49 protein-coding genes and 2 pseudogenes (1 of these 51 cut by a window edge) are annotated in these 54,505 nt (G+C 71.4%); 32 read left to right on the top strand and 19 right to left on the bottom strand.

From position 1 onward, the window contains the following. Positions 1 to 111: RICIN domain-containing protein (locus IE97_RS40895; RefSeq protein ID WP_158708354.1), on the top strand; the 111-nt coding region annotated here is incomplete at its 5' end. Between the two features lie 57 nt (positions 112 to 168). Here IE97_RS40895 and IE97_RS0130240 read toward each other — a convergent pair. Further along, on the bottom strand, positions 169 to 939 hold the full coding sequence (locus IE97_RS0130240; RefSeq protein ID WP_030247435.1) for a FadR/GntR family transcriptional regulator: 771 nt from the start codon (positions 937 to 939) through the stop codon (positions 169 to 171). A gap of 159 nt (positions 940 to 1,098) precedes the next feature. On the opposite strand from IE97_RS0130240, the gene IE97_RS0130235 reads away from it, so the two are divergent. The 12 genes and pseudogenes from IE97_RS0130235 (at position 1,099) to IE97_RS0130180 (ending at position 14,297) form a co-directional block, all read left to right on the top strand. Continuing rightward, entirely contained in the window at positions 1,099 to 2,370 is a 1,272-nt protein-coding gene (locus IE97_RS0130235) for an ABC transporter substrate-binding protein (RefSeq protein ID WP_030247434.1), read from the top strand. 184 nt (positions 2,371 to 2,554) lie between these two features. Next, a complete protein-coding gene (locus tag IE97_RS0130230) occupies positions 2,555 to 3,355 on the top strand; it encodes a carbohydrate ABC transporter permease (protein ID WP_234310590.1) in 801 nt (266 codons plus the stop codon). Continuing rightward, positions 3,355 to 4,182 (top strand): carbohydrate ABC transporter permease, encoded by an 828-nt coding sequence (locus IE97_RS0130225; protein ID WP_030247429.1) that lies wholly within the window; start codon positions 3,355 to 3,357, stop codon positions 4,180 to 4,182. Before IE97_RS0130230 ends, IE97_RS0130225 begins: the two co-directional genes overlap by 1 nt. A gap of 3 nt (positions 4,183 to 4,185) precedes the next feature. Beyond that, entirely contained in the window at positions 4,186 to 5,388 is a 1,203-nt protein-coding gene (locus IE97_RS0130220) for a mandelate racemase/muconate lactonizing enzyme family protein (protein WP_030247427.1), read from the top strand. A 68-nt stretch (positions 5,389 to 5,456) separates the two neighbouring features. Beyond that, positions 5,457 to 5,714: pseudogene (locus IE97_RS0130215) on the top strand (SDR family oxidoreductase); the annotation flags it as partial. Beyond that, complete coding sequence (locus tag IE97_RS0130210) at positions 5,711 to 6,814, top strand: RNA polymerase sigma factor (RefSeq protein ID WP_234310574.1); 1,104 nt, start codon at positions 5,711 to 5,713, stop codon at positions 6,812 to 6,814. The pseudogene IE97_RS0130215 and the gene IE97_RS0130210, both read left to right, overlap by 4 nt. 174 nt (positions 6,815 to 6,988) lie before the next feature. Then, positions 6,989 to 7,096, top strand: a pseudogene (locus tag IE97_RS41720) (glycoside hydrolase); the annotation flags it as partial. 213 nt (positions 7,097 to 7,309) lie between these two features. Continuing rightward, positions 7,310 to 8,791 carry a ricin-type beta-trefoil lectin domain protein gene (locus tag IE97_RS0130200; RefSeq protein ID WP_030247420.1) on the top strand — a complete coding sequence of 494 codons (1,482 nt, stop codon included), beginning with the start codon at positions 7,310 to 7,312 and terminating at the stop codon, positions 8,789 to 8,791. A 136-nt stretch (positions 8,792 to 8,927) separates the two neighbouring features. Beyond that, entirely contained in the window at positions 8,928 to 11,849 is a 2,922-nt protein-coding gene (locus IE97_RS0130195; RefSeq protein ID WP_030247418.1) for a glycosyl hydrolase family 95 catalytic domain-containing protein, read from the top strand. Between the two features lie 59 nt (positions 11,850 to 11,908). Then, a complete protein-coding gene (locus IE97_RS0130190; RefSeq protein WP_234331873.1) occupies positions 11,909 to 13,165 on the top strand; it encodes a ricin-type beta-trefoil lectin domain protein in 1,257 nt (418 codons plus the stop codon). A gap of 317 nt (positions 13,166 to 13,482) precedes the next feature. Next, entirely contained in the window at positions 13,483 to 13,902 is a 420-nt protein-coding gene (gene panD, locus IE97_RS0130185) for an aspartate 1-decarboxylase (RefSeq protein WP_030247414.1), read from the top strand. A 50-nt stretch (positions 13,903 to 13,952) separates the two neighbouring features. Beyond that, positions 13,953 to 14,297 (top strand): GNAT family N-acetyltransferase, encoded by a 345-nt coding sequence (locus IE97_RS0130180; protein WP_030247412.1) that lies wholly within the window; start codon positions 13,953 to 13,955, stop codon positions 14,295 to 14,297. A 661-nt stretch (positions 14,298 to 14,958) separates the two neighbouring features. Here the strand turns inward: IE97_RS0130180 and gndA are convergent. Further along, complete coding sequence (gndA, locus tag IE97_RS0130175; RefSeq protein ID WP_030247410.1) at positions 14,959 to 16,398, bottom strand: NADP-dependent phosphogluconate dehydrogenase; 1,440 nt, start codon at positions 16,396 to 16,398, stop codon at positions 14,959 to 14,961. A 348-nt stretch (positions 16,399 to 16,746) separates the two neighbouring features. Between gndA and IE97_RS0130170 the strand changes: the two genes are divergently transcribed. Then, complete coding sequence (locus IE97_RS0130170) at positions 16,747 to 18,000, top strand: transglycosylase family protein (RefSeq protein ID WP_030247408.1); 1,254 nt, start codon at positions 16,747 to 16,749, stop codon at positions 17,998 to 18,000. Here IE97_RS0130170 and IE97_RS41715 read toward each other — a convergent pair. Next, the gene (locus IE97_RS41715) at positions 17,990 to 19,456 is read right to left on the bottom strand and encodes a DMT family transporter (protein ID WP_030247406.1); all 1,467 of its coding nucleotides are present in this window, start codon (positions 19,454 to 19,456) and stop codon (positions 17,990 to 17,992) included. The two genes, IE97_RS0130170 and IE97_RS41715, sit on opposite strands and share 11 nt — an antisense overlap. Before the next feature lie 228 nt (positions 19,457 to 19,684). Between IE97_RS41715 and IE97_RS0130160 the strand changes: the two genes are divergently transcribed. The 7 genes from IE97_RS0130160 to IE97_RS0130130 all read left to right on the top strand — a co-directional run bounded on the left by IE97_RS0130160 (position 19,685) and on the right by IE97_RS0130130 (position 27,282). Beyond that, entirely contained in the window at positions 19,685 to 20,422 is a 738-nt protein-coding gene (locus tag IE97_RS0130160; RefSeq protein WP_030247405.1) for a (2Fe-2S)-binding protein, read from the top strand. 39 nt (positions 20,423 to 20,461) lie between these two features. Then, on the top strand, positions 20,462 to 21,613 hold the full coding sequence (glgA, locus tag IE97_RS0130155) for a glycogen synthase (RefSeq protein ID WP_030247403.1): 1,152 nt from the start codon (positions 20,462 to 20,464) through the stop codon (positions 21,611 to 21,613). A gap of 51 nt (positions 21,614 to 21,664) precedes the next feature. After that, positions 21,665 to 22,885, top strand: coding sequence for a glucose-1-phosphate adenylyltransferase (glgC, locus tag IE97_RS0130150; RefSeq protein WP_030247401.1), 1,221 nt, complete (start codon positions 21,665 to 21,667; stop codon positions 22,883 to 22,885). Positions 22,886 to 23,151: 266 nt separating this feature from the next. Continuing rightward, positions 23,152 to 24,495, top strand: a complete 1,344-nt coding sequence (locus IE97_RS0130145) for a wax ester/triacylglycerol synthase family O-acyltransferase (protein WP_030247399.1) — start codon at positions 23,152 to 23,154, stop codon at positions 24,493 to 24,495. Between the two features lie 104 nt (positions 24,496 to 24,599). Next, on the top strand, positions 24,600 to 26,102 hold the full coding sequence (locus IE97_RS0130140) for an SDR family NAD(P)-dependent oxidoreductase (RefSeq protein WP_030247397.1): 1,503 nt from the start codon (positions 24,600 to 24,602) through the stop codon (positions 26,100 to 26,102). A 469-nt stretch (positions 26,103 to 26,571) separates the two neighbouring features. Further along, positions 26,572 to 26,745 carry a hypothetical protein gene (locus IE97_RS41710; RefSeq protein WP_106975459.1) on the top strand — a complete coding sequence of 58 codons (174 nt, stop codon included), beginning with the start codon at positions 26,572 to 26,574 and terminating at the stop codon, positions 26,743 to 26,745. 54 nt (positions 26,746 to 26,799) lie between these two features. Then, the gene (locus tag IE97_RS0130130) at positions 26,800 to 27,282 is read left to right on the top strand and encodes a GNAT family N-acetyltransferase (protein WP_030247394.1); all 483 of its coding nucleotides are present in this window, start codon (positions 26,800 to 26,802) and stop codon (positions 27,280 to 27,282) included. Positions 27,283 to 27,321: 39 nt separating this feature from the next. Here IE97_RS0130130 and IE97_RS0130125 read toward each other — a convergent pair whose 3' ends face one another. From IE97_RS0130125 to IE97_RS0130105, 5 genes are all read right to left on the bottom strand, one after another. Continuing rightward, positions 27,322 to 27,741, bottom strand: a complete 420-nt coding sequence (locus tag IE97_RS0130125) for a VOC family protein (RefSeq protein ID WP_030247392.1) — start codon at positions 27,739 to 27,741, stop codon at positions 27,322 to 27,324. A gap of 208 nt (positions 27,742 to 27,949) precedes the next feature. Beyond that, the gene (locus tag IE97_RS0130120; RefSeq protein ID WP_030247389.1) at positions 27,950 to 29,293 is read right to left on the bottom strand and encodes an amidase; all 1,344 of its coding nucleotides are present in this window, start codon (positions 29,291 to 29,293) and stop codon (positions 27,950 to 27,952) included. Between the two features lie 140 nt (positions 29,294 to 29,433). Further along, entirely contained in the window at positions 29,434 to 30,459 is a 1,026-nt protein-coding gene (locus IE97_RS0130115; protein WP_030247386.1) for an alpha/beta hydrolase family protein, read from the bottom strand. Positions 30,460 to 30,583: 124 nt separating this feature from the next. Continuing rightward, positions 30,584 to 32,110 (bottom strand): carboxylesterase/lipase family protein, encoded by a 1,527-nt coding sequence (locus tag IE97_RS0130110; protein ID WP_030247384.1) that lies wholly within the window; start codon positions 32,108 to 32,110, stop codon positions 30,584 to 30,586. A gap of 64 nt (positions 32,111 to 32,174) precedes the next feature. Beyond that, the gene (locus tag IE97_RS0130105; RefSeq protein WP_030247382.1) at positions 32,175 to 32,879 is read right to left on the bottom strand and encodes a FadR/GntR family transcriptional regulator; all 705 of its coding nucleotides are present in this window, start codon (positions 32,877 to 32,879) and stop codon (positions 32,175 to 32,177) included. 203 nt (positions 32,880 to 33,082) lie between these two features. On the opposite strand from IE97_RS0130105, the gene IE97_RS0130100 reads away from it, so the two are divergent. The 5 genes from IE97_RS0130100 to IE97_RS0130080 are packed head-to-tail and all read left to right on the top strand — an operon-like array spanning position 33,083 to position 37,317. Then, positions 33,083 to 34,426 (top strand): L-fuconate dehydratase, encoded by a 1,344-nt coding sequence (locus IE97_RS0130100; RefSeq protein ID WP_030247380.1) that lies wholly within the window; start codon positions 33,083 to 33,085, stop codon positions 34,424 to 34,426. After that, positions 34,423 to 35,178 (top strand): SDR family NAD(P)-dependent oxidoreductase, encoded by a 756-nt coding sequence (locus IE97_RS0130095; protein WP_030247379.1) that lies wholly within the window; start codon positions 34,423 to 34,425, stop codon positions 35,176 to 35,178. The genes IE97_RS0130100 and IE97_RS0130095 overlap by 4 nt, the downstream gene beginning before the upstream one ends. After that, positions 35,175 to 36,173 carry an aldo/keto reductase gene (locus tag IE97_RS0130090; RefSeq protein WP_030247378.1) on the top strand — a complete coding sequence of 333 codons (999 nt, stop codon included), beginning with the start codon at positions 35,175 to 35,177 and terminating at the stop codon, positions 36,171 to 36,173. Before IE97_RS0130095 ends, IE97_RS0130090 begins: the two co-directional genes overlap by 4 nt. Next, positions 36,170 to 36,487, top strand: a complete 318-nt coding sequence (locus IE97_RS0130085; protein ID WP_030247376.1) for an L-rhamnose mutarotase — start codon at positions 36,170 to 36,172, stop codon at positions 36,485 to 36,487. Before IE97_RS0130090 ends, IE97_RS0130085 begins: the two co-directional genes overlap by 4 nt. Next, entirely contained in the window at positions 36,484 to 37,317 is an 834-nt protein-coding gene (locus IE97_RS0130080; protein ID WP_030247372.1) for an amidohydrolase family protein, read from the top strand. The genes IE97_RS0130085 and IE97_RS0130080 overlap by 4 nt, the downstream gene beginning before the upstream one ends. Here the strand turns inward: IE97_RS0130080 and IE97_RS0130075 are convergent. Next, positions 37,305 to 38,726 (bottom strand): lipase maturation factor family protein, encoded by a 1,422-nt coding sequence (locus tag IE97_RS0130075; protein ID WP_030247370.1) that lies wholly within the window; start codon positions 38,724 to 38,726, stop codon positions 37,305 to 37,307. The genes IE97_RS0130080 and IE97_RS0130075 overlap by 13 nt on opposite strands. Positions 38,727 to 38,940: 214 nt before the next feature. Here IE97_RS0130075 and IE97_RS0130070 point away from each other — a divergent pair, with 214 nt between their 5' ends. Together IE97_RS0130070 and IE97_RS0130065 are read left to right on the top strand one after the other, a co-directional pair. Beyond that, a complete protein-coding gene (locus tag IE97_RS0130070) occupies positions 38,941 to 41,028 on the top strand; it encodes a SpoIIE family protein phosphatase (RefSeq protein ID WP_030247366.1) in 2,088 nt (695 codons plus the stop codon). 22 nt (positions 41,029 to 41,050) lie between these two features. Then, a complete protein-coding gene (locus IE97_RS0130065) occupies positions 41,051 to 41,914 on the top strand; it encodes an Fpg/Nei family DNA glycosylase (protein ID WP_030247365.1) in 864 nt (287 codons plus the stop codon). Here IE97_RS0130065 and IE97_RS39430 read toward each other — a convergent pair whose 3' ends face one another. From IE97_RS39430 to IE97_RS0130040, 5 genes are all read right to left on the bottom strand, one after another. Continuing rightward, the gene (locus IE97_RS39430; RefSeq protein WP_051705173.1) at positions 41,915 to 43,858 is read right to left on the bottom strand and encodes a caspase family protein; all 1,944 of its coding nucleotides are present in this window, start codon (positions 43,856 to 43,858) and stop codon (positions 41,915 to 41,917) included. It abuts the gene before it with no gap. Beyond that, on the bottom strand, positions 43,855 to 44,247 hold the full coding sequence (locus IE97_RS0130055; protein WP_199807021.1) for a hypothetical protein: 393 nt from the start codon (positions 44,245 to 44,247) through the stop codon (positions 43,855 to 43,857). Before IE97_RS0130055 ends, IE97_RS39430 begins: the two co-directional genes overlap by 4 nt. Positions 44,248 to 44,373: 126 nt before the next feature. Beyond that, positions 44,374 to 45,030 (bottom strand): zf-HC2 domain-containing protein, encoded by a 657-nt coding sequence (locus IE97_RS0130050; protein ID WP_030247356.1) that lies wholly within the window; start codon positions 45,028 to 45,030, stop codon positions 44,374 to 44,376. Between the two features lie 151 nt (positions 45,031 to 45,181). Next, a complete protein-coding gene (locus IE97_RS0130045; RefSeq protein WP_030247354.1) occupies positions 45,182 to 45,694 on the bottom strand; it encodes a hypothetical protein in 513 nt (170 codons plus the stop codon). 151 nt (positions 45,695 to 45,845) lie between these two features. Then, positions 45,846 to 46,391, bottom strand: a complete 546-nt coding sequence (locus IE97_RS0130040) for a sigma-70 family RNA polymerase sigma factor (protein WP_030247351.1) — start codon at positions 46,389 to 46,391, stop codon at positions 45,846 to 45,848. Between the two features lie 222 nt (positions 46,392 to 46,613). Here IE97_RS0130040 and IE97_RS0130035 point away from each other — a divergent pair, with 222 nt between their 5' ends. Then, positions 46,614 to 47,768 carry a CapA family protein gene (locus IE97_RS0130035; protein ID WP_030247349.1) on the top strand — a complete coding sequence of 385 codons (1,155 nt, stop codon included), beginning with the start codon at positions 46,614 to 46,616 and terminating at the stop codon, positions 47,766 to 47,768. Positions 47,769 to 47,834: 66 nt separating this feature from the next. On the opposite strand, the gene IE97_RS0130030 is transcribed toward IE97_RS0130035, so the two are convergent. Next, on the bottom strand, positions 47,835 to 48,296 hold the full coding sequence (locus IE97_RS0130030) for a universal stress protein (RefSeq protein ID WP_030247347.1): 462 nt from the start codon (positions 48,294 to 48,296) through the stop codon (positions 47,835 to 47,837). Between the two features lie 441 nt (positions 48,297 to 48,737). Here IE97_RS0130030 and IE97_RS0130020 point away from each other — a divergent pair, with 441 nt between their 5' ends. Beyond that, a complete protein-coding gene (locus tag IE97_RS0130020; RefSeq protein ID WP_030247342.1) occupies positions 48,738 to 49,571 on the top strand; it encodes a polysaccharide deacetylase family protein in 834 nt (277 codons plus the stop codon). Positions 49,572 to 49,662: 91 nt separating this feature from the next. Here the strand turns inward: IE97_RS0130020 and IE97_RS0130015 are convergent, their stop codons facing one another. Then, positions 49,663 to 50,328 carry a class F sortase gene (locus tag IE97_RS0130015; RefSeq protein ID WP_030247339.1) on the bottom strand — a complete coding sequence of 222 codons (666 nt, stop codon included), beginning with the start codon at positions 50,326 to 50,328 and terminating at the stop codon, positions 49,663 to 49,665. Positions 50,329 to 50,680: 352 nt separating this feature from the next. Between IE97_RS0130015 and IE97_RS0130010 the strand changes: the two genes are divergently transcribed. Further along, positions 50,681 to 51,166, top strand: coding sequence for a hypothetical protein (locus tag IE97_RS0130010; protein ID WP_030247338.1), 486 nt, complete (start codon positions 50,681 to 50,683; stop codon positions 51,164 to 51,166). A 112-nt stretch (positions 51,167 to 51,278) separates the two neighbouring features. Here the strand turns inward: IE97_RS0130010 and IE97_RS0130005 are convergent, their stop codons facing one another. The 3 genes from IE97_RS0130005 to IE97_RS42265 form a co-directional block, all read right to left on the bottom strand. Next, positions 51,279 to 51,857, bottom strand: a complete 579-nt coding sequence (locus IE97_RS0130005) for a hypothetical protein (RefSeq protein WP_324605819.1) — start codon at positions 51,855 to 51,857, stop codon at positions 51,279 to 51,281. 167 nt (positions 51,858 to 52,024) lie between these two features. Next, positions 52,025 to 52,789, bottom strand: a complete 765-nt coding sequence (locus IE97_RS0130000; RefSeq protein ID WP_030247333.1) for a DUF4239 domain-containing protein — start codon at positions 52,787 to 52,789, stop codon at positions 52,025 to 52,027. 24 nt (positions 52,790 to 52,813) lie between these two features. After that, the gene (locus tag IE97_RS42265) at positions 52,814 to 52,990 is read right to left on the bottom strand and encodes a hypothetical protein (RefSeq protein ID WP_158708353.1); all 177 of its coding nucleotides are present in this window, start codon (positions 52,988 to 52,990) and stop codon (positions 52,814 to 52,816) included. Between the two features lie 730 nt (positions 52,991 to 53,720). Between IE97_RS42265 and IE97_RS0129985 the strand changes: the two genes are divergently transcribed. Next, on the top strand, positions 53,721 to 54,505 hold the 5' portion of the coding sequence (locus tag IE97_RS0129985) for an SCO0930 family lipoprotein (RefSeq protein ID WP_030247330.1). 205 nt of this gene lie beyond the right edge of the window; only the first 785 of its 990 coding nucleotides appear in the window; its start codon is at positions 53,721 to 53,723; the stop codon falls past the right edge of the window.

Here is a 54,505-nt window from a genome sequence, read left to right as displayed (position 1 = left end):
GTCCAGTCCGGACTGTGCCTGGACGCCAACGCCGGCGGCACCGCCAACGGCACCAGGACCATCCTCTGGTCCTGCAACGGCGGCACCAACCAGCAGTGGGCACTGCGATAGGGGAATGCATCGGCCTCGCTCGCGACAGGACCCGTCCGTCGCGAGCGAGGCTCGCCTCTAACGCCGTAGCAGGGTCGGCTCTCCCGGCCCGCTGCGGCGCACCACCCACGCGTCGGTGATGTGGGTGAACATCGCCTCGGCCGCACCCTTGGGGTCGTGCGCGGCGATCCGCTCGTAGATGCGCCGATGGCCGTGGTTGGACGCGACGCAGAAGGCGCGGCCGGTTCGGCCCATGTAACGGGCGGAGTTGATGACCTGCCGCTCCAGCGAACGGACCACGGCACGGCCGATGCGGTTCCCCGACGCCTGCATGACGGTGTCGTGGAACGCCCGGTCCTCTTCGTGGTACGAGGCGGGGTCGTCGACGAGCTCGTCCATCCGCTCCACCAGGCTGCGTAGCCGGTCGATCACCTCGGCGTTCGCCAGGCCGGCGGCGACGTTGGCCATGTCGGACTCCAGCACGCGGCGGGTCGCGACGAGGTGGTCGAGGATGGCCAGGCTTTCGTCCTCGGCGATGGTTGCGCCGAGGACCAGCTCGTCCAGCATGTTCCACATCGCCGGCGGCGTGACCATCGTGCCGGCGCCCTGGCGGACCTGCACCAGCCCCTTCTCCTGAAGAATCTTCACCGCCTCGCGGACCACGGTGCGGCTGACCGAGAAGGTCTCGCAGAGCACGGGCTCGGGAGGTAGCGGCGAACCGGACGGATGGACTCCACGAACGATCCGCTCCACCAGCTCAGCCGTGACCGCAGCGGCGAGGTTCGCCGGGCGCCGACTCCAGGCGGGGGCCTCGGAGGCCTCTGTGGATGACTGCGGTACTGCCGTCATGACACCCCCCGGGGACCCGTGCCGTACCACGGATGCTCGCCAACTATAGGGCATCCGGTTGACGTCATACGTCATACGAGTTACATACGTCATACGAGTTGCGTTCCTCCTCAACCTCAACTGCCGGACGGCCGGCCACCTCAGGAGAGTGGGGCAGCAATGAACCAGCGAACGATGTGGTCGGCGATCCTGGTTGCCGGGCTCGTTGTCTTAGCCGGCTGCGGAAGCGCCTCCGACCCGGATGCGGCGTCCGGTGGTTTGAAGGGCAAGCTCATCGTCTGGGACTGGAAGTCCGGCGACGCCACAGCGTCCTCCTACGTCAAGAAGGCCAAGGCCGACTTCGCCGAGCGGCATCCCGGCGTGACGGTCGAGTTCGTCGCGCAGCCCTTCGAGCAGTACTACACCCTGCTCGGGGCCGCCATCCAGGCCGGCAAGGGGCCGGACGTCATGCTCTTCAACGGCGGCGGGCAGATCCGTGACCGCGCGGACTCCCTTCTGCCGTTGGACGAGTACGTCCGTGATGACAAGAAGCGGCTCGCCGGGTGGGAGGCCTTCACCAAGGACAACAAGACCTACGCCGCTCCGGTGACCTTGCAAGGTCACCCGATCTACTACAACAAGTCGCTCTACCGGAAGGCAGGGCTGGACCCGGAGCAGCCGGCCACCAGCTGGGACGAGTTCGTCGCCGACTGCCGGACCATCACCAAGGCGACCGGTGCCAGGTGCTTCGCGCAGGGCAACAAGGAAGGCATCGGTATCCAGTTCTTCCTGTCCGGACTCGGCTCGGGCGTCCTGTCGCCCACGGAGTACGACGACTGGATCGCCGGCAAACGAGACTGGTCTTCGCCGGCGGTCAAGCGGGTCTTCTCGCTCTGGAAAGAGGCCAACGACAAAGGCCTCAACAACGACGGGGCGAACTCGACGGCGATGTTCAACGACGCGTTCGCGGTGTTCCAGTCCAACAAGGCCGCCCACGTCATCGGGTTGATGTCGGACATCGGGCACTGGAAGGACTTCGCCGAATTCCTCGACGCCGACGATGTCGGCGTCATGAAGTCGCCCGTCGTCACGGCCGGTGCCACGCCGAGCCTTCCCTACGACGGCGGCATCGGCTACGCCGTCGCGAAGTGGACCAAGGACCCCAAGGCCGCCGCCGACCTGGTGCGCTCCCTGACCTCGACCGACGCACTGAAGTCGTTCTACGCCGACGCGGGCGCCATCACGGCCGACCGCACCGTGGACGTCTCGAGCGCCGGCCCGGCCGTCGCCACCCTCGTGTCCGAGATCGACCGTGGCAAGCCCGCCCTGCATGTGGCCCTGCCGTCCAAGACGGTGGACCTGATGGGGCGGCTGTCCCAGCAACTGCTGAGCGGATCGGTCACGGTCGACGCGGCGGTCAAGCAGCTGGCGGCGTCCGACCAGGCGGGCTGAGGCCATGTCACCCATTGGTTCGTCGGGCCGCGCTGCTCAAGCAGGGCGGAGCGACGGGGCGCGAGCAGGTGAGGCGGTAGATGGCCGCGGCCCTGCGTCGAAGTCTCCGCGAGTCCGGGGCGGCCGGCGCGCCGACCGCCTCGCCCCCTACATCCTGGTCGCTCCCGCTGTCCTGATCATCGTGGTGCTCCGGCTCTGGCCACTGGGACTGGGTGTCAACTTCTCCTTCACCGGTGACGGCGAACGCAACGGCGCCACGGTGGGGTTCGACAACTACGCGGAGCTCATCGACGACCCGCTGTTCCGCACCGCGCTGCGCAACGTCGGACTGCTGGTGCTGTTGCTGCCGGTCGCGGTCGCGATCCCGGGACTGCTCGCCACCTTCATCTATCTGCGGGTGCCAGGACACCCGATCTTCCGGAGCGTCTACTTCTTCCCGGCTGTGCTCTCACCGGTGATCGTCGGCGCGATCTTCAACCTGCTCCTCGCCTTCGACGGTCCGCTGAACGCCGTGCTCGGCGGCTCGGGGCTCGGCCCGGTGGACTGGCTCGGCGATCCCGACGTAGCCATGTTCACCGTCGTCGGCGTGCACATCTGGGCCACGTCAGGGATGGCGCTGGTGGTGTTCCTGGCCGGGTTCTCGACCCTGGACCCCGCGCTCCTGGACGCCGCACGGGTCGACGGCGCCTCGCTCGCGCGGATGATCTGGCACGTCATCATCCCGGGTCTGTCCCGCACCATCCAGTTCGTCGTCGTCACCACGATGATCGGGATGCTGACCTCGATGTTCGGGCTGCTCTACGTCATGACCAGTGGTGGCCCGGAAGGGTCGACCTACCTGCCGGAGTACTACATCTGGGTTCAACAGGGGCAGATGAGCCGCCCGGCGCTCGCGTCGGCCGCGTCCACCTTCCTCTTCCTCATCATGCTGGTCGTGGGCCTGCTGCAGGTCGGCCTGCTGCGCCGGGCGGGGAGGGAGGACTGATGTCCCGCCCGGGACCGAGCAGATGGCTGGTCGCCGTGCCGATGGCGCTCCTCGCCCTGGCGACGATCTACCCGCTGCTGTTCACCGTCAACGTCGCGATGAAGACCCGCCGGGAGTACGTCCTCGACCGGTTCTCCCTGGCAAGCACTCTGAGGTGGGACAACCTCAGCACCGCGTGGAACAGCGACGGCATGGGGCGGTACTTCCTCAACTCCCTGATCGTGGTGACCTGCGCCGTCGCGCTGTTGCTGCTCATCGGGTCCATGGCCGGGTTCGCGCTGGCCCAGGTGCGGTTCCGCGGCTCGTCCGCGCTGACTCTGGTCTGCCTCGCGGCGCTGTTCATCCCGTTCCAGGTGATCATGGTGCCGCTGGCCAGGATCATGGCCGACGGCGGCCTCATCGACACCTATCCGGGGCTGATCCTCGCTTACGTCGCGCAGTTCCTGCCGTTCACCGTCTTCTTGATGACGAGCTACTACCGAGCGGTGCCCACCGAGCTCGTCGACGCCGCACGGATCGACGGCAACACCCTGTACGGCGTCTACCGGCGGATCATGCTGCCGATGGGTGCTCCGGCACTGCTGTCGGTGGGCATCCTCGACGCGCTGTTCTGCTGGAACGACGTGCTCATCTCGCTGCTGATGATGCCGTCGGCCGACCATCGCACCCTGATGGTGGGCATCACCTCACTGCGCGGCCAGTACTCCGCCGACATCCCCACCTTCGCAGCCGGTGTCCTGATCGCCGGGCTCCCCGTGTTGGTGACCTACCTGTTCCTGCAGCGCCAGATCGCCGACGGCGTGACGGCCGGCGCGACGAAGGGATGACGCATGCGCATCACCGGGTACAGAACCCTGACGACGGCGCAGCGATGGGGTCGACCTGTCGGTGACGCCAACGGCGTCTACGCCGACGGCGTCATGCCGGTGCCGGTCGTCGTCGTCGAGACCGATGAGGGGATCACCGGAGTCGGCCTGGGACCGCACGTGGAAGCCGAGGCGATCTTCGCCGCCATCGACGGCCAGGACCCGCGCGCGGTGACCGCCCTCTACGACCGCATGCTGCGGCACACCTTCAAAGCCGGGCATGCCGGCGTGGTGTTCGGCACGATCGGCGCGTTCGACACGGCGTTGTGGGACATCAAGGCACAGGCCGTGGGTGAGCCGCTGTGGCGGTTGCTCGGCGGCAACGACCGCATGGTCCACGCCTACGCCTCCGGCCTGGACATCGGCCTTACCGACGACGAGCTCGTCGCCACCTACCAGGTCTATGCCGAACGCGGGCTGAGGGCGGCGAAGCTCAAGGGCGGCCTGGACATCGAGCGTGACCGGCACCGGCTGTCCCTCGTACGCGAGGTATTGACCGAGGCTGGGCACGGAACCCGGCCAGGACTCATGCTGGATGTGAACGAGTCCTGGAGCCGCAAGCAGGCGGTACGCCACGTCGCCGAGCTCGAACGGACACTCGATCTGACCTGGATCGAGGAGCCGGTCCGGCGCTGGGACGCCGACGGCCTGGGCGCTGTCAGCCGTGGCGTACGGACGGCGGTCGCCACTGGGGAGAACCTCACCGGCCTCGAGCAGTTCCGCCCGCTGATCGCGGCCGGAGGCGTCGACATCGTCCAGACGGCCGCGGTCTGGGGAGTCACCCACTTCCTGCGTGTCGCCGCGCTGGCGCACGCCTACGACCTGCCGGTCAGCCCGATCGGCAACACGCCTGTCGCGCTGCTGCACGCCGCGACATCGGTGCCCAACCATCTCGCCAGCGAACTGCAGGGCCTGCAGCCGCCGATCGGCGTCGCGATGGACCTGCACGTCGAGGACGGCGCCTTCGTGCTCGGCGACACGCCGGGTCTGGGCATCCGGATCGACGAAACGGTGATGACCGCGCCCCGTCAGCGAACGGCACACGCACCCGACGGACCGCACATACGGCCGGAGCAGGCCGGCCGGCGGCTGCTCGCGGTCACCCCTGGACCATGCCGATCCACCGCGGAAGGGACGTCAGACACCATGGAGAGGGAGGATCGATGAAGGCGGTTGTCCACTGCGGGGCCCGCACCCTCGAGATCGAGACCGAGAGCCGGGCCGCCGAGGCGCCGGCCCTGGCCAAGGAGTGGGGCGGGCGCGGCGTCAACGTCAACGCCATCGCACCGGGCTGCATCGCCACCGACAACACCGAGGCGTTACGCGCGGACCCCCAGCGCAACCGGGCGATCCTTGGCCGCCGGATCCCGGCCGGTCGCTGGAGACGCGCCGACGATCTCGCCGGGGCCACGGTGTTCCTCGCCTCCCCGGCGTCGGACCATGTCGACGGCATCGTCCTTCCCGTTGATGGCGGATGGCTGGGGCGATTATGAGCAGCCAAGCATTACCAGCCGGCCGCGCCCGAGTCGATCGTGCGCGCGAACCCGAGGGTGGCGACGCGCGCGGCACCTGTGGCGGCCTTGCCCGGGGCAACATGTACGGGCTCGTGATGCGAGCCGGCCGAGCCGACGAGACGAGCCTGGTCGTCGCCGCACAGGCCGGCGATCCACGAGCGCTCGACGACCTGGCCGCGACGTACCTGCCGCTGGTATACGCGATCGTGCGCAGGGCACTGGGTGAGCTTGCGGACGTCGACGACGTGGTGCAGGAGACGATGCTGCGGGCACTTCCTGAGCTGCGCACGCTGCGCGCCCCGGAGTGCTTCCGGCCCTGGCTGGCCACGATCGCGACACGACAGATCAGCACCCATCTGAACCGGCGGCAGGCGGACGCCGAACGGACGGCCTCCCTCGACGAGATGGCCGATCCTCCGGATGCCGACGCCGAGAACCTGGCCCTGATCCACGTCGAGCTGTCCGGTCATCGCCGAAAGACCGTACGCGCCAGTCGATGGCTCGACCCGGACGCCCGGGCGCTGCTGTCGCTGTGGCGGCTGGAGACCGAGGGCCGGCTGACGAGGGCGGAGCTCGCGGCGGCGCTGGGAACGAGCGTGGCTCACGCGGGTGTGCGCGTCCAGCGGATGCGCAACCAGCTGGAGCTGAGCCGGTCACTCGTCGCCGCGCTGGAAGCCAGCCCCCGGTGCCCACAGTTGACCGCCGCGCTGGGGGGCTGGGACGGCGTACCGAGCACGCTGTGGCGTAAGCGCATCGCCCGGCACACCCGATCCTGTGCGGACTGCGGCCGGGCCGCCGACGAACTGGTCCCCCTTGAGCGGCTGATCGTCGCCTTGGCGCTGCTCCCCGTCCCGTCGGCGCGTTCGGCGACGGTGCTCGGCAAACCTGCGCTCGCCGGGGCGACCGAGAATGCCGTCGTGAGGGGAGTCGAGTCGGCACCCAGGTCATCGCGTTCGGCGACGGCGCCGTGCTTTTCGGCACTACGGCGACTGCGACTGTTCAAGCAGGCCGTCGATAACGAGAACTGCCGCGATTTACACGCGTCCGCCACTCCAATTCGCCGTCTGAAAACGTTATGAGGGGAGGCCGTCAATAGTCCCGCTTCTCCGGTTAGTTGTACGACGGCTCAGGCCGATATATATGACGATTCCCTCTTGAATAGACCATGGCAATCTGTCAATCTTCTAGTCGTCGACGCGTGACGTTCCCCGTTCATGACCTGTGAAAGCGGAATGCGAAATCGATCTACGGATTGCCAGTTGCAGTTCCTGTACCAGGGCATGGACCCCAACGCCGGCGGTGACTGCATCTCCCTGCCGTGGCGGATGGGGCTGCTCACCCGGACCGACTCCACCTGCTGACCGGAGATCCGGGCGAAGCCGGGGAGCGAGGCTTTCCAGGCGCCACGGCAGCGGCATGACGCTGACATGCTCGCTGCGCGAGCGATCTGGGAGGGGGCCGGCGCGGAGAGGGCAAGCTCCGCGCCGGCTCGGCCGGCTGCCGGCAGGCGGCCGGCGTCAACAGATCCCGCACAGCGCAGACGTGACCACACCGCCAACCGGGAAGGCACGACCATGCCCCACCCCCATCGCCGGCGCTACCTCGCCCGGGCGCTCGCCTGCATCCTGACCGCTCTCGGCGCGCTCGCGGTCGTCGAGCCCCAGAGCGCCTCGCCGGCCGCCGCCGACACCGCCCAGTTCCGCGGCGTCAACTGGGCCCGGCTCGGTGACAACTTCCACGGTGGACCGCTGGTCCTGCACGGGTTGAGCGGCTCCGACAGCTACCAGACGGTCGTGGCGAAAGCCAACGCCGTCTACACCGGCTTCGAGAACAACCTCGGCGCCGACACCGTTCGGCTCCCGATCAACACCTACACCGTCGGGACGAGCTGGTGGAGCGCGTACACGGGCGCGATAGACGCGGCCACCGCGAAGGGGTTCAAGGTCGTCCTCTCCTACTGGGAGGACGGAGTGGCCGCCCGCGGCGGTCGCATCGTCAACCCGAGCGCCTTCGACACCATGTGGAACACCGTGCTTGCCCGGTACGGCACCAACAGCCTCGTCCACTTCGAGCCGATGAACGAACCGGTGGGGCACAGCGCCGGCGAGTGGGCGAACGTGGTGAGCAACTGGATCAGCAGCCACCCGTCGATTCCGCGGAACCGCATCTTCGTCAGCGGCGCCGGCCTGAACACCGACATCAAATCCATGTGCGCCGACCGCCGCCTCGACGGGACGTTCCTGTCGCTGCACCACTACACGTTCTTCAGCGGCGCGAAGACCTACGACCAGTGGGTGGCGTACCTGCGGAACGCGATCGGCTCCTGCGCCGACCGCACTGTCGTCGACGAGTTCGGCGCGCCGATGGATACCGGGCTCAACTACCACGACGCCGGCAGCACCGACAACTTCGTGCGCTACTTCCGGGCCACCACCACGGTGCTCCGGGAACTGCGGATCGGCTCCATCTACTGGCCCGGGCTGGGCGGCAAGATACGCGCCGGCCAGAGTGACGACTGGTATGCCATGCAGAAACTGCACGGCACCGGCACCGACCTCACGCTCAGCACCCCCAGCGCCAGCGGCCGCGAGCGCCTCCGGTACGGCTGGGGCCTGGACGGCGACGCCCCGGCCCCGACGAGCTTGCTGCGCAACGTCGGCACCGGGCGCTGTCTGGACATCCCCGGCGGGACCGCGGCGAACCTCCAGGTCCAGGTGGCCACCTGCGCCAACTCGGTCGGACAGCAGTGGACCTTGACGGCCGGCGGACAGATCACCGCACTCGGGGGCGAGAAGTGCCTGGATGCGTACGGCAGCGGGACGACGAACGGCACCATGGTCGGCACGTGGGCGTGCAACGGCGGCGACAACCAGCGTTGGACGGTGGGCGCTGACGGCACCATCCGCAGCGTTCACTCCGGCCTCTGCCTCGACGTGAACACCGCCACCTTCAAGGTTCAGCTGTGGGCGTGCTGGGGTGGCGACAACCAGAGATGGCAGATCCAGAACACGGACGCGCGACGCGACGCCCGACGCGGCGGACACGGTGGGCGGTGACCGCCGGCCGCGGCCGAGCCGATGGCAACGGCCTGCGGCTCGTCGGAGAGGACAGCGTACGGCCGTCGCCTTTCTCACCGGTGGTTTGTCATCACCAGAGTCAGTGACCTGCTCCAGTCCGTGAAGGGAGAACGACATGTCCGATGTGACACGCAGACGGTTTCTCGCCGCCGGGGCGGCGGCTGGAGCAGGGATCGTGCCCGGTGGGTGGACGGCCTTTGCCAAGGGCGGCTCGGCCGCGCCGCCGGAGGTTCTGGCCGCCGAAGACCTCGCCCTGTGGTACGACAAGCCGGCCGGCGCGGACTGGCTGCGGGCACTGCCGATCGGCAACGGACGCCTCGGCGCGATGGTGTTCGGAAACGTCGACACCGAACGGCTGCAGCTCAACGAGGACACCGTCTGGGCCGGCGGTCCGTACGACTCCGCCAACACCCGCGGCGCGGCCAACATCGCGGAGATCCGGCGGCGGGTCTTCGCGGATCAGTGGGGGCCGGCGCAGGACCTGATCAATCAGACGATGCTGGGCAGCCCGGCCGGACAGCTGGCCTACCAGCCGGTCGGAAACCTTCGGCTCTCATTCGGCAGCGCCACCGGTGCGTCGCAGTACAACCGGACGCTCGACCTCACCACCGCCACGGCCACCACGAGCTACGTGCTGAACGGCGTGCGGTACCAGCGCGAGGTGTTCGCCAGCGCACCCGACCAGGTGATCGTGGTCCGGCTGACGGCCGACCGGGCCAACTCCCTCACCTTCACCGCCACATTCGACAGTCCACAACGGACCACGGTGTCCAGCCCGGACGGGGCTACGATCGCCCTCGACGGCATCTCCGGCACCATGGAGGGCATCGCCGGGCGGGTCCGGTTCCTCGCCCTGGCCAACGCCGCCGTGACGGGCGGCACGGTCAGCAGCTCGGGCGGCACGCTGCGGGTCTCCGGCGCCACCAGCGTGACGGTGCTGGTGTCGATCGGGTCCAGCTACGTCGACTTCCGGAAGGTCGACGGCGACTACCAGGGGATCGCGCGGAGCCGCCTCAACGCTGCCCGCGACGTCGGCATCGACGAACTGCGCAGTCGGCATCGCGCCGACTATCAGGCGCTGTTCAACCGGGTGTCGGTCGATCTGGGACGTACGGCGGCGGCCGACCAGCCGACCGACGTACGGATCGCACAGCACGCGCAGGTGAACGACCCGCAGTTTTCCGCCCTGTTGTTCCAGTTCGGCCGGTATCTGCTCATCTCGTCCTCGCGGCCGGGCACCCAGCCGGCGAACCTGCAGGGCATCTGGAACGACCAGATGGCTCCGTCCTGGGACTCGAAGTTCACCATCAACGCCAACCTGCCGATGAACTACTGGCCCGCCGACACGACGAACCTGTCCGAATGCTTCCGCCCGGTCTTCGACATGATCGACGACCTGACCGTGACCGGCGCCCGGGTGGCCCAGGCGCAGTACGGCGCCGGCGGCTGGGTGACGCATCACAACACCGACGCGTGGCGGGGCGCCTCGGTCGTCGACGAAGCGCGGTGGGGGATGTGGCAGACCGGTGGCGCATGGCTGGCCACCCTGATCTGGGACCACTACCTGTTCACCGGTGACATCGACTTCCTCCGCTCGAACTACCCGGCCCTGAAGGGCGCCGCCCAGTTCTTCCTCGACACCCTGGTCGCCCACCCGACGCTCGGACACCTGGTCACCAACCCGTCGAACTCTCCGGAGCTCGCTCACCATACGAACGCCACCGTCTGTGCCGGGCCCACCATGGACAACCAGATCCTGCGCGACCTCTTCAACAGCGTCGCCCGCGCCGGCGAGACCCTCGGCGTGGACGCCACCTTCCGCGCTCAGGCACTGGCGGCCCGGGACCGGCTGGCGCCGACGCGGGTCGGCTCCAGGGGCAATGTCCAGGAGTGGCTGGCCGACTGGGTGGAGACCGAGCGGAATCACCGGCACGTCTCCCACCTGTACGGCCTGCATCCGAGCAACCAGATCACCAAGCGCGGGACACCCCAGTTGCACGAGGCCGCGCGGCGGACGCTGGAGCTGCGCGGTGACGACGGGACGGGATGGTCGCTCGCCTGGAAGATCAACTTCTGGGCCCGGTTGGAGGACGGCGCCCGGGCTCACAAGCTGCTCCGGGACCTGGTGCGGACGGACCGGCTCGCGCCCAACATGTTCGACCTGCACCCACCCTTCCAGATCGACGGCAACTTCGGCGCCACCTCGGGCATCGCGGAGATGCTGCTGCAGAGCCACAACGGCGAACTGCACGTGCTGCCGGCGCTGCCGGCCGCCTGGCCCACCGGGCGCGTGAGCGGACTGCGCGGCCGCGGCGGACACACCGTCGGCGCCGAGTGGAGCAGCGGCCGGATCGAGTGCGTCGTCACACCCGACCGAACCGGTGCCGTCCGGGTGCGCAGCCGGATCTTCGCCGGCGACTTCACGCTGCGGGACGATTCGAGCGGCGAGCCGGTCCAGCCGAAGCGGCTCGAGGCCGATCTCATCGAGTTCGCCGCCCAGGCCGGCCGCACCTACCGCGCGTCCGCACTCAGGTCGGGTCCGGTGGAGGCCGGCGTGGCCTATCGGCTGGTGGCCCAGCACAGCGGTAAGGCCGCCGACATCAACGGCGCGTCCACGGCCGCCGGTGCGCGGCTGATCCAGTGGCAGATCACCGCCGGTCCCAACCAGCACTTCGAGTTCCTGCCCTCCGACGGCGGGCACTACAAGATCCGGCTTGGGCACAGTGGTCTGTTCCTGCACGTCTCCAGTAGCAGCAGCGGCGCCGACATCACCCAGCAGCCGGACACCGACACCACCGGCCAGCAGTGGCGGACAGTCGACCACGGCGGTGGCGTGATCAGTCTGGTCAACCGGCAGAGCGGCCTCGCCCTGGACGTGTGGGAGGCCTCCACCGCCGACGGAGCCCGAATCTCCCAATGGGCAGCCACCGGCAGCACCAACCAGCGATTCCAACTCCACCGCATCCAGCCCCAGGGCCGACCGCGGTCCCACCGACCAGTCAGAGCCATGTCACCGAGCAGCGAGGGAGTCGCATGATGTCGATCCACAGATGGTGGTTCGGGCGAGCCGTGCTGGCGGCATTGCTCGTTCTGGCCATGGCCGGCGTGGCAGGAGTCAGCGTTGCGGCCGACACGTCGCCCACCGCCGGGGCCACACGTGCGGGGACCGCCGGATGCGGACGTGCCCCCACACTGACGAGCGGTACGCACACGATTCAAAGCGGCGGTAAGAATCGCTCCTTCATCCTGAGCATCCCTGAGAACTACGACAACACCCGCCAACATCGACTGGTCTTCGGATTCCACTGGTTGGGTGGCACCGCCGGGCAGGTCGCCGGCGGTGGAAGCGATGGCGATGTCTATGCCCACTACGGACTCCGGCGACTGGCGAACAACAGTGCGATCTTCGTAGCTCCGCAGGGCATCAACAACGGCTGGGGCAACTCCGGCGGCGAGGACGTGACCTTCGTCGACGACATGATCAGGCGTATCGACAATGATCTCTGTGTCGACACCACGCAGCGCTTCGCCCTCGGCTTCAGCTACGGCGGAGCCATGAGCTACGCACTCGCATGTGCCAGGCCGAACGTCTTCCGTGCGGTCGCCGCGATAGCCGCGCCCGGGGGGATCAGCGGGTGCAGCGGGGGCACCCAGCCCTTCGCCTACATGGGAATCCACGGCATCAACGACAACATCAGCGCCGGTCGAGGGATGCGGGACAGGTTCGTCAGGAACAACGGCTGCACCCCCCAGAACCCGCCGGAGCCCGCGTCGGGCAGCCGCACCCACATCACGACCGCCTACTCGGGCTGCCGAGAGGGGTATCCGGTCGTCTGGGCCGCGTTCGACGGAGGTCACCAGCAAGGCCCCGTGGACGGGTGCGCCGGCTGTGAGAGCGGCGCCAGGAGCTGGGTCAAGGGAGAGGTCTGGAGCTTCTTCACGGGCGCTGACCCGAACCCGACTCCCCCGGACCCGACCACATTCCGGCTGCGGAGCCAGTCCGCCGACCGATGCCTGGACGTCAGCGGTGCCAACTCGTCCAACGGCGCCCAGATGATCATCTGGGGCTGCCACACCGGCACCAACCAGCAGTTCACCCAGACCGGACAGACCCTGCGGGTGATGGGCAGATGCCTGGACGTGCCGAGCAACGCCGCCCCCGGCGCCCGAGCACGGATCTGGGACTGCACCGGCGGCGCGAACCAGCAGTGGAACGTGAACACCGACGGAACCGTCAGCAACGTCCAGACCCGACTCTGCCTGGACGTCGACGGCGCCGGCACCGCCAATGGCGCTGCGGTGATCGTGTGGAGCTGCCACACCGGCGCCAACCAACGCTGGGCCCGAGGGTAAGCAGAGCTGTGGAGGCGGCCGCAGCAGTCGCGGCCGCCTTCGTCCATCCTGTGTGCCTCACTTACCTGATGTGCCGTCAGGTAAGTCAGCATCTGATCAGCATCAGTCCCCTCACATTCCGAGACGGATGTCCGAGCAGACGCCTCGTCGGCGGCGCCACAACAGCCTGGTTCGCGTGGAAGTACGGCCAGTGAGCCTTCTCCCCGGACTGAAGCGATGTTCCTCACAATCATCGACTACGACGCGTGCCCGTGTAGAGTGAAGACCGCCCTTGACCTGCACAAAGCAGGCAGGGAGCCGTCTTCCAGGAGTCCAAAGTGCTGCGTACTCTGTTCAAGTCCAAGATCCACCGAGCCACCGTCACCCAGGCCGACCTGCACTACGTGGGATCGGTGACCATCGACGCCGACCTGCTCGACGCCGCCGATCTGCTTCCCGGCGAGCTCGTGCACATCGTGGACATCACCAACGGCGCCCGGCTGGAGACGTATGTCATCGAGGGCGAGCGCGGGTCCGGTGTGGTCGGGATCAACGGGGCCGCCGCCCATCTCGTCCACCCCGGGGATCTGGTGATCATCATCAGCTACGCCCAGGTGACGGACGCCGAGGCGCGGGCACTCGTGCCCCGGGTCGTGCACGTGGATCACGACAACCGGATCGTGGATCTGGGTGCCGACCCGTCCGAGCCGGTGCCGGGCTCGGACCAGCAGCGCAGCCCGCAGGCCGTCAAGGCCTGACCGGCGATCGACGCAACCGGCGATCGACGCACGGGAGAAGGAGCGTGTTCATGAGCGACCCGGAGATCCGTGACGACCGGGCGGCGGGCCGCCTCGAGGCGGTGGCGGGCGGTGAGGTGATCGGCCGCGTCGAGTACTTCGTCCTCGACAGCCCCGGGCGCGCGCTCGTGCCGGTGCACACGATCGTCGAGCCGGCCCACGAGGGCAAGGGCATCGCGGGTGCGCTGGTGCGTGAGCTGTACGCCATCGCCGGGCGCGAGGACAGCGCGGTGGTTCCGCTGTGCCCGTACGTCGCCAAGTGGGCCGAACGCCACCCCGAGGAGGCTCCACCGGCCGACCAGGAGCTGTGGGCCGCGGCGAAGGAGTGGCCGGCAGCGCATCCGGGCCGCTTCTGACCGGCGACCGGCACCGGCCAGGCCGCAATGCGCCAGGCGCACGGCGACCGGCACCGGCTGGCTTTGCGCCAGGGCGCACGTTGTCCGGTGCCGGTAGGGCAGACGTCGTCGGGATGTCCCGCCGCCCCGCGAACGCGCCCCTGAGCGCTGCCCGGGCGCGCCCCTGCCCCGGCAGGAGGCACGCCCCCCAGCCCCCACCGACCCGGCTACCCCACCTGGTCCCCTCGCCGTCCCGCGCCGGAGTGACTGCGGACACGGGTGCCGGGTAGGCGGGGGAGTAGTCCAGAGCCGGAGTCGACCGACTGGCTGGAGGACCTGATGACCAACCCGTATCCCGACCCCGTGCCGCCGGCACCGACACCGGGCCCGGATCCCCAGCACCCGGATCCGCACCCGGACCCGGTGCCGAACCCGCAGCCCCCGCCGGGCCCCGAGCCGCCCCCGTCCCCGACCCCGCCACCGGGGCCGAGGCCGCCGGCGCCCCCCGGTCCCGACCCGGTGCCCGGTCCCGACCCGTCACCCATCCCCCCGGGCCCGGAACCCGTACCGAACCCCGAGCCGGGCCCGCCGCTTTCCTGAAGCGAGCGCACGAGTACGGGGCCGGTGGGCAGCCACAGGGCCTGCCCACCGGCCCCGTACCGGGCCCGTCAGCGCGGAGTGCCTACGCGGAGACCTCCGACCGGTCGCCACCCCACAGCGTGTGGAACGACCCGTCCCGGTCCACCCTCCGGTAGGTGTGCGCACCGAAGTAGTCCCGCTGGCCCTGCGTCAGCGCGGCCGGCAGCCGCTCCGCGCGCAGGGCGTCGTAGTAGGCGAGGGCCGCCGCGAAGCCCGGCGTCGGCACGCCCTGCCGCGTCGCGGCGACCAACACCTCGCGCCAGTCGTCCTGGGCGTCCGCGATCTCCTGCGCGAACGTGGCGTCCGACAGCAGGCTCGGCAGGTCCGGCCGGGTGTCGTACGCGGACCGGATCCGGTCCAGGAACGCGGCGCGGATGATGCAGCCGCCGCGCCACAGCGCGGAGACGGCACCCAGGTCGATGTCCCAGCCGTACTCGCCGCGGGCCGCGTCGATCTCGTGGAAGCCCTGCGTGTACGACACGATCTTCGACGCGTACAGCGCCTGCTCCACCCGGTCGGCGAAGGCTCCGGCCTCCGCCTCGCTGAGCGGCGTGGCCTTCGGACCGGCCAGCCCGCGCGAGGCGTCCCGGAGCCCGGCGTGCCCGGACAGGGAGCGCGCGAAGACCGCCTCGGCGATGCCGGACACCGGCACACCCAGGTCGAGCGCGATCTGCACGGTCCAGCGGCCGGTGCCCTTCTGCTCGGCCTGGTCCACCACCACGTCCACGAACGGCTTGCCCGTCGCCGCGTCCACGTGCGACAGCACCTCGGCCGTGATCTCGATGAGGTAGGAGTCGAGACGGCCCTGGTTCCAGGTGCGGAAGATCTCCGCGATCTGGGCGGGGGAGTAGCCGGCGACGTCCCGCAGCAGCTGGTAGGCCTCACCGATGAGCTGCATGTCGGCGTACTCGATGCCGTTGTGCACCATCTTCACGAAGTGCCCGGCGCCGTCCGGACCGACGTGCGAGACGCACGGCGAACCGTCGGCCGCCTTCGCCGAGATCTTCTCCAGCATCGGACCCAGCGAGTCGTAGGACTCCCGCGGGCCACCGGGCATGATGCTCGGCCCGTTCAGCGCGCCCTCCTCGCCGCCCGAGACACCCATGCCGACGAAGTGGATGCCCTGCTCGCGCAGCTCGCGCTCCCGGCGCCGGGTGTCGGCGAAGTGCGCGTTGCCGCCGTCGATGATCATGTCGCCGGGCTCCAGCAGCGGGGCGAACTCCTGGATCACCGCGTCCGTCGGCTCACCGGCCTTCACCATCACGACCAGCCGCCGCGGCCGCTCCAGCGCGGCCACGAACTCCTTGGCGCTCTCGCACGCGACGAACGTCCCCTCGCCGCCGAACTCATCGACCAAGGCGTGCGTGCGCGCGGGCGTCCGGTTGTGCACCGCCACCGTGTAACCGTTGCGGGCGAAGTTGCGGGCGAGGTTGCGGCCCATGACCGCGAGACCCGTGACGCCGATCTGCGCTGTACTGCTCATACGGTTGGCTCCTCAATACCTTGGTACCGGTGCTGCCGGTGGGGCTCCACAAGCATGCCCCGCCGACCATCCTGACGTGCCGCTATTTCGTCCGCACGCGCGGGTCGCACGACGTCGCGCAGGCACATACGCACGAGAGCCCCCGTCGCACTCAGCCGACGTACGCGTCCCCGCGCACGCCGCATCCGCGCACCGCATGGCGTACGTGACGCAGAGCCGTGGCGCACGTCGCGCAACAGGGGTTTCATACCGGCCATTTGGGCAACCGGGCGGCCGATAGCCGCCTTGTCGTGGCCGGTTCGCAGCGCTTACTTTTGCCCCTCCTGACGCATGCCTAGGGGGCTCTCGATGGCCGTACGCGGCCGGCATCGCCGGTATCAGCCGAACAGGATCAACCGCGCCTCACTCACCGTCACGGCGGGTGGCGCGGGCATGGCACTCCCGTTCATGGGCGCCGGCACCGCTCAGGCGGCCGACGTGGACACGTGGAACAAGGTCGCCGCCTGCGAGTCCAGCAACAACTGGGACATCAACTCCGGCAACGGCTTCTACGGCGGGCTGCAGTTCACCCAGTCCACCTGGGAGGCCTACGGCGGCCGGGCCTACGCGGCCCGTGCCGACCTGGCCACCAAGGACCAGCAGATCGCGGTGGCCGAGAAGGTGCTCGACGGGCAGGGCCCGGGCGCCTGGCCGGTGTGCTCGGGACGGGCCGGACTGACCAGGGGCGGAGCCGAGCCCGACGTCCGGCCGGCCGCCGAGAGGACGAAGAAGGACGAGAGGAAGAGCGCCAGGACGTCCATCGAGGACGTGCGGCCGCAGAGCACGCCGCAGTCCCGGGCGGGCAGCGCCGAGATGTACACGGTGGTCCGCGGCGACACCCTTTCCGGCATCGCGCAGGAACGCGACGTACGGGGCGGCTGGCGCGGCCTGTACGCCGCCAACCGCGCGGCCATAGGAGCCGACCCCGACCTGATCGTGCCCGGCCAGCGACTCGCGCTGCGGGGCGAGGGCGCCACGAAGACGCGGCCGGCGCCCGAGCGGGCCCCGTCGGCCAAGCCGTCGCCCAAGAAGCCGTCGTCGAAGAAGCCCGCTTCGGATCGCACCGAGGACCGAGCGGAGGAGCGCGTCAAGGAGCGCGCCGAGGAGCGGTCGAAGGACCAGCGCCAGGACCGCGCCGCACGGTCCACGACCACCGGGCAAGGCGTCGTCGCTCCCGTCAGCGCGTCCCTGGGGACGCCCTACCGCAAGGCGGGCTCCGCCTGGTCGCAGGGCTACCACACGGGCGTCGACTTCCCGGTGCCCACGGGCACGACCGTCCGGTCGGTCGCGGCCGGGACCGTCGTCAGCGCCGGGTGGGGCGGCTCGTTCGGCTACCAGGTCGTGGTCCGGCACGGCGACGGCCGCTACAGCCAGTACGCCCATCTGTCGGCGATCTCCGTGCGGGACGGGCAGCCGGTGAGCGCCAGCCAGCGCATCGGCCGCTCCGGCTCCACGGGCAACAGCTCGGGCCCTCATCTGCACTTCGAGGTGCGGACGGGGCCCGGTTTCGGGACGGACGTCGACCCGATCGCGTATCTGAGGGCCGGCGGGGTCAGGATCTGACCCGCGCGCGGTACCGGTCGACGGTGGGCATGGAGACGTACGGAACGCCGACGAAGGGCACGTAGAGGAGCGGGCCTTGACCGGGGACCACCTGCGGTTCGCCGCTCTCGTGCGTGACGTCCGGGCCGGCCTCGGACGCATCGGCGGCCAGGGGCCGAGGCACGGGCACCGGTGCGGGCGCGTCTCCGGCCCGCGTCGGCCCGGCCCCGCCGCGATCACCAGCCCCCGCGGTCGCCGGCTCGCCGCCCAGCGCCTTGGGCAGCGCGCCCACGGCGACGGGCGGCGCGCCCACGATCCCGGGCGCACCCACCGTCCTTGGCTCATCCACGATCCCGGGGAGTGCGTCCATGCCGCGCGAGGCACTCGAGGTCTCCCATGAGGCGCCCACCGGCCCGGCCAGGCTGCCGCACAACACCTCCACCGGGTCGCGCGGCTCGCCGCCGGCCAGGCCGCCCCCGTGCCCGAATGCGCTGCCCACCGTCTCAGGCAGGCCCTTGGCACGTCCGGGCCCCGTAGGACCGGGCAGGGCGCTGAGCGCCACAAGATCCGCGTCCGAGAGCACCGCGCCGGCCGGAGCCGGCCCGTTCGCGGCGGCCTCCAGCGCCGTTCCCGCCCGCTCCGGCTGGGCGTGAGCGAGACGCTCCGTCGTCAGCAGGATCAGACCGCCCGCCGCCACCACACCGCAGCTCAGGGCGAGCATCGTGCCCGTCGTGCCGTAGCGGAAGGTTTCGCCGAACATCGTGATGCCGACGGCGGCCGCGGCCACCGGGTTCACGACCGTGAGCGTGGCCAGCGGCGCCGCGAGGCCGGCGCCCCGGTAGGCGGCCTGCGACAGCAGCATGCCGGCCGTGGCCAGGACACCGATGACGGCGAGGGACGGCACGTCCGCCGCCGACACACCACCGGTCCAGTCGACCGCGACGGTCTTGGTGAACACCGAGGACATGCCGAACGCGACACCGGAGGCGGTCGCCAGCAGCATGCTGCGGACAGCCGGGTGCCGGTGCGCGGCCCGGGCGGCGATCATCAGCGCCACGACCGCACCGGCGGTGACGAGCGCCACGGCCACCCGCTGCGCCGTGTCCAGCGACCGCGCGTCGGACGCGGCGACCAGGGACAGCAGACCGGCGAGCCCGACCGTCGCCATGACCGCGCCCCGCCAGGCCGTGGCGCCCGCCTTGCGGCCGACGAACAGCGCCGCCATCGGCAGGGCCACCACGATGGTCAGCGCGCCGAGCGGCTGCACCAGGCTGAGCGGGCCGTAGGCCAGCGCCACCACGTGCAGCAGCCCGCCGAGTCCGTTCAGCGCGACCGCCGCCCACCAGCCCGGCCGGCGCAGCGGCGCGTACTGCTCGCCCGGCGAGGACTCCGCCACCCGCTCCTGCACGATCGCCCCGCCCGCGTAGGCGACCGCGGAGACGAGGGACAGCAGGACGGACAACGCGAGGGCGCTCATCGGCTGCTCCTCTGCGTCAGGCGGGGGCGCTCGGCCCGGCGCGGCGAAAGGTGGGCTTTCATGACCAACACCCTGCCGTGTCCAGGTCTTCCCGTCGTCGTCCCTGAGCACTCATTGGGTCCTACTGCCGATGGAGTACGAGGGGAACCCCGTCATCCCCAGGGTGGGCGACGCCGGTCGGGGGCCACCGGGTCGCGTCCCTTAGGGGCCTTGGTACTACTGCTCCTCGTGGACCTCGACCCCGACCTCGCCGCGCTCCGCCCGCTCGGTGGCTTCTTCGGCTTGCGCACGGAAGGAGCGACGGCCGGGCCTCTTCCCACTCTGGCACAGGCCTACGCCGACGCGTCACCGGACGAATGCAGAAATCCACTGATATTCCGCGTCCGCAAGGTCGCGAACGCCCTGCACGCCTCCGAGTGGCGCGTCGCCGCGTCGGTGGCCCACCAGGGTCTCGCGGCGCGCCTGTGGTCCGTGGCCCTGGGCTGCGCCACGCTGTACGGCCGACTCCCCGACCTCGACGCCCGGCTGCTGCACTGGGACGCCGACGCCGGCGCCCCCGACGACCTGTGGCTGCCGGACGTACGGCCGCTCCCCGGGGACGCGCCGACCTTGGCGGACGTCGTCCTGCACGGCCACCTCGAACCGCTGGCGGCGGCCCTGCGCGTCCATCACCGCATGGCACCCGGCCTGCTGCGGGGCAACGCCGCGTCCGCGCTGGCGGGCGCCGCCCGGGAGCTGGACCGCTGGGCCCGGCGGCACGGCCGTACGGACCTCGCGGCCCGGGCCCGTGACCTGGCCGCCGAACTCCTCGCCCACCCCCTGCTCGCCGGCTCCGGAACCCTCACCGGTACCGCCTTCCGGCGCCGCAGCTGCTGTCTGTACTACCGCGTGCCCGGCGGTGGCGTCTGCGGCGACTGTTGCTTCCCACGACCGCCCCGCTCTTCCCCACACGCCCCATCTGGGTGACCATGAAAGGGAACGGCCGCTGAGAGCAGGGAGTTGCGGGTGCGAGTGGGACTGCTGACCCGGGAGTACCCGCCGGACGTGTACGGCGGTGCCGGCGTCCACGTGGAGTTCCTCGCCCGGGAGCTCAGAGCGCTGGTCGACCTCGACGTGCACTGCTGGGGCGAGGGCCGCGCCGACGGCGTGCGGCGTCACCGCCCCTGGTCCACGCTCGACGGCGCCAACGACGCGCTGCGCACCTTCTCCGTCGACCTCGCCATGGCCGCCGCCCTCGAAGGACGCGAGCTGGTCCACTCCCACACCTGGTACGCCAACCTCGGCGGCCACCTCGCCAAGCTGCTGTACGGCATACCGCACGTGATGACGGCTCACTCCCTGGAGCCCCTGCGCCCCTGGAAAGCCGAGCAGCTCGGCGGCGGCTACGAGCTGTCCAGCTGGGCCGAACGCACCGCGATCGAGGCGGCCGACGCGGTGATCGCCGTGTCCGCGGCCATGCGCGAGGACATCGTCGGCTGCTACCCGGCGCTGGACCCGGAGCGCGTCCACGTCGTGCACAACGGCATAGATACCGGCCTGTACCGGCCCGACCACGGCACCGACGCCCTGGACCGGATCGGTCTCGACCGCTCCCGCCCGTACGTGCTGTTCGTCGGCCGCATCACCCGCCAGAAGGGCGTGCCCCACCTGCTGCGCGCGGTGCGGGACATCGACCCGGCCGCGCAGGTGGTGCTGTGCGCGGGCGCGCCGGACACCCCGGAGATCGACCAGGAGTTCCGGGAGCTGTTCGGGGAGCTGAGCCGGGTCCGCGACGGTGTGTACTGGATCCCGAAGATGCTGCCGCGCCGGGAGGTGATCCAGCTCCTCACCCACGCCGCCCTGTTCGTCTGCCCGTCCGTGTACGAGCCGCTCGGCATCGTGAACCTGGAGGCCATGGCCTGCGGCACCCCCGTGGTGGCCTCGGCGGTCGGCGGCATCCCCGAGGTCGTGGACGACGGCCGGACGGGCCTGCTGGTCCGGACCGGCGACGGCTTCGAAGCCGGTCTCGCCCGGGCCATGGACACCCTCCTGGGCGACCCCGGGGCCGCCCGGCGGATGGGCGAGGCCGGGCGCGAACGCGCGGTCGGCGAGTTCGGCTGGGACGCGGTGGCCCGCCGCACGGCCCGGCTCTACGAGGAGATCGTCAAACAGGCTTAGCGGGTACTGCTCAGGGGCAGGCATCGGGAAATCGGCGTGAGGGGAGCGGCCATGCGGCGTGGTGGTCCTTCGGTCCTGGGAATCGTGCTGGCCGGCGGCGAGGGCAAACGCCTGATGCCCCTGACCGCGGACCGCGCGAAACCCGCGGTCACCTTCGGCGGCACGTACCGCCTGGTCGATTTCGTCCTGTCCAACCTCGTCAACGGCGACATCCTGCGCATCTGCGTCCTGACGCAGTACAAGTCGCACTCCCTGGACCGGCACATCACCACGACCTGGCGGATGTCCAACCTGCTCGGCAACTACGTCACGCCGGTCCCCGCCCAGCAGCGCCTCGGCCCCCGCTGGTACCTGGGCAGCGCCGACGCGATCCTGCAGTCCCTGAACCTGATCTACGACGAGCGCCCCGAGTACGTCGCCGTCTTCGGTGCCGACCACGTCTACCGCATGGACCCCCGCCAGATGCTCGCCCAGCACATCGAGAGCGGGGCGGGCGTGACGGTGGCCGGGATCCGGGTGCCGCGCACCGAGTCCTCGTCCTTCGGGGTGATCACGCCGGGCTCGGACGGCCAGACCGTGGAGCGCTTCCTGGAGAAGCCGGCCGACCCGCCGGGTCTCGCGGACGACCCCACCTGCGTCTTCGCCTCGATGGGCAACTACATCTTCACCACCAAGGCCCTCATCGAGGCGCTCAAGCGGGACGCCGAGGACGAGTCGTCCGTGCACGACATGGGCGGCTCGATCCTGCCCCAGCTCACCGACCGGGGCGAGGCCGCGCTGTACGACTTCAGCGCCAACCACGTGCCCGGAGAGACCACCCGCGACCAGGGCTACTGGCGCGACGTCGGCACGCTGGACGCCTACTACGAGGCCCACATGGACCTGATCGCCGAGCGTCCCGCCTTCAACCTGTACAACCGCAGCTGGCCGATCTACACGCACTCGTACCAGCTCTCGCCGGCCCGCTTCAACGCCGGCGGCATCGCCAGCGAGTCCATCATCAGCGCGGGCTGCCTGGTCCGCGGGCAGGTCACGCGTTCCGTGCTGTCGCCGGGTGTCGTGGTCGACCCGGGGGCCGTGGTGCAGGGCTCGGTGCTGCACGACAACGTGCACATCGGCCGGGGCGCGGTGGTGCGCGGCGCCGTCCTCGACAAGAACGTCGAGGTGCCGCCGGGTGCGACGATCGGCGTCAACCCGGAACGGGACGCCGAGCTGTACACCGTCTCCAAGAGCGGGGTCATCGCCCTCGGGAAGGGGCAGCTGGTCACCTGACGGGGCGCCGCCTGAACCGGACACGGGCCGGCCCGCCGAAACCGGCGCACCGGGCGCTGATCCGTGACGCCTCCCGGGTGACTCCGAGGGGGTGCCCGGCGCCGCAACCTGTGTTGGACTGACCACAGATGCACCATAAGTCCCGCCCCTGTTGCCGGGGTGGGACTTAATCTGTTGTTAACTGTAAGTAGCCTGATCGTACTTGACCGTAATCGGCTGGGGGCGCTTGACTGCTGGCCCACCCGTCGTCGACGCGAGGCAAGCCCTTGACTGCTGACCTGCTCGCTCCACTCGACCTGGCGTTCTGGAACATCGAGTCCGCGGCACACCCGATGCACCTCGGCGCGCTCGGGCTCTTCACGGCCCACTCACCCGCCGCGGGCGCCCACGCGGCGGACCTGCTCGCCGCCCGGGCCGCCGGCGTGCCGGGCCTGCGCATGCGCATCCGCGACGTGTGGCAACCGCTCCCCGCCGCCCTGCGCCGGCCGTTCGCCTTCGGCGGCGCGACACGCGAACCCGACCCGGACTTCGACCCCCTGAACCATGTACGGCTGCACGCCCCGACCGCCGACTTCCACACGGTGGCGGGCCGGCTCATGGAGCGTCCGCTGGAGCGCGGACGGCCACCGTGGGAGGCTCATGTGCTGCCCGGCGAGGACGGCACCTCCTACGCGGTGCTGTTCAAGTTCCACCATGCCCTGGCCGACGGACTGCGGGCGCTGACCCTCGCCGCGGGGATCATGGACCCCATGGACATGCCGGCGCCCCGGCCACGCCCCGCGGAGCCCCCGCGCCCCCTGTTGCCGGACGTGCGCGACCTCCCCGGGCTCCTGCGCGGCGCCCTGTCCGACGTGAGCCGGGCCCTGGACATCGGCGCCTCGGTGGCCCGCTCCTCCCTCGACGTCCGCTCCGCCCCGGCGCTCACCTGCGAGCCGAGCGGCACCCGCCGCACCGCCGGGGTGCTCCTCGACCTCGACGACGTGCACCATGTCCGCAAGACCGTCGGCGGCACCGTCAACGACGTCCTCATCGCCATCGTCGCGGGCGCCCTGCGCCGCTGGCTCGACGAGCGCGGCGACGGCGTCGAGGGCGTCGCGCCCCGCGCCCTGATCCCGGTCTCCAAGCGCCGCCCGCGCACCGCCTACCCGCAGGGCAACCGGCTCTCCGGCTACCTGATACGGCTTCCGGTGGACGACCCGGACCCGCTGGCCCGCCTCGCCGCGGTCCGCACCGCCATGGACCGCAACAAGGACGCCGGCCCCAACCGGGGCGCGGGCGCCGTCGCGCTGCTCGCCGACCACGTCCCGGCGCTCGGCCACCGGTTCGGCGGACCTCTGGTCGGCCAGGCGGCCCGGCTCTGGTTCGACATCCTGGTCACCAGCGTGCCCCTGCCCAGCCTCGGCCTGAAGCTCGGCGGCAACCCGCTCACCGCGGTCTTCCCGTTCGCCCCGCTGGCTCCCGGCCACTCGCTCGCCGTGGCGGTCTCGACGTACCGCGGGAGCGTCCACTACGGCCTCGTGGCCGACGGCAGGGCCGTGCCGGACCTCGACCGGCTGGCCGTGGCCTTCTCGGAGGAGGTGCGGACGCTGGGCACGGCCTGCCGGTCCTGAATCGCGCGGTTTGGCGGGGCGCCCTGGCGCTGAAGTAAAATTCGCCGTTCGAAAGCGGGCGCGACGGGCGCCCCGCGACGGCAGAGCAGGGAACGACAGCGGCGATGACGGTGACAGAGGACGGCCCGCAGGCCATGGACGAGGCGAGCGGGCTCTCGTACGGACCCGGCATCGACCCGGAGCGCCTGGCTGTCTGCCTCAGCGTGCTCGAGGAACTCGACAAGCTGGAGATCGACCATCCGGACGCCATCGCGGTGCGCCGGGCCACCGCGGGTGTCTACCGCACGGTCAAGCAACGCCGCCGCCAGGAGCGCCGGGCCGCCAAGACCGCCCACGACAAGGCGGTCACGGAAGCCACGGCGACCGGCTCCGCCCAGCGCATCGACGACGAGACCGAGGGCCTGCTGCCGTCGTCGAACACCGAGGAAGGCAGGATCGCGGGGATACTCCAGCGCCCGCGCTCCTGCTACACCTGCAAGACCCGGTACGTGGAAGTCGACTACTTCTACCACCAGCTCTGTCCGGACTGCGCCCGCGTGAACCGCGCCAAACGCGACGTCCGCGCCGACCTCACCGGTAAGCGCGCCCTGCTCACCGGCGGCCGCGCCAAGATCGGCATGTACATCGCGCTGCGGCTGCTGCGTGACGGCGCGCACACCACGATCACCACGCGCTTCCCCAAGGACGCCATCCGCCGCTTCAAGGCGATGGACGACTCCGCGGACTGGATCCACCGGCTGGAGGTCGTCGGCATCGACCTGCGCGACCCGGCGCAGGCCGTGGCCCTCGCGGAGCAGGTCGCCGAGGCGGGGCCGCTCGACATCCTCGTCAACAACGCGACCCAGACCGTGCGCCGGCTGCCGTCCGCCTACGCCGCCCTGGTCGAGGGCGAGAGCGCCCCGCTGCCCGCGGGGGAGCTGCCCGCCCACCACGTCATCGGCGCGTTCAACTCCGGCGCGGTCGACGGGCTGGCCGCGCTGCCCCTCGGTACCAGCGGGCTCGATGCCCAGAAGGTCGCGGACCTCGCGCTGGTCGCGGGCAACGCCAGCGTGGCCCGGCACCTGGACGGCACGGCGATCGACGCGGGCGGTCTGGTCCCCGATGTCGTCGAGTCCAACACCTGGGTGCAGACGATCGACCAGATCTCCCCGGTGGAACTGCTGGAGACGCAGCTCTGCAACTACACGTCACCGTTCATCCTGATCAGCGCCTTGCGCCCGGCGATGGCCGCCGCCGCGAAGAAGGCGGCGAGCGGGCGCGCGTACGTCGTGAACGTCTCGGCGATGGAGGGCGTCTTCGGACGCGGCTACAAGGGGGCGGGGCATCCCAACACGAACGCCGCCAAGGCCGCGATGAACATGGTGACGCGGACCAGTGCGCAGGAGATGTTCCAGACCGACGGAATCCTGATGACCTCGGTCGACACGGGGTGGATCACGGACGAGCGGCCGCATTACGACAAGCTCCGGCTCGCCGAGGCCGGGTTCCACGCGCCGCTCGATCTGGTCGACGGGGCGGCTCGGGTCTACGACCCGATCGTGCGTGGCGAAGCGGGAGAGGATCTGTACGGAGTCTTCTTGAAGGACTACGCGCCCGGGAAGTGGTAGGGGCCGCGAGCCGTCAGGTGCTGCGCGGTGCCGCTCGTGCACCGCGTACGCCTCGGGGCCTTTGGCTGACGGCCTGTCATGAGATCGCATGGGGATGATTCGCCGCCGCACGGCTCAAAAGCGCCGCTCCGGGGGTACGCCGTTCGGGTGATCCACAAAACGCCTGTCACCTGATAAATCGGTGCGGAAACCCGAGTTGAACACCGAATGACGCGTGATTGTTACCGCTCGTTTTCAGCCCCATCGAGCGGGTGCCCGCTCATTTGGTTAATCTGGGGCGGACGGACAGCAGTACGGGACCCACACCCACGGTCCGTCATGGGACGAGCCGGTTCACCACTGTCTGCGCTCCCGCGAGTAACCGGCGCCACCGCGTCCGAACTGCATGAGGTACCAGACCCGAGCGGGCGTCAGGCGCAGCAGGCCGGCGCACACGTCCCGAGGGTGACCGACACATAAGGAGTGCGCGGTGACACCGGAGAAGACGAAGAGCGAGCAACGCCCCAAGGAACGTTCCGAGCGCAAGGGCCGGCGGTCCGACGAGCTCGGCAGCCTTGACGTGTGGGCCCGCTCGGCCCCCATCCGCCTCGCCGGCTACGAGGAGGACCTCGCCGAGCCGCACATCCTGCCCAGCGTCGACTGACCGGGCGGACCCCTCCGCGATCACCGGGCGCATGGGCGTGCCAGACTCGCATTCATGCTGATCAGGAAAGCGACGGCGGACGACTGGCCGCGCATATGGCCGTTCTGGCGCCGCATCGTCGCCGCGGGCGAGACCTACGCATGGGACCCGGGCACCTCCGAGGAGGAGGCCCGGGTCCTGTGGATGAATCCGGCGAAACGCGTCTACGTCGTCGAGGACGACAGCGGCACCGTCGTCGCCTCCGCCTACCTCACCCCCAATTACGGCGGCCCGGCCGCCCGCATCGCCAACGCCGGATTCATGGTCGACCCCGACCAGGGCGGCCGTGGCTACGGCCGCGCCCTCGCCGAACACCTCCTGACCGAGGCCAGGGCCGCCGGCTACCGGGGCATGGTGTTCAACGCCGTCGTCGAGACCAATCCGGCCGTGCGGCTGTGGACCTCCCTGGGCTTCACGATCCTCGGTACCGTGCCCGACGCGTTCGAGCACCCCCGGCGCGGACTCGTGGGGCTGCACATCATGTATCGGGCGCTCTGAAACATCCGGGTGGTCGCCGGAACGGTTCCCCGGCTGCCGTCAGGGGCGGACGTACGGCCTTGTCATGATCTCCATGTTGTGCCCGTCCGGGTCGTCGAAGTAGGCGCCGCGTCCGCCGAAGAGGTCGTTGACCCTGCCGGGTTCGGTGTGGCTCGGGTCGGCGTAGTACGTGACGCCGAGTGCCTCCAGCCGGGCGATCATGGTGTCGAACTGCTCCTCGGGCACGAGGAACGCATAGTGCTGCGACTGGACCGGCTCGTCGTTCTTCTCGTAGTAGTCCAGGGTCACGCCGTTGCCGAGGTCGACCGGCAGGAACGGGCCGAACGGGGCGCCGACCTCCAGTCCCAGGACGGCCGCCAGGAACTCCGCCGACAGTTGGCGGTCAGAGGCGTAGACGACGGTGTGGTTGAGGTGGGCGACGGTGGCCGGCAGTTCGGGGGTGTGCGGTGCGTGGGACATGAGTGTGCATCGTCTCCGGTGTCGGGATCCGTGATGAAGCGCCGAAGTGGCGCATGAGGATGAGGGCACGGAGACGGAAAGGCGGGGCTCGCGCCCTCTCCGGCTCTCGGCGGGGCCCGGGCGGGGCCGCCCCCGCCGCGCTCACACCGAGGCCGGGCGCCTCACTCGTGCATGGCCTACGGCCGACCCGGCAGTCACCCGGCCGACCCTAGTTCATCGGCGCCGTACGGGGCCACGGTTTTCTTTCCTGCAACTGCTCGGCCAGCGCCAGGAGTTGCGGCTCCGATCCGGGGCGTCCCACCAGTTGCACGGCACAGGGAGCACCGGAGGGGAGAGTTCCGCAGGGGACCGACATGGCGGGCCAGCCGGTGAGGTTCCACGGGGGCGTCAGGGGCGAGTGGTTCGTGTTCGCCAGCAGATTGCTCAGCCAGCCCCGCTCGTGCCACGGTCCCGCCTTCGGGGACCGGCGGGCCAGTGCGGGCGTGAGCATCACGTCGTACTCGGCGAAGAACGGAGCCAGCCGTCGGCGCAGTTGCTCCCGGCTCGCCGCGGAACGCACGGTGCCGATGAAGGGCCGGCCGAGCCTCGCGTGCACCCGGGTGCGCCGGGCCAGCAGACGGGAATCGAGGCGCTGGGCGTCCGCGGCGGTGCCCGCCGTCCAGTGAGTAAGTGAGGTCAGGGCGAGCGACATCGGATAGGGCGGGTCGGCGCGCCGGACCTGATGGCCCGCCTTCATCAGCACCCCGGCCGCCTCCCGGGTGGCCGCCGCGTACGGCCGGCTGATGGTGACCCCGGCCAGCGGGCTGCGCAGCGACACGGCCACTCTGAGGGCGCCGGGTTCGGCGCGCGGGGCGGGCTCGTCGCCCGCGAGGACGGAGAGCATCAGCCGGGCGTCCTCGACGGTGGTGGCGAGCGGCCCGTTCTCCGACATGCCGAACCAGTCGCTGTCACCGGCACCCGTCGGGACGACCCCCTGACCCGGTTTGATGGTGACCAGGCCGCAGTTGGCGGCCGGTATGCGCAGAGAGCCCATGCCGTCGTTGCCGAGGGCGATCGGCACCATTCCGGCGGCGACGGCGGCGGCACTGCCGCCCGACGAACCGCCCGCCGTACGGCTCGGGTCCCAGGGATTGCGGGCCGTACCGAACACCCCGTCCGTGGTGGCGAAGACACACAGCTCCGGCACGTTCGTCAGCCCCACGACCACCGCGCCGGCCGCGCGGAGCCGGGCCACCGTCACATGGTCGGCTTCGGCCGGCGTGTCCGGGGTGGCGGCCGAGCCGACACGAGTGGACTCACCGCGCACGGCGAGGTTGTCCTTGACGGCCACGGGCACCCCGGCCAGGGGCAGTTCACTCAGGTCGCCGTTCGCGGCCACCTCGTCCGCCTCGGCCAGGGCCGCCTCGGCGCGCACTGTGCGAAAGGCCCCGACCCGGCCGTCGAGACGCTCGATCCGGTCGAGGTGCTCGGCGACCACCTCGCGAGCGGTGACCCGCTTCTCGCGGACGGCGGCGGATATCTCGGCGGCGGTGCGGCCGGCCCAGGTGGTCACAGAGGCTCCTCGGAGTGCGGAGAGGCACGGGCGTACTGGCGAGTACGTAGGGAGCACTGTGCACCGGAAGCGCGCGGACGTCGAGACCGTCGGCCGTACCGACCGCCGACTTCGAGCCGTACGGTCCCGGGCCTGACGAGTCAGCGCAGGTGGCGTTCGAAGAAGGCCTCGGTGATGTCCATCGAGGCCGCCCACCGCGGCCCGAACGTGTGCCCTTCGCCGGGGACGGTGCGCAGTTCGACGTCCTTGCCCGCCTCCTCGAACGTGGCGGAGACCTCCTGTGACCAGGCGAGGGGGCAGGTGTCGTCGGCGGTGCCGTGCTGGATCAGCAGGGGCTCGGTCACGCGGTCGGCATAGGTGAGAGGTGAGACGCCGCGCCAGAAGGCCGGGTTCTCCTCGGGAGTGCCGTGCTTCTCCTCGATCTCGGCCACGGTCGGATCGCCGTCCGGCCGCTGGAAGTGGTCGATGTTCTCCTGCGGCCGTGCGCTCACCGGTGCGTACGCGACCGCCGCGTCGAACAGGCCGGGCGCCACGACCAGCGTGTTGTACACGACCCCGCCGCCCATCGACCGGCCGAACAGGCCGATCCGGTCGCCGTCGATCTCCGGGTGCCCGGAGCCGCGCAGGGCGAGGGCGGCGCCGATGACGTCCTCGGTGTAGCCGAGGCGCAGGTTCACGTCGTTGTCGGGGTCGTCGTCGGAGCGGGCGTGATTGCGGTAGTCGGTGTGCAGGACGACGTAGCCGGCGCGGGCCAGGCGGTCCTGTTCGCGGGGCATGCCCTGGCCGCTGGAGTAGACGTCCGGGTCGATGTAGCCGTGGGCCAGCACGAGCGCCGGGAAGGGACCCTCGCCCTCCGGGATGTTCATGATTCCCGAGATCGTCAGACCGGCCGCCTCGTACGTGACGGCGTAGCGGGTGTAGGCGGAGTTCCGGTCGAGCACCGCTCCGAGGCGCAGGCCGGAGCCGGTGTGCTCGCGCCGCATCAGAGCCGGCAGGGAGACCGGGTCGGCCGGGGAGGGGGAGGGGGAGACACGCGGGTTCCCGGTGGTGACCCGGGGCGACACCGAAGTGCCCGCTGGCGCACCCGCTTCCCCGCCGCTGGTGCAGCCGACGGCGAAGGCCAGCAGCAATCCGGCGGCAGCGCAGGCGGTACCCCGTAGCCGCATATGGACCATTGTCGCCCTGCCGGTGGACGAGGGGCAGCCCCGCGCCGCGCGGCGGGACCGTGACGCAGACGCACGTCACATTCCTCCTCCAGCAGCTCGCGGGCGACTGCCGGCCCGGCCCGGTTCAAGTAGCCCGTTTCACCGCCCGCAGGAGGTCGAAGGGGACGCCACGCCACAGCGCGCGTACGTCGGAGGTGGCGTCGTCGGCCAGGTGGTCGTGCGGCACGGCCCAGACCCGCACCGGTGTGGCGTCGGCGGTGACCGGGGCCCAGCCCGGGTCACCGCGGGCGGCGAAGCCGGTCCAGGCGCCGAGCATGCGCCGGGACAGCGCTCGGTCCTGTTCGTCGGGGGCGCCTCCGATGAGGAAGGCGGCACCGTCCGCGTCCAGGTTGCCGAAGGTGAACGGGATGTCGGCGGTGTGCCAGGGCCTGGCCTCGCCGCCCGGAGTGATCCGCCTGCGGGCGAAACGGGAGAGATACGCCCGGCCGCCGGCTCGCGCGTGCTGTTCGGCGAGCCGACTGCCGTACTCGCCGAACTGAGCGTCGCCGAAGAGCGCGAGGTAGCGGTCGAGCACCGGAGCGCCCGGCATCAGCGCACGGTATCCGTCGAGCAGCCGGGCGGGGACCCGGAGGGCCTCGGCGAACTCCGCCAGTTCCCGCTCCGAGGCGACCTCCCGCACGCACGCGACCTCGTGCAGGAACCAGTACTCCTCCAGCGCGTGGCACACCAGCAGGTCGACGTCGCGGGAGGTGCCGGCAGCCAGGGCCGAGAGGGGATCCACGGGCAGCACGTCGCCGTCGACCACGGGCTGGAAAACGACCGGGTCGTAGGCCTGGAGCGCCGTCACGGGCTCGTCGCCGCACTGTCCGGCGATCTTGTCGGAAGCGGCCACCAGCTCCTGCGGCGCGGCGGAGAGCAGGCCGGCTCCGGTCGGGTCCACGCCCGCCTCGGCCGCGATCCCGGCTGTGATCGCCGCGGCGACCTCGACGGTGAAGAAGGCGTGCGGAACGCTGTGGGCGATGGCCCTGCGGAACAGTCCTCGCGCCTGTTCCATGGCCATCAGGCACACCACCGATCCCGCGCCGGCGGAGTGTCCGGCGACCGTGACGTTCCCGGGATCGCCGCCGAACACCGCGATGTTCTCCCGGACCCAGCGCAGCGCGGCCGTCTGGTCGAGCAGTCCCCGGTTGCCGGGGAACCCCGGCACATGGCCGAAGCCCTCGAAGCCGACCCGGTAGTTGCAGCTGACCACGACCACCCCGGCGCTGGCGAGCGCCGTGCCGTCGAAGCAGGGCTCGGCTGAGGAGCCGAAGGTGTACGCGCCGCCGTGGATCCAGAACAGCACCGGCAGCGGCCCGCCGGCCCGCCGCGGTGCCCACACGTTGAGGGTGAGCACGTCCTCGTCCCCGGGACGCCACACCGGTGCACCGGGTAGTTCCGCCGACTGCGGCGCGATGGGCCCGAAGCTCGTGCAGTCACGTGGTGCGCTCCAGCCGTGCACGGGCTGCGGCTCGCGGAAACGGCCGGGGCCGAAGGGTGCGGCGGCGTACGGGACACCGAGAACGGCGACGACACCGCCGGCCTGCCGCCGACCGCGCACCGGGCCGCTCGTCGTCCGGAACCCCACGCCTGCCCACGACTCGTCCCCCATGCGCCGGAAGCCTTCCACAGCCTCCCGCGGTGTCGCCAACGACTTCTCGGCCCCTTAGGGGTCCTCAGGGCCCGAGCTGCGTTCGCAGCCACTCCTCCACTTCGCCCACGTGCGCTGCCGCCGCCGCGCGGGCCGCCTCCGGGTCGTGGGCGGCCAGGGCGCGGTGGATCGCGGCGTGTTCGCGGCGGGTGCGGGCGAAGGCGCCCTCCTCCTGGAAGCCGCGCCAGACGCGGGCCCGGAACGTCCGCGACGACAGGCCCTCCAGGATCGCGGCCATCGTCTCGTTGCCCGCAGCCGCCGCGATCTCGCGGTGGAAGGCCAGGTCGTGGGCGAGGATCTCCTCCGGATCGTCCGTGGTGTTCATGGCCGTCAGGTGCTTCTCGACCTCGGCCAGCTGGTCCTCGGTGATCCGGGCGGCAGCCAGGGCTGTCGCCGTCGACTCCAGGATCCGCCGTACCTCCAGCAGCTCCACCAGGCGCGGACCGCGCGACAGGTCCGCGACGACGCCGAACGTCTCCAGCAGGTCGCCGGCCTCCAGCCGCGTCACGTAGATGCCCGACCCGTGCCGGGCCTCCAGCACGCCCAGCACGGTGAGCGCGCGGATCGCCTCCCGCATCGAGCTGCGGGAGATGCCGAGCTGGGCGGCCAGGTCCCGCTCGGTCGGCAGCCGCTGGCCCGGCTCCAGACGGCCCTCGGCGATCATCGCCTTGATCCGCTCGATGGCGCGCTGCGTCACGGTGCCCTTCTGCGGGGCTGTCTCGTCGTCCACGCCATTCCTCCGATCATGCGCTCCGGCGCAGTCTAACGAGCAGAGTGGTCGGACCACTAGGAGCAAGAAACACGGAAATGTGGCGTCGCAGGGTGTTCACCGGCGTGAGTGGTCTGATAAGTATGCGAGGGATCGCCCCGGTCGCCACGGGCCGCGCCCAGGACTGACGCCCCATCTCCCGGAACCGAACCGAAAGGCCCTCCGTGCCCCCGACGCCCGCCCGCATCACCGCGGTCGACACCCACGACATCCGCTTCCCCACCTCGCGCGAGCTCGACGGCTCCGACGCGATGAACCCGGACCCCGACTATTCGGCGGCCTACCTCGTCCTGCGCACGGACGCGGCCGACGGGCACGAGGGGCACGGATTCGCCTTCACCATCGGGCGGGGCAACGAGGTGCAGGTCGCCGCGATCGAGGCGCTGCGCGGACACCTGCTCGGCCGCTCCGCCGACGAACTGTGCGCCGACCCGTCCACCCTGAACCGCGACCTGATCGGCGACAGCCAACTGCGCTGGCTCGGCCCCGAGAAGGGCGTGATGCACATGGCGATCGGCGCGGTCGTCAACGCCGTCTGGGACCTGGCCGCCAAGCGCGCCGGACTGCCGCTGTGGCGGCTGCTCGCCGAGGCCGATCCCGAGTGGCTGGTGCGCCAGATCGACTTCCGCTACCTCACGGACGCCCTCACCCCCGAGGAGGCCCTGGCCCTCCTGCGGCGCGGCAGGCAGGGCGCCGAGGAACGCACCGCCCGGCTCCTGGAGCGCGGCTACCCCGCCTACACCACCTCGCCCGGCTGGCTCGGCTACGACGACGACAAGCTCACCCGGCTGGCGACGCTGGCCGTCGCCGACGGCTTCCGGCAGATCAAGCTCAAGGTCGGAGCCGACCTCGACGACGACATCCGCCGCTGCCGCGTGGCCCGTTCGGTCATCGGCCCGGACATCCGCATGGCCGTCGACGCCAACCAGCGCTGGGACGTCGACGAGGCGATCCGCTGGACCCATGCCCTCGCCGAGTTCGACCCGTACTGGATCGAGGAACCGACCAGCCCCGACGACATCCTCGGGCACGCGGCGATCCGCCGGGCCGTCGCCCCCGTGAAGGTCGCCACAGGCGAGCACGTGCACAACCGGATCGTCTTCAAACAACTCCTCCAGGCCGGTGCGCTCGACGTCGTCCAGATCGACGCGGCCCGCGTCGGCGGCGTCCCCGAGAACCTCGCCGTCCTGCTGCTCGCGGCCAAGTTCGGCGTGCCCGTCTGCCCGCACGCGGGCGGCGTCGGCCTGTGCGAACTCGTCCAGCACCTGTCGATGTTCGACTACGTGGCGCTCACCGGCACCACCGAGGACCGGGTCATCGAATACGTCGATCATCTGCACGACCACTTCCTCGACCCGGTGGTGATCCGCGAAGGTCGTTACACGGCACCCACCGCGCCGGGCTTCTCGGCCGCCATGCGGCCCGAGTCGCTGGCGCGCTACACCTACCCGGGCGGCGAGTTCTGGGCCGCCGATCTCGACGAGCGGAAGAAGGGTCAGGCCGCATGAGCGACTTCGAGGGCATCAAAGCCCTGGTGACGGGCGGCGCCTCCGGCATCGGCCGGGCCACCGCCGACCTCCTGGCCGAGCGCGGCGCCCAGGTCGCCGTCCTCGACCTGGACCCGTCGGCCGTCGACGAGCCGCTGCTCGCCTACCGCGCGGACGTCACCGACGACGGGTCCGTGCGCCAGGCGGTCACGGCCGCGGTCACCGACCTCGGCGGGCTGGACGTCCTGGTCAACAACGCGGGGACAGGCGCCCAGGGCACCATCGAGGACAACCCCGACGACGAGTGGCACCGCGTCTACGACGTCAACGTCGTCGGCATCGTCCGCACCACCCGCGCGTGCCTGCCCCACCTGCGCGCCTCCGCGCACGCGGCGATCGTCAACACCTGCTCCATCGCCGCCACCGCCGGTCTGCCGCAGCGCGCCCTGTACAGCGCCACCAAGGGCGCCGTCCACTCCCTCACCCTCGCCATGGCCGCCGACCACGTCCGCGAAGGCATCCGCGTCACCTGCGTCAACCCGGGCACCGTCGACACCCCCTGGGTCGGCCGCCTCCTCGACGCGGCACCCGACCCGGTCGCCGAACGCGCCGCCCTGGAGGCCCGCCAGCCCACCGGCCGCCTGGTCGGCGCCGCCGAGGTCGCGGGCGCCATCGCCTACCTCGCCAGCCCCCTGTCCGGCGCCACCACGGGCACCTCGCTCGCCGTCGACGGCGGCATGCAGGGCCTGCGGCTGCGCCCGGCGGCCCGGTGAACCGCCTCGGCCGCAGCGCCGTCGAGGTCAGTGCCCTGTCCTTCGGCGCCGCCGCGATCGGCAACCTGTACACGGAGGTCGGCGAGGCCCAGGCACGCGAGGCCGTGGAGGCGGCGTGGCAGCGGGGCATCCGCTACTTCGACACCGCCCCGCACTACGGCCTGGGCCTGTCCGAACGCCGCCTCGGCGCCGCCCTGCGCGAGCACCCCCGCGACCGGTACACCGTCTCCACCAAGGTGGGCCGGCGGCTGGAGCCCACGGACGGCACCGGCGACGACCTCGCGGGCGGCTTCGCGGTGCCCGCCACCCACCGCCGCGTGTGGGACTTCAGCGCCGACGGCATCCGCCGCACCCTGGAGGCCAGCCTCGAACGGCTCGGCCTCGACCGCGTCGACGTCGTCTACCTCCACGACCCGGACGAGCACGCAGAGTGGGCCTTCCGCGAGGGCTACCCGGCGCTGGAGAAGCTCCGCTCGGAGGGCGTGGTCGGGGCGATCGGCGCCGGGATGAACCAGGCGGAGATGCTCACCCGCTTCGTCCGCGACACCGACGTCGACGTGGTGCTGTGCGCCGGCCGCTACACCCTGCTCGACCAGAGCGCCCTCACCGGTCTGCTGCCCGCCGCCCACGAGCGCGGCACGTCCGTCGTCATCGGCGGCGCCTTCAACTCCGGTCTGCTGGCGAACCCCAAGCCCGGCGCCACCTACAACTACACGGCCGCGCCCTCCGAGCTGGTCGAGCGGGCCCTGCGGCTGAAGTCCGTCGCCCACCGCCACGGCACCACCCTGCGCGCCGCCGCCCTGGCCTTCTGCGCGGCCCACCCGGCCGTCGCCAGTGTCCTCGTCGGCGCCCGCTCGGCACACGAGGTCCGCGACTGCGCCCACCAGTTCGCCGCCCGCGTGCCCGACGCGTTCTGGCAGGAGCTGCGCGCGAGGAACCTGCTGCCCGCCGACGCCCCCGTCCCCGCCGAGGCGACGTCCGAGGAGCCGTCATGAGAGTCGCCCTGCACACCAAGGTCCGCCCCGACCGCGTCACCGAGTACGAGGCCGCCCACCGCGAGGTCCCCGGGGAACTCACCGACGCCATCCGCGCCGCCGGCGCCACCTCCTGGACGATCTGGCGCAGTGGCACCGACCTGTTCCACGTCCTGGAGTGCGAGGACTACGCCCGGCTCCTCGCCGAACTGGAGAAGCTGCCGGTCAACGTCGCCTGGCAGGCCCGCATGGCGGAACTGCTCGACGTCGTGCACGACTACTCCGGCGAGGGCGCGGACGCCGGCCTGCCCGTTGTCTGGGAGCTGCCGTCATGACCGTGGTCGACGCCCACCACCACGTGTGGGACCTGTCCGTACGGGACCAGGACTGGATCAGCGGCCCCGAACTGAAGCCGCTGCGCCGCGACTTCACCATCGAGGACCTCGAACCCGAGGCGGGAGCCGCCGGAGTCGGCCGCACGGTGCTCGTCCAGACGGTCACCGTGGCCGAGGAAACCCCGGAGTTCCTGGCCCTGGCCGCCACGCACGACCTGGTCGCGGGCGTCGTCGGCTGGACCGACCTCACCCGCCCCGGCGTCGTCGACGAACTGGCCCGGCTGCGGGAACTCCCCGGCGGGCAGTACCTCAAGGGCATCCGCCACCAGGTCCAGGGCGAACCCGACCCCGAGTGGCTGCTCCGCCCGGACGTGCGCCGGGGACTGGCCGCCGTCGCCGACGCCGGACTGGTCTACGACCTCGTCGTGCTGCCGCACCAGCTCCCGGCCTGCGTGCGGGCCGCCGCCGCCCTGCCCGGCCTCACCTTCGTCCTCGACCACCTGGGCAAACCGCCCGTCGCCTCCGGGGAGCTGGAACCCTGGGCGTCGGACCTGCGCGCCCTCGCCGCCCTGCCCAACACGGTCGGCAAGCTGTCCGGCCTGGTCACCGAGGCCGATCTCGCCTCCTGGACCGTGGCGGACCTCCGCCCGTACATCGATGTCGCGCTGGCGGCCTTCGGGCCCGACCGTCTGATGTACGGCTCGGACTGGCCGGTCTGCACCCTCGCGGCCTCCTACGGTGACACCCTCGACCTCACACGCGACCTGACCTCCCCGCACGAGCACGAGCGGATCCTCACCACCACCGCGACCCGCGTCTACGACCTCTGAACGCTCTCCGCCAGCCGCGTCGGCGGCAGGTACTCCCGTACGTACGTCCGCTCCCAGCACGCGCCCGTCTCCCGCAGCTCGCGCCAGGTCGTATAGCGGTAGCGGAACAGGCGGGCGCGCACGTACCGCGGGGGCTCGTCCGGCGGGAACGGCGAGCGGCGCAGCAGTTTCAGGGTGTCCCGGTCGTTCTCCAGCAGCCGCTCCACGAGCGCCCCGAACCATGACCCGGCGTACGCGGGGGAGAGGGCCGCGAACCACATCAGCCAGTCGAGGCGCAGGTGGTACGGAGCGAACTGGCGCGGCCAGTGCCGCGGATCCCCCGGCTTGCCCCGGAACTCGTACTCCCGCCAGTCCGAGTCCTCGCGCGGCTGCTCGTCCGCGGTGCCCTCGACCACCACCTCGTACCGGACCCGGCTCACGCTGCCGAACGCCCCGTAGGTGTTGACCAGGTGGAGCGGGTCGAAGGAGCGGTTCATCACCTGGCGTCGGGACAGCATGTTGCGCACCGGCTGGTAGCTGAGGCCCACCAGCAGCGTGGCCACGGCGAGCACCATGACCGCGTACCACAGCGGCGCGTCGGGAACGTCCGGCGCATCGGACGGGAACCGCACCGCCGACAGCGCCAGCACGATCGTGATCCAGTTCAGCCAGGCGAAGTTGCCCGACAGCACCAGCCACAGCTGGGTCGCGATCATCAGCGCGGCCGCGGCCGTCGCGACCGGCTGCGGGGCGAACAGCAGGAACGGCACGACGAGTTGGGTGAGGTGATTGGCGGCCACCTCGACACGGTGCAGGGGCCCGGGCAGATGGTGGAAGAACCAGCTCAGCGGCCCCGGCATCGGCTGGGTCTCGTGGTGATGTTCCAGGCACGTCAGCTTCCGCCAGCACTCGTCGCCGCGCATCTTGATCAGTCCCGCGCCGAACTCCACCCGGAACAGGATCCACCGCAGCAGGAACAGCACGACGACCGGCGGCGCCACCTCGTCGTTGCCGAGGAACACGGCGAGGAAGCCGACCTCCAGCAACAGCGACTCCCAGCCGAACGAGTACCAGGTCTGGCCGACGTTGACGACCGACAGGTACAGGACCCACGGCACCAGCCACAGCAGCATGCCGCCCCACAGGGGCAGCAGCGAGTCCAGCCCCGCCAGCAGCGCCGCCGACACCGCGCAGCCCGACCAGGCGCAGACCGCGAAGAAACGGTCCGAGTAGTGCAGCTGGAACAGACTCGGCGCCCGTTTGAACGGCACCCGCTCGACGAAACGCGGCACCGGCAGCATGCCGCGCCGCCCGATCAGCGCACGGAACTGGAGCGCCGCCGTCAGGAACGCGATCAGGTACAGGGCGGCCAGCGCCCGCTGGAAGACCAGCCGGGTCAGCCAGTAGTCGGATGCGGTGAACCAGTCCACGGCCGTGCGCTCCTCCCGATGCGGCGCCGGACCTCAGTGTCACGCTCCGTGTACCACCGCTCCGGTCGCGTAAGCCGAGTGAGTGAAGCGGACACGGGCATCCCCAGCGGCACCACGGACGTCTTGACCAACCAGAGGGGCCGCTCCCGCCGAGCGGCCCGTAGACTCGACGGGACCGGTCGAAGAAACGGACGAACCCTGGCAAGGTGGGCCCATGGCTGATCGGGGAGCTAGCGCCCTGTCACCCCCGGACGACTGGCCCGCCCACCCGGACCCCGTCCTCGCGCTCAACCGGATGGGCAGTTTCGACTGGGATCTGGACACCGGCCTGATGCACATGGACGCCCAGGCCCACCACATCCTCGACGTACGCCCCGACGAGTACGACGGACGCCCCGAGACCCTCGCCGAGCGCGTCCCGCCCGACGAGGCCCGGCGCCTGGACACCGCGGTCTCCCAGGCCCTGAAGGACGGCAGCGAGAACTACGGCGCCTACTTCCGGCTCCGCCGCCGTGACGGCACCCTGCGCTGGACCCACACCCAGGGCTACATCCGGCGCGACGACACCGGACGGCCCCGCCGGATCATCGGTATCGTCCGGGACGCCACCCAGGAACTCGTCGAGAGCGACGCCCGCCTCGACCAGACAGCCCAGGACGAGTCCCGCCGGCAGCAGACCAGCGTCGTCGAACTCACCACGGCCGCCCTCGCCCACGCCCGCACCGTCCAGGACGTCATCGACGTCCTCACGGACACCCACGGCGTGACCCACCTGGGCGCCACCAGCCTCGTCGTGGGCCTGGTCGAGGCCGGCCGCATCCGGCTGGTCGCCGAAGGACCCGTGGGCAGCTTCGTGCCCGGCACCCGGGTCACCCGGATCGACGAGCCCTACCCGATGAGCGAGGCGGTACGGACCCTCGGGCCCTGCTTCATCGAGTCGCCGGAGGAGTTCGCCGAGCGCTACCCGGCCCTGTGGCCCCACCTCACCGGTCCGAACATCACGTCGGCCGCCTATCTGCCGCTCATCGTACAGGCACGGCCCATCGGCGCGATGGGCCTGCTCTACAGCGACCGGCGCGGCTTCACCTCCGAGGAGCGCGACATCCTCGTCGCCCTCGGCAGCAGCATCGCGCAGAGCCTGCAGCGGGCCATGTTCTACGAACAGGAGATGGACCTCGCGCAGGGCCTCCAGCAGGCCATGCTGCCCCGCACCATCCCCAGCGTGCCCGGCGCCGACGTCGCCGTCCGCTACCGGGCCGCCACCATCGGCGGCTCCGTCGGCCGGGACATCGGCGGCGACTGGTACGACCTGATCCCGCTGCCCGGCGGCCGGGTCGGCGCCGTCATCGGCGACGTCCAGGGCCACGACACGCACGCGGCCGCCGTCATGGGCCAGCTGCGCATCGTGCTGCGCGCCTACGCCGCCGAGGGACACCCCCCGGCCACCGTCATGGCCCGCGCCTCCGTGTTCCTGCACGAACTCGACACCGACCGCTCCGCCACCTGTCTGTACGCGCAGGCCGACCTGACCACCGGCGTGCTCCAGGTGGTCCGGGCCGGGCACATCGACCCGCTCGTGCGCCACACCGACGGCTCCTGCCGCCGCGTCACCGTCCCGGGCGGGCTGCCGCTCGGCCTGTCCGCCGAGTTCGGCCGCCTCGACTACCCGGTGGGCACCATCGAGCTCGACCCCGGCGACACCCTGCTGCTGTGCACCGACGGACTGGTGGAGCAGCCCGGCGCCGACCTCGACGACGGCATGCGCACGCTCACCGCGCTCGTCGCCACCGGCCCCGACGACGTACGGGACCTCGCCGACCGGCTCATCGACGTGGCCGCCGAGCGCGGCGGTGACGACGACGTGGCGCTGCTCCTGCTGCGCCGGGCCGCCCCGGACGGCCCGCACCCCGGCCGCCGGCTCCAGTGGCTCGTGGCCCCCGGCGACCCGGCCGCCCTGGCCGAGGCCCGGCACATGATCCGCATGACGGTCGGCGCCTGGGGCGCCCGGGACCGTGCCGACGAGATCGAACTGGTCGCCGACGAGCTGATCACCAACGCCCTGATGCACACCGAGGGCTCCGCGATCGTCACCCTGCGGGCACTCACCGGCTCCGAGCGCCGGCTGCGCGTCGAGGTCGAGGACACTTCCAGCGCCCTGCCGCGCCGCCGCGAGGCGGGCGAGTCGGGCGTCTCCGGGCGGGGACTGCTCCTGGTCGAGCTGCTCACCGACGTATGGGGCGTGGAGGCCCGGGGCGGCGGCAAGGCCGTGTGGTGCGAGTTCGTGGTGCCCGGCCGCCCGTGACAGCGCGTGGCACTCTGGACCTATGCCGGAACTCCCCGAGGTCGAGGCGCTCAAGGACTTCCTGACCGAGCACCTCGTCGGCCACGAGATCGTACGGGTGCTTCCCGTCGCGATCAGCGTCCTGAAGACGTTCGACCCGCCCCTGTCCGCCGTCGAGGGGCACGAGGTCGCCGCCGTACGCCGGTACGGCAAGTTCCTCGACATCGCCACCGCGGACGGCCCGCACCTCGTGACCCACCTGGCCCGCGCGGGCTGGCTGCAGTGGAAGGACCGCCTCCCGGACGGCCCGCCCCGCCCCGGCAAGGGCCCCCTCGCGCTGCGCGTGGCCCTGGAGACCGGCGCCGGCTTCGACCTGACCGAGGCAGGAACCCAGAAGCGGCTCGCGGTGTACGTCGTGGGGGACCCCCAGGAGGTCCCGGGCGTCGCCCGGCTCGGCCCGGACCCGCTGGCCGACGACTTCGGCGAGCGGCGTCTCGCGGAGCTCCTGGCCGGTGAACGGCGGCAGCTCAAGGGCGCGTTGCGCGACCAGAGCCTGATCGCGGGCGTGGGCAACGCCTACAGCGACGAGATCCTGCACGCGGCGAAGATGTCGCCGTTCAAACTCGCCGCGTCCCTGAGCGACGAGGAGACGGCACGGCTGTACGCGGCCCTGCGCGACACCCTCACCGAGGCGGTCGAACGCTCACGGGGCGTGGCGGCCGGCCGGCTCAAGGCCGAGAAGAAGAGCGGCCTGCGGGTGCACGGCCGCACCGGTGAACCCTGCCCGGTGTGCGGGGACACCATCCGCGAAGTGTCCTTCAGCGACTCCTCGCTCCAGTACTGCCCGACCTGCCAGACGGGCGGCAAGCCGCTGGCGGACCGCAGGATGTCCCGGCTGCTGAAGTAGTCACCAGTGTGCGCTGCCCACCAGGTAGGCGATGCCCATGAGGACGGCCAGAACCAGCACCGGGATCGCCACGCCCTTCGCGACCGAGGTCAGGGTCCGCGTGCCGCTCGCCGCCCGCGGGGAGTAGCGTTCCCGCCGTCTTCCCAGGTCGTGCCGGGCGAAGGCGCCGACGACCAGCGCCAGCGCGGCGGTGATCAGGGACACGGTGAGCGGCGCGAGCGCTCCCTGTTCGCGGATCTTGTCCTCGATGCTGCCGCCCACCCCTTGGTCGGACCGTTCCGCGATGGCCACCGCTGCCGCCCGGACGGCCATGACGAGCGTGACGACCGCGCCCACGGCGAGGGCGAGGGCGGCGCCGGCGAGGGCGGGTGCGAGGCGGGGGCGGTTCGCGTCCCGGGGCGGTGCCGTGCTCGTCCTCGGCGGTGGCGAGGCCGGGGGTTCGGGCTCACGGCTCGGCGGCGCCGCGGTCGGCGGCTTACGCGCGGGAGAAGGGGAAGACGGAGGCTCGTGCGCGAGATGCCGGGCGGGCGGAGGCTTGTGCGAGTGAGGCGGGGACGGTGGGGACGGCGGGGACTCGATGATCGCTGTTTCCCGGTCGTGCACACCCTGCCCGGGCTCACGCTGTCGTGGCGTGGTACCGGGCGGGGTCTCGGAGGCGGGACCCGTGGGAGGAGCGGGCTCGTGCGCCGGGCCCACCACCGCCTCGACGTGGATCACCGCCTCGTCGGCCACGCCCTTCAGCGCGATGTCTCCGGAGAGATGTCCCTCGGCGGCCGTGTCGACGCGGACCTTGAGACCGTCCGCGGTCGGGTCGACGCGCAGCCACGGCTCCGTGGGCTGGGCCACGCAGTGCCCGGCCAGTGGCGGGCCGTTCATGGTCACGGTCTGCTCCTGACAGGGGGAGCCCTTCGGCACCAGACCGAAGTCGAGGCGGTCCGGGGACGGCGCCAGCCGGATCTCGCGCAGGGCGCGGTGGGCCAGAGCGGCGATCTGACGGATGTCGTTGCCCGCGACCTCCACCAGGGCCTGGCGCGCTCCCTCCGCCACGGGCAGACTCTCGTCCCGCAACCGGTTCTCCAGCTCCAGGACGGCACCCTGCCGGGTGAGGACGTTGTCGCTGTCGAGGGCGGCCCGCAACGACGCCGGTGTGGGCACTGCGGCGATCTTGATGCGGCCGCGCCGGCTGTGTGCCAGGCGGAGATCGCCCCGCATCTCCACCGTCTTCTTCGGCGTCTGGTTGGGGTTCTGCTCCCGTACCTGCTCGTAGACGTACTCGTACAGGTCGTCGAAGGAGACCTCGCCGTCGGCGTCGAGGTCGGCCTCGCCGGTGCTCAGGCCTCGGACCACCGCGTGCGTGAACACCGAGGGCCGTGGAGCGGAATTCCCGGCGAGCTCCTCGCCCTCGAAGGCGTACTCCATGGAGTCGGACGCCGTGATGACGGCCCAGCCCCGCCCGCTGACCGGCCTCTCGGTCGTGAAGGACTCGAGGACGTTCACATCCCCCGCGGCGCGCACGGAGGTCGAGCCCCGGGAGAAGGCGCCGCCGTAGCAGCAGTCCAGGAACAGGACGGTACGGCCGGCCTTCGTGCGGGACATGCACCCGCGGACGAACTGGGCGGGAACCGCCGTGGCGTCCAGCAGCCGGGGCTCGGTGTCACTGGCGGCGAAGTAGAGCTCGCCCGACTCGCTCTTGAGACCGTGGCAGGAGAAGTGCAGCAGGAGGGTGTCGTCGCGACGGCGGTCGTTGAAGAAGCGCTGGATGTGCCTGCGCATGGTGTCGGCCGACGCGTTGCTCACCACCTCCACCTCGAAGTCGCCGATCTGCGCGTCGTGCAGCACCCCGGCGAGCGCCGTGGCGTCCTGGGCGGGCGCCTTGAGCTTCCTGAGCCCCTGGTCGGCGTAGCGGTCATTGGCGATGATCAGTGCGTGTCTGGAGTCGGTCATGGCGGGGCTCCGGCCGTGGAATGGCGTTGGACGAAGGCTCTGAACGCCTCCTCGACCTGCTCGTCGGTCGCCTTGGAGACCTCCAGGACGTCGCCGTCCATCTCCAGGTGCAGCGAGGGGCGGGCGTCACGGCACCGGCCCAGCCATGACCGGACCGCGGTCACCACCTGGTTCAGGGCGGTCGCCGAGCTGCCCAGGGCCACCAGCAGCGCGCCGATCTGCGTCACGTCCACGGCTCGCGCACCGGGGGGAACCTCCCCGGCGGGAACCGCGCTGACGTCGTCCACCTCGATGTCGAGAAGTTCATCACGCAAATAGCCGGTCAGTTCCGCCACGCGTTCGGCGTCCGCTTCCTCCTCGGAGAGGAGGATCATCAAGTGTCCGTCCACCGGCTCAGCCCCTTCGCTCGTGGTCTCAGGGGCGGCGTGAAGCGGACCGTCAGCGGACCAACAGACGCTCCACGTCGGTGTTTTCAGTCTCCGTCCAAGACTGTGCGCTGGCAAATCAGCGCGGGGCTAGCGCGACGGCTCCAGCCTCACCAGGCTCTCGCCGGTCGCCGTGCGGATCTCGTAGCGGACGATCTCGTCGGGGTGCTTGGAGGAACTGGCCATCATCGTGTGGGGCTGGGCGTCGTGCCCCGGCCCTTGCCAGCTCGTGGCGGTCTCCTCGGTGCCGTCGCTACCGACGATGACCAGATGGCAGGCGCGGGGGCCGGCGGAATCCTTCACCTTCAGCTCGACCCGGCTGCCCGAGGCCTCGTCCTCCGTCGTGACCTGCGCCCACACCCCGGTCCGCGCGTCGGTCGCCGCGATCTGCAGGGTCTGCTCACCGCTGCCCTCGGCCATCATCGCGATCCCGGGCACCGACACCGCGAGCACCACCGACGCCGCCATGGCGAACACCAGCCGCCTGCGTCCGGCCCGGCGCCGGGCCGTCACCTCGGTCAGCAGCCGGTCCAGCATCCGCTGCCCGGGCTGTGCCATCGGGTGCACGAACCGTGGTGTCGCCCGCCGGTACAGCATCAACTGCCGTGTCGTGGCGCCGAATTCCGTCACCTCTGCAGCGCACCGAGGGCACTCCATGAGGTGGTCCTCGAAGCGGAAGGCCTCCGCCTCGTCCAGCACGCCGAGCGCGTAGGCGCCGACGTCGCGATGCCTTTCCAGGGACCTCATGCCGAATCCTCGTGCCGTTGGGTGCGGGTGGGGTTACTCCTTGCTCCCACCGGTACGGACCAGGCAGCCGAATCACTCAAGCCGGTGACACAATCGCAACCAAAGGATTCGGAGCGCTCCGGCCCGCGGATTGGTCCCGGGGCGCAGAAATCTAAAAAAGATGGATCGCGAGGTGTCCCAGCGGCAGTCCGAGCTGCCAGGCGGGCGTCCAGACCTTCGGCCCCTCGTCCTCGCCCGCCACCGGAGCACCGCCCGGCACCGCGTTCAGATCGGGCGCGAGCAGCTCCGTCTCCTGGAGCCAGCGCCACGCCTCCTCCGCCAGACCGAGGTCCGGCGCCGGCCGGCCGGACCCGGCGGCCTCGGCGGCGAGCTCGGCCAGCCGGTCGCGCACCCACTCGTGCCACGGCTGGTCGTACGCGGTCAGCGACAGCCAGGTCTCCAGCTGGGTGACCACCCGGATGCCGGACAGCTCCCCGTCCGTGTCGGAGAGGAAGATGGTCAGCGCCAGGGCATCCCGCCCGGCACGGAACTCGAAGGACGTCGGCGGCATCAGATCGCCGGTCCGCAGCAGTTCGTCGGCGATGTACTCGGCGTACAACCACGCCATGGGAACGGTCAGTTCACCGTCGCCGCCGTCCGTGCCCTCGTGACCTCTGTGCAGCATCCCTTCCTGCCTTCCTCCGGTACGTGCGCGTCGCCCGACACCGGGCCCCGGGGCGCTGACGGCCCCATCCGGAACACGGATGAGAACAGCCGATTACTCAACCGGGGTCCTCGGCAAGGCGCTTTACGGAGGCTTGACCCGCCCATTGGTTTCACCGCAGGTCGGCGGCGTAACCCGGTAGCACCCGGCGCAGGGCGCGCAGCGCGTAGTACGCGCGGGACTTCACGGTACCGGGCGGAATCCCGAGGGCTGCCGCGGCTTCCGCCACACTCGCCCCCTGGAAATACACGAGCACCAGGACTTCACGGTGCTCCGGAGTGAGAGTCTTCACAGCCTGGCGGACGTCGAGCATCGCGGCGGCCCGCTCGGCGTGGTCGGACATGACCCGCGCGTTCTCCAGGACGGCGTCGCCGACCTCGGGTGGACGGGCCTGCCGGGCGCGCCGGGCGTCGATCGCGAGCCGCCGTCCGACCGTCATCAGCCAGGGCCGCACCGACTCGAAGCCGTCGGCGCGCAGGGCCTCGGGGTGCTGCCAGGCGCGCACGAGCGTCTCCTGGACCAGGTCCTCCGCGCGCTGCCGGTCGCCGTCGCAGAGCCGGAGCAGGAGCGCGAAGAGGGGCCGGCCGTGCTCCCGCTGCAGTGCGGCGAGCTCGTGCTCGGCGGTCGTCTCGTTGGTGAGAGTGGATCCGGCCGTCATGGCCGTATGCCACCGCAGGGCGCGATGCGGGGACAGGCCACGTACCGGGCTGTGCGACGGACGGTCGATCGCGTCGACGAACGGTTCGACGAACGGTCAGGGCGCCCGGCCATGTGGGTGCCGGACGGACTCATGAGCGTGTCGGAGCCGCATGGGGCGGCGCGGGCCTTCTTTCCTGTTCATGCGTAAATACGACCACAACGCCCACCGTGGGGTGAATGGATGATTGCACGCAGTCGACAGGTGGCCCTGGCCCTGACCGTCCTCCTCACCGCGGGTGCCGCCTGCCAGGCCCGCAGCCACGAACCGCCGGGCCCCGGACGCGAGGCACCGCCCGCGGCCGGACCACGCGGCTTCACACTGGTCGCCTCCGGCGACGTCCTTCCGCACAGCTCGATCACCGACCGGGCCCGCTTCGACGCCGGCGGCACCGGCTACGACTTCCGGCCGATGCTCGCCGGGATCCGCTCCGTCGTCTCCCGCGCCGACGTGGCCCTGTGCCACATGGAGACCGTCTACGGCGCGGACGGCGTCTACACCGGCTACCCCACCTTCAAGTCCCCGCCCGAGGTGGCCGACGCCCTCGCCGCCACCGGCTACGACGGCTGCTCCACCGCCTCCAACCACACCCTCGACGACGGCACCGACGGCATCCGCCGCACCCTGGACGCCCTCGACCGCACGGGCGTACGGCACGCCGGCTCGGCCCGCACGGCGGAGGAGGCGAACGCGGTCACGATGCTCCAGGCGGGCCCGGCCGAGGTCGCGCACCTCGCCTACACCTACGACACCAACGGCTTCCCGCTCCCGGACGGGCAGCCCTGGGCCGTCAATCTCATCGACGAGGCCACGGTCCTCGCGGACGCCAGGGCCGCGCGCCGGGCGGGGGCCGACGTGGTCGTCGTCTCCCTGCACTGGGGCACCGAATGGCAGGACGCGCCCGACGAGCGCCAGCTGACCCTGGCCCGGAGCCTCACCGCCGCCCGCACCGGTGGGCGCCCCGACATCGACCTGATCCTCGGCACCCACGCACACGTCCCGCAGGCCTACGAGAAGGTCAACGGCACGTGGGTGATCTACGGCATGGGCGATCAGATCGCCGGCGAGATGACCAACCACGCGGGCGCCAAGGACCCGCGCGGCAACCAGTCCACCCTCGGCCGATTCACCTTCGCCCCGCCCGCACGGCCGGGCGGCCGCTGGGAGGTCACGAAAGCCGAGTTCGTCCCCCAGCTGTTCGACGTCGACGCCGGCCGGGTCGTGAACCTCAACCGGGCGATCGCCCAGGGCGCCGAGGTCCGGGCCGTCCGGGACCGCATCCGCGACATCGTGCTCAGCCGGGGCGCGGCCGGGGACGGCCTGGTGATGGGGGAGTAGACCGGGGCCGCCGCCCGCTCAGCGCCTCGCCGGCCCCGAGCACCGGTGCCAGGGACCCAGGTCCTCTCAGGGCACCACCGTCACCGGCCACCGCCCCGCCTTCACCAGGCGCACCGCCACCGACCCGACGATCCGGTGGCCCGCCTGCTCCGACGCGCCCACCACCACCGCGTCCGCCTTCAGTTCGTCGGCCGCCCTCACCAGGCCGTTGTACGGGTCGCCGCGGAACGTGTGGAACTCCCAGCGGACTTCGAAGATCCCCCTGAGCCGCTGCGCCGCGTCCCGGATCTGCGCCACCAGGTCCTCGGCGATCTCGTCGGTCGTCCCGGCCACCGGCGCCCCGAGCGCTGCGCCCGCCGCCAGGACCGGCTGCACGTACACCACGGCGAGCAGCGCGTGCTGCCGCCGCGCCAGACCAGCGGCGTAGGCCGCCGCCCGCAGGGAGGAGTCGGAGCCGTCCACCCCGACCACGATCACCTTGGGGCCGTCCGTGCCCCGCTCGAACTGATGGGCGTGCTGTTCCGTCACGCCGCGAGGCTATCGGAAGGCACGGGTCCGCCTGTGGGGCGGGAGGCTCGACGCCTGCCTGGACCTGACGCGCCGTAACCGGACGGCCCCGACGAGCGTGATGGAGCTCATGGCCGCCGAGCTGTGCCACGCCGCACCTCGGCCCGGCGTACGCAAAGCATGGTCAAGTCATGGGGAATCGGGCACCCGAAGGGCGGACAGCGGCCCCGCCACCTCGGAGGGGTCGCCGTCGCTGGCGGCGCTCGGCCTCGCCGGAGGGGACGGGACCGAGCCCGCCGGCCCCCTCGTCGCTGACGCCGTCGAGTACGCCTGACCCGACACCCTGCCGTTCCCCCTGGTGCGCCGCCCCTGACCCGTTCGCGTGGGCCGTGCGGGTGAAAACGTGCCGCCGCACCGGTGTCGCTCAGGTGCGTCGGCCCTCCACCGGGCGACTGATGAGTCATGAAGAAGGATCAGTTGCTCACCCGGCGCCGGGTTTTGATCGCCGGCACCGGCGCCGTGGGAGCGGCCGCCACGGCCGGTGTGCTCACGTTGGCCACCGGAGACGGCCCCGCCGGGTCCGTCACGACCGCGGGCCCGCAGGCCCGCCGCCCGCTCAACTCCTCCGCGTACCGGCTTCAGCCCCTGACCGGGTACGGCCCCCCGCACGCCGCGCCCCGCCGGACCCTGGTCCGCCGCGAACCGCTGCTGCGCGTCTCCGGACGCGGCCGCACCATGGTGCTGACCTTCGACGACGGCCCCGACCCGCGCTACACCCCGGCCGTCCTGGACACCCTGGCCAGGTACGACGTGCGCGCGATGTTCTTCGTGTGCGGCGGGATGGCCGCCGACAACAGGAACCTGCTGGCCCGGATGGCCGACGAGGGCCATGTCGTCGGGAACCACACCTGGTCCCACCCGCTGCTCACCCGCCTCACCCGCCGGCAGATCCGCTCCGAGATGGCCCGCACCTGCGACGTCATCGAGGACGCCTACGGCGAGCGCCCCGAGTGGTTCCGCGCCCCCTACGGCGCCTGGAACCGCGCCACGTTCCAGATCGGTGCCGAACTCGGCATGGAACCGCTCGCCTGGACGGTCGACACCCTTGACTGGACCAGCCCCGGCGCCCGGTCCATCGTCGAACGGGTGGAGAACGGCGCCGCCCCCGGCGTCGTGGTGCTCTCGCACGACGCCGGGGGCGACCGCTCGCAGAGTGTGCGCGCCCTGCGGCGCTATCTGCCCGAACTGCTGGACGCCGGCTACCACGTCACGGTGCCCCGGCGGCACTACGCGTGAAGGTCCTTTCCCTGTGCCCGCCCGGGCACAGGGAAAGGACCTGCCAGCGCACCCCTGAACGACGGGCCTTCGCCCGCCCGGCCGGTGACGCTCAGCGCACCTCGACCATGCGCGCGAAGGTCACGACGTTGCCCGCGTAGCCGGTCTGCTCGGAGAATCCGCCACCACAGGTGATGACCCGCAGTTCCGCCGCGCCCTTGGACCCGTAGACACGGTCCCCGGGAAAGTTGTCCTTCTCGAACACCTCGACGCCGTAGACCTCGAAGACGACGGTCTTTCCGTCCTGTCGGTCGACCTCGACGCGGCTGCCCTTCTTCAGGGCGCCGAGCGCGTAGAACACGGCGGGACCCAGCTGGTTGTCGACATGGCCGACGACGACCGCGGTGCCCTTCTCGCCCGGGGTGACGGCACCGGTGAACCAGCCCGCAAGGTTGGGGTCCTCCGGCGGTGGTGCGCCGACCCAGCCGTCCCCGTCCAGGCCCACGGGAATGATCGGAGCGTCGACCTGGATCGCCGGGATCCTGATCCGGGCCGGGGGCGCGTAGGCCACGGGCCGGACGGCCCCGGCGAAGTCGCCGCCGGGTACGCGGCTGTCCGCCGCGGCCGCCGACGCCGGCTGCGGCGGGCCCTGGTCGAACTCTCCCGAACCATTCCGGATGAGCGCGAGGCCGGTCAGCAGAACAAGCGCTATCACTCCCCACGGGACGCGCTTCTTCCGCCGCGCCTCCTCCGCCTCGGCCAGCTCGGACGCAGACATTCGCCATCCCCTCTCGACGCGGCCGTCGCCGTGCCATTCGCGCATACCAGAACGCTAAGTCCCGCGCGCGGCGGCGGCGACGGGACAGGGGCGAACGGGTGGCCCCCTCGATGTCCGGCGTCCGGTGGCGAGACGAGGTGCGCCATCCGAGTCGCCGCCGTAAGGGAAATTCTGACGGTGCGTGACCTGCGGCGATATCCGATTGCGCGGGTTCCGCGCCGCGTGCTTGATCACCAGGACGGACCAGCCCCGAAATGCGGCCCGGCCAAAGGCGACTGACTGTCTTTCTGGGAGGCGCTTTCTCGCCGATCGACCGGGGACGGGACCCGGGGCGTCTTCCGCGGAGGTTCACATGCCTGACACTCGTGCCCTGGTGGTCGCCGGCGCCGCGGTCGCCGCCCTCGGCCTCTCCGCCCCCGCGGCCGTCGCGTGGGAGTCACCCAGCAACATCGTCGCCCTGCCCAACGTGATCGCCCGCGGCGGCCAGCTGACCATCACGGTCGACGGCTGCCGCAACGGCGGCACGGCTACGTCCAACGCCTTCTCACCGACGAGGCTCACGCCCATCCGTGGCGCCAACGAGACGGCGCGGGGCACCGCCACCATCAACAGCAACGCCCGCCCGGGGCCTTACGACATCATGGTCGTCTGTGACGGCAGGAGGCTGACCAAGCCGCATGCCTTCACCGTCATCGGCGGGGTCCGCGGTGGCATCGGCGGCGGCAGCACCACCGGCGCGACCCCGACCGACATCGCCATCGGCGGCGGTCTCGTGACGGCCGCGGCCATCGGCGGCGGGGTGTTCTGGATGCGCCGCCGCGCCGAGCGGCGCATCTGACCCCGCGGTCCTCCTCGCTCCGCGCGCTCGGCCGCCCTGCACGTGAACGGCCTTCGCCCCGGATCCCTTGACGGATCCGGGGCGAAGGCCGTTCAGCGGCACGGGGTGACGGTCAGGTGACGTCCTCGTCCGTACGGCGGCGTGCCCACCGGTACGCCGTGCCGAGCGAACCGGCGACGAGCACGGCGCCCAGTCCGGTCTCCGTGACGCCGAAGCCGTCGAGGGCGCCGCCCTCACCCGCCCGGACGCCCTTCGACGGGTGGGGGCCATGGTGCGCCGGGTGACGCGGGTGGTGTGCCGGACGGCCGCCGGCGACGATCAGGCGTACGGTTCCGCGCGACTCCTCGCAGAGGAATTCCACGTCGTACACGGCGCCCGGCTCGGCGTCCCAGTCGGTCTCGGCAGTCGCCCACGACTGCCACGGGGCGATGGTGACCACGTCGAAGACCGGTGAGGAGACCACCGCCTCCCCTTGGCACGCGTTGCGGTTCACCCGCAGCGTGATCCGGTCGCCCGGGGCGACGGTGGAGGGCACGACGCTGAAGCCGAAATCGGCCTCTACCGCCGCGTCGGCGTCCGGCACACAGGAGGTGAGGGCGCCGGCGCCCAGTAGTGCGGCCGAAGCGACCCATATCGCGCGCATCGTGACCTCCGGGTCCCCGAGGAGCAGTCGCGGACCGGTTCCGCTCACGTCACACATGCACCTCGATGCCCGAAACGCTAGGAACAGGTGATCGGCGGCGCGATCGCAGTCGCGCGAACGGGGCACGCGTGTGGGCCACCCGGGGGAGCCACCGTTACCGCGGCCGGGGGACGGCGACGGTGTGTCGCCGGCCGGGCTGCCCGGTGCGGGCGCCGTCAGTCGCCGGCGCCCGGGAAGAGGCTGAGGAACGGGTCCGCCGAAGCGGTCACGCCCCTGCCGTAGGGCGAGTCGAAGTCCCAGATCAGGAACAGCAGGAAGGCGATGAGTGCCGAGAACAGACCGGCGAGGACCAGCTCACGCGTCGTTCTGCGGATCTGGAGGGCGAAGATCATCCCGATGGTGACGACGGCCCCGGCGATCAGCCCGAACCACACCACGCCCGGCATGGTCTGCCCGGTCGACTCCGCCCGGGCGATCCGGGCCTGGCTGGCCATGGTCACCTGGTCGAGGAGCGGCTGGTAGGCCTGGGCCTCGAAGTCCGACTTCGGCTGGTAGTCGGTGACGTCCTGGCGCACGCGCTCGAAGAGCTCGCCGCCGCGCTCGGTGACCTCGCTCTTGTCGGCCATGGTGTCCCACTCGGTGGTGACGACGTGGCTCACGTACGTCTGGATGTCGTCCCGGATGCGGTCGCGTACGTCGGCCGGGTAGACCCGCACCCGCTCCGAGATCTCGTGCAGAGCGGTGGCCTCGGCCTGGACGTGGTCCTGGGCGGCGCTGCGTGCCTCCCAGACTCCGGCGATCGCGAGGCCCAGGACGATGGCGTACACCACGCCGATCCACATCGTCATGTACTCGATGACGTCCGGGGTCTCACTGGGGTCCTCGTCGTCGGCCGCTGTGCGGTGCCGCACGAAGGTGATGACGACCACCACGACACACGCGGCCAGCATCGCGAGGGTGAGAACAAGCCATTCCGGCAAGAGGTGCCTCCAGAGCTTCAGAGATCAGCGCGCGCGCAGCGCGGCGACGGCGACCACCGCGGGCACCGTGACGAGCAGGACGAAGGTGAGCGGCGACATGGTGTTGCCCGTTCGCCGCGGACGCGGCGCGGTGCGGTACGCCGGGTAGTGCACGGGCTTCGCGGCCGGAGGCGGCGCGGACTCGGCCGGCGGCGCCGGCACCGGGACCGGCGCCGGGGGTGGCGGAGGGGGTGGTGGAGGTACCGGTCGGGGGGCCGGCCGCGGCGGGGGTGCCGCCGGGCGTGGATCGGGGGGCGGCGGCTTCGGCCGGGCCGTGGGTGCCGGTTCCGGCGGCGGGGGCGTGGGTGTCGGCGTCGGGGTCGGGTCCGGGGATGGAGTCGGGGTGGGTGTCGGCGTCGGTTTTGGAGGCGGAGGCGGAGGCGTGGGCGTCGGCGTCGGCGTGGGGGTCGGTGTGGGTGGCGGGCACGGCCAGTCGGTCGGCCAGGTCCTGCTCCCGGCGACGGCCACCGCCTCGGTGCCGTCCGGCCCCGTCGAGGCGTAGGCGCAGGCGTCAGCCACCGCCGGTCCGGCCGGCGCGCCGACGAGCGCCCAGGTCAGCGTCGCCACCGCCAAGGCCTTTGCGGCGAGGGCGGATTGAGTGGAGAGGGGTCCATGCACGACGAGATCATGAGCCTTGTTCCGGCGGGGCGCGCCGGAGTGCAAGGGGATTGCCCCGAAAGAGGGATGTCCGGGTGCCGGAGGTTTGGTCAGTGGTCGCCCGCAGGGTCCCCGACGCGCACATGCGTGCGGGAGTGCGCGGCGCTCGTCACAGGTTCCGGAAAGAAATTTGGCGGGTGGTTGAACACAATCACGCCCCCCATGCGTACTCATGACCGTGCGGCGGCGCAGCAGGGCGCTGCAACACCCTTGGGATTATGGGGAGTTGTTGACGATGAAGACCTCCTGGCGGAGCGCTTCGCTCGTGGCGAGCGCCGCGGCGGTGATGGCGCTGACGACGGCGTGCGGCCAGGACAGCCCTCCGGCGGCCAGTCAGAACGTGGGCGCCACGGCCGCGCCCGGCGGGGACTACGGAAACATCGGCGCCGGGGTCGGGAACGCGGCCGGCGGCGCGGGCGCCCAGGCCTCGCCGAGCCCGTCCAGCCCGTCGACGGCGAACCCCGCGGGCAAGCTGTCCGTCTCCACCGCCGAGAAGGTGGGGAAGGTCGTGACCGACAGCCTGGGACTCACCCTGTACCGGTTCGACCAGGACACCGAGCAGCCGCCCAAGTCGAACTGCGACGGCGACTGCGCCAAGACCTGGCCGCCGGTGCCCGCGGACGACGCCGAGGCCGGAGAGGGCATCGACAAGGCGCTGCTCGGCTCGGTCACCCGGGCCGACGGCACCAAGCAGCTGACCGTCGGTGGCTGGCCCGCCTACCGCTACGCCAAGGACGTCAACGCCGGTGACGTCAAGGGCCAGGGCGTGGGCGGCAAGTGGTACGCGCTGGCTCCCGACGGCAAGAAGGCGCAGGGGGGCGGCGCCGGTGCCGAGGCCGGCGGTGAGGCGGCCGGGGAACTGGGCCTGTCCACCCGTAACGACCCCAAGCTCGGCGAGATCGTCGTCGACAAGAACGGCATGACCGTCTACCGGTTCAAGAAGGACGAGGCCTGGCCGAAGCCCGTCTCCAACTGCAGCGGCGAGTGCCTGAAGAAGTGGCCGCTCGTGGAGCCCGTCGA

Source organism: Streptomyces sp. NRRL S-455, assembly GCF_000717875.1.
Taxonomy (GTDB): Bacteria; Actinomycetota; Actinomycetes; order Streptomycetales; family Streptomycetaceae; genus Streptomyces.
The sequence above is the reverse complement of the archived record's forward strand: the minus strand, read 5'-3'. Positions and strand labels throughout refer to the sequence as shown.

Coding starts and splice junctions, on each gene's coding strand:
- IE97_RS0130050 (WP_030247356.1), bottom strand. CDS start 45,030: ATGAGGTCCCTGGAAAGGCATCGCGACGTCGGCGCCTACGCGCTCGGC.
- IE97_RS0130140 (WP_030247397.1), top strand. CDS start 24,600: ATGACGGTGACAGAGGACGGCCCGCAGGCCATGGACGAGGCGAGCGGG.
- IE97_RS0130020 (WP_030247342.1), top strand. CDS start 48,738: ATGAAGAAGGATCAGTTGCTCACCCGGCGCCGGGTTTTGATCGCCGGC.
- IE97_RS0130130 (WP_030247394.1), top strand. CDS start 26,800: ATGCTGATCAGGAAAGCGACGGCGGACGACTGGCCGCGCATATGGCCG.
- IE97_RS0130235 (WP_030247434.1), top strand. CDS start 1,099: ATGAACCAGCGAACGATGTGGTCGGCGATCCTGGTTGCCGGGCTCGTT.
- IE97_RS0130065 (WP_030247365.1), top strand. CDS start 41,051: ATGCCGGAACTCCCCGAGGTCGAGGCGCTCAAGGACTTCCTGACCGAG.
- IE97_RS0130070 (WP_030247366.1), top strand. CDS start 38,941: ATGGCTGATCGGGGAGCTAGCGCCCTGTCACCCCCGGACGACTGGCCC.
- IE97_RS0130010 (WP_030247338.1), top strand. CDS start 50,681: ATGCCTGACACTCGTGCCCTGGTGGTCGCCGGCGCCGCGGTCGCCGCC.
- IE97_RS0130015 (WP_030247339.1), bottom strand. CDS start 50,328: ATGTCTGCGTCCGAGCTGGCCGAGGCGGAGGAGGCGCGGCGGAAGAAG.
- IE97_RS0130225 (WP_030247429.1), top strand. CDS start 3,355: ATGTCCCGCCCGGGACCGAGCAGATGGCTGGTCGCCGTGCCGATGGCG.
- IE97_RS0130095 (WP_030247379.1), top strand. CDS start 34,423: ATGAGCGACTTCGAGGGCATCAAAGCCCTGGTGACGGGCGGCGCCTCC.
- IE97_RS41715 (WP_030247406.1), bottom strand. CDS start 19,456: ATGAGCGCCCTCGCGTTGTCCGTCCTGCTGTCCCTCGTCTCCGCGGTC.
- IE97_RS0130170 (WP_030247408.1), top strand. CDS start 16,747: ATGGCCGTACGCGGCCGGCATCGCCGGTATCAGCCGAACAGGATCAAC.
- IE97_RS0130115 (WP_030247386.1), bottom strand. CDS start 30,459: ATGCGGCTACGGGGTACCGCCTGCGCTGCCGCCGGATTGCTGCTGGCC.
- IE97_RS0130110 (WP_030247384.1), bottom strand. CDS start 32,110: ATGGGGGACGAGTCGTGGGCAGGCGTGGGGTTCCGGACGACGAGCGGC.
- IE97_RS0130180 (WP_030247412.1), top strand. CDS start 13,953: ATGAGCGACCCGGAGATCCGTGACGACCGGGCGGCGGGCCGCCTCGAG.
- gndA (WP_030247410.1), bottom strand. CDS start 16,398: ATGAGCAGTACAGCGCAGATCGGCGTCACGGGTCTCGCGGTCATGGGC.
- IE97_RS0130240 (WP_030247435.1), bottom strand. CDS start 939: ATGACGGCAGTACCGCAGTCATCCACAGAGGCCTCCGAGGCCCCCGCC.
- IE97_RS0130085 (WP_030247376.1), top strand. CDS start 36,170: ATGAGAGTCGCCCTGCACACCAAGGTCCGCCCCGACCGCGTCACCGAG.
- IE97_RS0130195 (WP_030247418.1), top strand. CDS start 8,928: ATGTCCGATGTGACACGCAGACGGTTTCTCGCCGCCGGGGCGGCGGCT.
- glgC (WP_030247401.1), top strand. CDS start 21,665: ATGCGGCGTGGTGGTCCTTCGGTCCTGGGAATCGTGCTGGCCGGCGGC.
- IE97_RS39430 (WP_051705173.1), bottom strand. CDS start 43,858: ATGACCGACTCCAGACACGCACTGATCATCGCCAATGACCGCTACGCC.
- IE97_RS0130210 (WP_234310574.1), top strand. CDS start 5,711: ATGAGCAGCCAAGCATTACCAGCCGGCCGCGCCCGAGTCGATCGTGCG.
- IE97_RS0130125 (WP_030247392.1), bottom strand. CDS start 27,741: ATGTCCCACGCACCGCACACCCCCGAACTGCCGGCCACCGTCGCCCAC.
- IE97_RS0130190 (WP_234331873.1), top strand. CDS start 11,909: ATGGCCGGCGTGGCAGGAGTCAGCGTTGCGGCCGACACGTCGCCCACC.
- IE97_RS0130200 (WP_030247420.1), top strand. CDS start 7,310: ATGCCCCACCCCCATCGCCGGCGCTACCTCGCCCGGGCGCTCGCCTGC.
- IE97_RS0130220 (WP_030247427.1), top strand. CDS start 4,186: ATGCGCATCACCGGGTACAGAACCCTGACGACGGCGCAGCGATGGGGT.
- IE97_RS0130045 (WP_030247354.1), bottom strand. CDS start 45,694: ATGCTGCACAGAGGTCACGAGGGCACGGACGGCGGCGACGGTGAACTG.
- IE97_RS0130035 (WP_030247349.1), top strand. CDS start 46,614: ATGATTGCACGCAGTCGACAGGTGGCCCTGGCCCTGACCGTCCTCCTC.
- IE97_RS0130040 (WP_030247351.1), bottom strand. CDS start 46,391: ATGACGGCCGGATCCACTCTCACCAACGAGACGACCGCCGAGCACGAG.
- IE97_RS0130080 (WP_030247372.1), top strand. CDS start 36,484: ATGACCGTGGTCGACGCCCACCACCACGTGTGGGACCTGTCCGTACGG.